Origin of the sequence: Pedobacter sp. ISL-64 (assembly GCF_018613605.1) — a bacterium.
Lineage (GTDB): Bacteria > Bacteroidota > Bacteroidia > Sphingobacteriales > Sphingobacteriaceae > Pedobacter.
Genome location: NZ_JAGGPU010000004.1, coordinates 173015 through 230685, shown reverse-complemented (window position 1 = coordinate 230685; position 57671 = coordinate 173015). Strand labels below are relative to the sequence as shown.

General features: G+C 40.3%; 49 protein-coding genes, 1 tRNA gene and 1 pseudogene (1 of these 51 cut by a window edge). 19 read left to right on the top strand and 32 right to left on the bottom strand.

Annotated elements, in window-relative coordinates:
• From J7E57_RS05675 to J7E57_RS05635, 9 genes are all read right to left on the bottom strand, one after another.
• A protein-coding gene (locus J7E57_RS05675; protein WP_215125981.1) for an alpha-L-fucosidase crosses the window boundary here: on the bottom strand, positions 1 to 1007 show its 5' portion. 433 nt of this gene lie to the left of the window's left edge; only the first 1007 of its 1440 coding nucleotides appear in the window; it begins with the start codon at positions 1005 to 1007; its stop codon lies beyond the left edge, outside the window.
• A gap of 76 nt (positions 1008 to 1083) precedes the next feature.
• Positions 1084 to 2424: a polysaccharide lyase 6 family protein gene (locus J7E57_RS05670; RefSeq protein WP_215125980.1), complete on the bottom strand. Its 1341-nt coding sequence runs from the start codon at positions 2422 to 2424 to the stop codon at positions 1084 to 1086.
• A 41-nt stretch (positions 2425 to 2465) separates the two neighbouring features.
• A complete protein-coding gene (locus J7E57_RS05665) occupies positions 2466 to 3653 on the bottom strand; it encodes a glycoside hydrolase family 88 protein (RefSeq protein WP_215125979.1) in 1188 nt (395 codons plus the stop codon).
• Between the two features lie 46 nt (positions 3654 to 3699).
• Positions 3700 to 4866 carry an alginate lyase family protein gene (locus J7E57_RS05660; protein WP_215125978.1) on the bottom strand — a complete coding sequence of 389 codons (1167 nt, stop codon included), beginning with the start codon at positions 4864 to 4866 and terminating at the stop codon, positions 3700 to 3702.
• Between the two features lies 1 nt (position 4867).
• A complete protein-coding gene (locus J7E57_RS05655) occupies positions 4868 to 7018 on the bottom strand; it encodes a TIM-barrel domain-containing protein (protein ID WP_215125977.1) in 2151 nt (716 codons plus the stop codon).
• A 128-nt stretch (positions 7019 to 7146) separates the two neighbouring features.
• Positions 7147 to 7932, bottom strand: a complete 786-nt coding sequence (locus J7E57_RS05650) for a hypothetical protein (RefSeq protein WP_215125976.1) — start codon at positions 7930 to 7932, stop codon at positions 7147 to 7149.
• Positions 7933 to 7988: 56 nt separating this feature from the next.
• Entirely contained in the window at positions 7989 to 9548 is a 1560-nt protein-coding gene (locus tag J7E57_RS05645) for a RagB/SusD family nutrient uptake outer membrane protein (protein ID WP_215125975.1), read from the bottom strand.
• Positions 9549 to 9555: 7 nt separating this feature from the next.
• Positions 9556 to 12675 carry a SusC/RagA family TonB-linked outer membrane protein gene (locus tag J7E57_RS05640; protein ID WP_215125974.1) on the bottom strand — a complete coding sequence of 1040 codons (3120 nt, stop codon included), beginning with the start codon at positions 12673 to 12675 and terminating at the stop codon, positions 9556 to 9558.
• Positions 12676 to 13237: 562 nt separating this feature from the next.
• A complete protein-coding gene (locus tag J7E57_RS05635) occupies positions 13238 to 15814 on the bottom strand; it encodes a glycosyl hydrolase family 95 catalytic domain-containing protein (RefSeq protein WP_215125973.1) in 2577 nt (858 codons plus the stop codon).
• A gap of 488 nt (positions 15815 to 16302) precedes the next feature.
• Between J7E57_RS05635 and J7E57_RS05630 the strand changes: the two genes are divergently transcribed.
• Positions 16303 to 16494 (top strand): hypothetical protein, encoded by a 192-nt coding sequence (locus tag J7E57_RS05630; protein WP_215125972.1) that lies wholly within the window; start codon positions 16303 to 16305, stop codon positions 16492 to 16494.
• A gap of 172 nt (positions 16495 to 16666) precedes the next feature.
• Here J7E57_RS05630 and J7E57_RS05625 read toward each other — a convergent pair whose 3' ends face one another.
• Entirely contained in the window at positions 16667 to 17461 is a 795-nt protein-coding gene (locus tag J7E57_RS05625) for a heparin lyase I family protein (protein WP_215125971.1), read from the bottom strand.
• Positions 17462 to 17585: 124 nt separating this feature from the next.
• Between J7E57_RS05625 and J7E57_RS05620 the strand changes: the two genes are divergently transcribed.
• Positions 17586 to 17789: a hypothetical protein gene (locus J7E57_RS05620; protein ID WP_215125970.1), complete on the top strand. Its 204-nt coding sequence runs from the start codon at positions 17586 to 17588 to the stop codon at positions 17787 to 17789.
• A 225-nt stretch (positions 17790 to 18014) separates the two neighbouring features.
• On the opposite strand, the gene J7E57_RS05615 is transcribed toward J7E57_RS05620, so the two are convergent.
• The 6 genes from J7E57_RS05615 to J7E57_RS05590 form a co-directional block, all read right to left on the bottom strand.
• Entirely contained in the window at positions 18015 to 18458 is a 444-nt protein-coding gene (locus J7E57_RS05615) for a hypothetical protein (RefSeq protein ID WP_215125969.1), read from the bottom strand.
• A gap of 477 nt (positions 18459 to 18935) precedes the next feature.
• Entirely contained in the window at positions 18936 to 19283 is a 348-nt protein-coding gene (locus tag J7E57_RS05610) for a helix-turn-helix domain-containing protein (protein WP_215125968.1), read from the bottom strand.
• A 607-nt stretch (positions 19284 to 19890) separates the two neighbouring features.
• A complete protein-coding gene (locus J7E57_RS05605; protein ID WP_215125967.1) occupies positions 19891 to 21102 on the bottom strand; it encodes a DUF3570 domain-containing protein in 1212 nt (403 codons plus the stop codon).
• A gap of 16 nt (positions 21103 to 21118) precedes the next feature.
• Positions 21119 to 21349, bottom strand: coding sequence for a DUF4266 domain-containing protein (locus tag J7E57_RS05600; protein ID WP_215125966.1), 231 nt, complete (start codon positions 21347 to 21349; stop codon positions 21119 to 21121).
• Positions 21350 to 21351: 2 nt separating this feature from the next.
• Positions 21352 to 22284: an FAD:protein FMN transferase gene (locus J7E57_RS05595; RefSeq protein ID WP_215125965.1), complete on the bottom strand. Its 933-nt coding sequence runs from the start codon at positions 22282 to 22284 to the stop codon at positions 21352 to 21354.
• Positions 22285 to 22291: 7 nt separating this feature from the next.
• Complete coding sequence (locus tag J7E57_RS05590) at positions 22292 to 22720, bottom strand: thioredoxin family protein (RefSeq protein ID WP_215125964.1); 429 nt, start codon at positions 22718 to 22720, stop codon at positions 22292 to 22294.
• 428 nt (positions 22721 to 23148) lie between these two features.
• Here J7E57_RS05590 and J7E57_RS05585 point away from each other — a divergent pair, with 428 nt between their 5' ends.
• Complete coding sequence (locus J7E57_RS05585; RefSeq protein ID WP_215125963.1) at positions 23149 to 23601, top strand: pyridoxamine 5'-phosphate oxidase family protein; 453 nt, start codon at positions 23149 to 23151, stop codon at positions 23599 to 23601.
• 17 nt (positions 23602 to 23618) lie between these two features.
• On the opposite strand, the gene J7E57_RS05580 is transcribed toward J7E57_RS05585, so the two are convergent.
• The 5 genes from J7E57_RS05580 to J7E57_RS05560 form a co-directional block, all read right to left on the bottom strand.
• Positions 23619 to 24326, bottom strand: a complete 708-nt coding sequence (locus J7E57_RS05580) for a Crp/Fnr family transcriptional regulator (RefSeq protein WP_215125962.1) — start codon at positions 24324 to 24326, stop codon at positions 23619 to 23621.
• 167 nt (positions 24327 to 24493) lie between these two features.
• Positions 24494 to 25072, bottom strand: coding sequence for a methyltransferase domain-containing protein (locus tag J7E57_RS05575; protein WP_215125961.1), 579 nt, complete (start codon positions 25070 to 25072; stop codon positions 24494 to 24496).
• A 44-nt stretch (positions 25073 to 25116) separates the two neighbouring features.
• Positions 25117 to 25704, bottom strand: a complete 588-nt coding sequence (locus J7E57_RS05570) for a class I SAM-dependent methyltransferase (RefSeq protein WP_215125960.1) — start codon at positions 25702 to 25704, stop codon at positions 25117 to 25119.
• Between the two features lie 445 nt (positions 25705 to 26149).
• Positions 26150 to 26458, bottom strand: a complete 309-nt coding sequence (locus J7E57_RS05565) for a hypothetical protein (protein ID WP_215125959.1) — start codon at positions 26456 to 26458, stop codon at positions 26150 to 26152.
• 203 nt (positions 26459 to 26661) lie between these two features.
• Positions 26662 to 27414, bottom strand: a complete 753-nt coding sequence (locus J7E57_RS05560; protein WP_215125958.1) for a YoaK family protein — start codon at positions 27412 to 27414, stop codon at positions 26662 to 26664.
• A 589-nt stretch (positions 27415 to 28003) separates the two neighbouring features.
• Here J7E57_RS05560 and J7E57_RS05555 point away from each other — a divergent pair.
• The 3 genes from J7E57_RS05555 to J7E57_RS05545 are packed head-to-tail and all read left to right on the top strand — an operon-like array spanning position 28004 to position 30665.
• On the top strand, positions 28004 to 28981 hold the full coding sequence (locus J7E57_RS05555; protein WP_215125957.1) for an aldo/keto reductase: 978 nt from the start codon (positions 28004 to 28006) through the stop codon (positions 28979 to 28981).
• Between the two features lie 12 nt (positions 28982 to 28993).
• Positions 28994 to 29731: an SDR family oxidoreductase gene (locus J7E57_RS05550; RefSeq protein ID WP_215125956.1), complete on the top strand. Its 738-nt coding sequence runs from the start codon at positions 28994 to 28996 to the stop codon at positions 29729 to 29731.
• Between the two features lie 19 nt (positions 29732 to 29750).
• The gene (locus tag J7E57_RS05545) at positions 29751 to 30665 is read left to right on the top strand and encodes a helix-turn-helix domain-containing protein (protein ID WP_215125955.1); all 915 of its coding nucleotides are present in this window, start codon (positions 29751 to 29753) and stop codon (positions 30663 to 30665) included.
• 630 nt (positions 30666 to 31295) lie between these two features.
• Here the strand turns inward: J7E57_RS05545 and J7E57_RS05540 are convergent.
• Complete coding sequence (locus J7E57_RS05540; RefSeq protein WP_215125954.1) at positions 31296 to 34889, bottom strand: MBG domain-containing protein; 3594 nt, start codon at positions 34887 to 34889, stop codon at positions 31296 to 31298.
• Positions 34890 to 35058: 169 nt separating this feature from the next.
• Between J7E57_RS05540 and J7E57_RS27435 the strand changes: the two are divergent.
• Together J7E57_RS27435 and J7E57_RS05530 are read left to right on the top strand one after the other, a co-directional pair.
• A pseudogene (locus J7E57_RS27435) lies at positions 35059 to 35217 on the top strand (Y-family DNA polymerase); the annotation flags it as partial.
• 503 nt (positions 35218 to 35720) lie between these two features.
• A complete protein-coding gene (locus J7E57_RS05530; protein WP_215125953.1) occupies positions 35721 to 36344 on the top strand; it encodes a LytR/AlgR family response regulator transcription factor in 624 nt (207 codons plus the stop codon).
• 151 nt (positions 36345 to 36495) lie between these two features.
• Here J7E57_RS05530 and J7E57_RS05525 read toward each other — a convergent pair whose 3' ends face one another.
• From J7E57_RS05525 to J7E57_RS05515, 3 genes are read right to left on the bottom strand one after another with little or no spacing between them, the layout of a single operon-like run.
• The gene (locus tag J7E57_RS05525; protein WP_215125952.1) at positions 36496 to 37458 is read right to left on the bottom strand and encodes a hypothetical protein; all 963 of its coding nucleotides are present in this window, start codon (positions 37456 to 37458) and stop codon (positions 36496 to 36498) included.
• A complete protein-coding gene (locus J7E57_RS05520; RefSeq protein WP_215125951.1) occupies positions 37455 to 38654 on the bottom strand; it encodes a C1 family peptidase in 1200 nt (399 codons plus the stop codon). The genes J7E57_RS05525 and J7E57_RS05520 overlap by 4 nt, the downstream gene beginning before the upstream one ends.
• Positions 38651 to 39031: a protease inhibitor I42 family protein gene (locus J7E57_RS05515; RefSeq protein WP_215125950.1), complete on the bottom strand. Its 381-nt coding sequence runs from the start codon at positions 39029 to 39031 to the stop codon at positions 38651 to 38653. The genes J7E57_RS05520 and J7E57_RS05515 overlap by 4 nt, the downstream gene beginning before the upstream one ends.
• A 238-nt stretch (positions 39032 to 39269) precedes the next feature.
• Between J7E57_RS05515 and J7E57_RS05510 the strand changes: the two genes are divergently transcribed.
• A complete protein-coding gene (locus tag J7E57_RS05510; RefSeq protein ID WP_215125949.1) occupies positions 39270 to 39776 on the top strand; it encodes a hypothetical protein in 507 nt (168 codons plus the stop codon).
• A gap of 255 nt (positions 39777 to 40031) precedes the next feature.
• Here J7E57_RS05510 and J7E57_RS05505 read toward each other — a convergent pair whose 3' ends face one another.
• Complete coding sequence (locus J7E57_RS05505; RefSeq protein WP_215125948.1) at positions 40032 to 40250, bottom strand: hypothetical protein; 219 nt, start codon at positions 40248 to 40250, stop codon at positions 40032 to 40034.
• A 530-nt stretch (positions 40251 to 40780) separates the two neighbouring features.
• Between J7E57_RS05505 and J7E57_RS05500 the strand changes: the two genes are divergently transcribed.
• Complete coding sequence (locus tag J7E57_RS05500) at positions 40781 to 42736, top strand: sigma 54-interacting response regulator (RefSeq protein WP_215125947.1); 1956 nt, start codon at positions 40781 to 40783, stop codon at positions 42734 to 42736.
• 13 nt (positions 42737 to 42749) lie between these two features.
• Here J7E57_RS05500 and J7E57_RS05495 read toward each other — a convergent pair whose 3' ends face one another.
• The gene (locus tag J7E57_RS05495) at positions 42750 to 44114 is read right to left on the bottom strand and encodes an alginate export family protein (RefSeq protein ID WP_215125946.1); all 1365 of its coding nucleotides are present in this window, start codon (positions 44112 to 44114) and stop codon (positions 42750 to 42752) included.
• A 346-nt stretch (positions 44115 to 44460) separates the two neighbouring features.
• Between J7E57_RS05495 and J7E57_RS05490 the strand changes: the two genes are divergently transcribed.
• The 5 genes from J7E57_RS05490 to J7E57_RS05470 are packed head-to-tail and all read left to right on the top strand — an operon-like array spanning position 44461 to position 49560.
• Positions 44461 to 45261: an alpha/beta hydrolase gene (locus tag J7E57_RS05490; protein WP_215125945.1), complete on the top strand. Its 801-nt coding sequence runs from the start codon at positions 44461 to 44463 to the stop codon at positions 45259 to 45261.
• 10 nt (positions 45262 to 45271) lie between these two features.
• The gene (locus J7E57_RS05485; RefSeq protein ID WP_215125944.1) at positions 45272 to 47038 is read left to right on the top strand and encodes an amidohydrolase; all 1767 of its coding nucleotides are present in this window, start codon (positions 45272 to 45274) and stop codon (positions 47036 to 47038) included.
• Positions 47039 to 47048: 10 nt separating this feature from the next.
• Complete coding sequence (locus J7E57_RS05480; protein WP_215125943.1) at positions 47049 to 47555, top strand: VOC family protein; 507 nt, start codon at positions 47049 to 47051, stop codon at positions 47553 to 47555.
• 13 nt (positions 47556 to 47568) lie between these two features.
• Positions 47569 to 48579 (top strand): MBL fold metallo-hydrolase, encoded by a 1011-nt coding sequence (locus J7E57_RS05475; RefSeq protein WP_215125942.1) that lies wholly within the window; start codon positions 47569 to 47571, stop codon positions 48577 to 48579.
• A gap of 24 nt (positions 48580 to 48603) precedes the next feature.
• Positions 48604 to 49560, top strand: a complete 957-nt coding sequence (locus J7E57_RS05470; RefSeq protein WP_215125941.1) for an alpha/beta fold hydrolase — start codon at positions 48604 to 48606, stop codon at positions 49558 to 49560.
• 104 nt (positions 49561 to 49664) lie between these two features.
• On the opposite strand, the gene J7E57_RS05465 is transcribed toward J7E57_RS05470, so the two are convergent.
• Entirely contained in the window at positions 49665 to 51935 is a 2271-nt protein-coding gene (locus J7E57_RS05465; protein WP_215125940.1) for a histidine kinase dimerization/phosphoacceptor domain -containing protein, read from the bottom strand.
• 116 nt (positions 51936 to 52051) lie between these two features.
• Entirely contained in the window at positions 52052 to 52846 is a 795-nt protein-coding gene (locus J7E57_RS05460; RefSeq protein ID WP_215125939.1) for an SDR family NAD(P)-dependent oxidoreductase, read from the bottom strand.
• Positions 52847 to 53617: 771 nt separating this feature from the next.
• Here J7E57_RS05460 and J7E57_RS05455 point away from each other — a divergent pair.
• Genes J7E57_RS05455 through J7E57_RS27085 form a run of 3 tightly spaced genes read left to right on the top strand, consistent with a single transcriptional unit; the run spans position 53618 to position 54957 of the window.
• A complete protein-coding gene (locus J7E57_RS05455; protein WP_215125938.1) occupies positions 53618 to 53998 on the top strand; it encodes a transposase in 381 nt (126 codons plus the stop codon).
• Positions 53973 to 54527 carry a transposase gene (locus J7E57_RS27090; protein WP_251029811.1) on the top strand — a complete coding sequence of 185 codons (555 nt, stop codon included), beginning with the start codon at positions 53973 to 53975 and terminating at the stop codon, positions 54525 to 54527. The genes J7E57_RS05455 and J7E57_RS27090 overlap by 26 nt, the downstream gene beginning before the upstream one ends.
• Entirely contained in the window at positions 54511 to 54957 is a 447-nt protein-coding gene (locus J7E57_RS27085) for a transposase (RefSeq protein ID WP_317196519.1), read from the top strand. The genes J7E57_RS27090 and J7E57_RS27085 overlap by 17 nt, the downstream gene beginning before the upstream one ends.
• Before the next feature lie 304 nt (positions 54958 to 55261).
• On the opposite strand, the gene J7E57_RS05445 is transcribed toward J7E57_RS27085, so the two are convergent.
• Positions 55262 to 55338, bottom strand: a tRNA-His gene (locus J7E57_RS05445).
• A gap of 173 nt (positions 55339 to 55511) precedes the next feature.
• Between J7E57_RS05445 and rnhA the strand changes: the two genes are divergently transcribed.
• Positions 55512 to 55985, top strand: a complete 474-nt coding sequence (rnhA, locus tag J7E57_RS05440) for a ribonuclease HI (RefSeq protein WP_215125937.1) — start codon at positions 55512 to 55514, stop codon at positions 55983 to 55985.
• Here the strand turns inward: rnhA and fbp are convergent.
• Entirely contained in the window at positions 55982 to 57061 is a 1080-nt protein-coding gene (fbp, locus tag J7E57_RS05435; protein WP_215125936.1) for a class 1 fructose-bisphosphatase, read from the bottom strand. The genes rnhA and fbp overlap by 4 nt on opposite strands.
• A gap of 19 nt (positions 57062 to 57080) precedes the next feature.
• Positions 57081 to 57572 (bottom strand): metallophosphoesterase family protein, encoded by a 492-nt coding sequence (locus J7E57_RS05430; RefSeq protein ID WP_215125935.1) that lies wholly within the window; start codon positions 57570 to 57572, stop codon positions 57081 to 57083.
• Positions 57573 to 57671: the final 99 nt, after the last annotated feature.

Genomic DNA, 57671 nt, shown 5'->3' with positions numbered 1-57671 from the left:
ACGTTTAATAAATAATTACCACCTTTTGATGCAATATCAACCAAATTATGAATTAAAGTAGTTGACGATTTCCAGTTGGTATCGGAGTTTCTAAAGCCCCAGGTTCCGTTCATCGTCATACAGGTTTCCCAATCCTGCCCATCCAATTCGCTCAAATTAGGGATTTTTTGCTCTGGGGTTTTGGTATCACCAGGAAAATTAGGGCGTTTTAACCTATCGTTAGTAATAATATTGGGCTGTAATTTTAACTGCGTTTGTAATTTTAGGGCCGCATCGTCGGTCATGTTAGTGGGTGTATCCCACCATAATACTGCAACATCACCATAATTAGTCATCAGTTCTTTTACCTGTGGCACTGCAACCCGATCTATATATTGTGCAAAAGTTGAAGTTTCTTGTGCCGGGTCCCAATGTCCTTTATGGGCTAAAGTATAGTTGTTAATTTGTGTACTATCTGGATTTGCCCAACCTTCGGCCACTCCCCTTCTCGCAGCTGCACCGCCTGGGTTTCCCCAATCTTGTGCTTGCGAATAATAAAAACCCAATTTGATGCCATACTTTTTACAGGCCGCAGCCAATGGTTTTAATAAATCCTTTTTATAGGGCGTGGCATCCGCAATATCCCAATCGCTTGCTTTCGAATCAAATAAAGCAAAACCATCATGGTGTTTAGCTGTAATCACCAAATATTTCATTCCGGCATCTTTGGCCATCCTCACCCATTCATCAGCATTAAATTTTACAGGATTAAATTGTTCCGCTATTGCTTTGTATTCCGCAACTGGTATTTTCATCCTGTTCATAATCCATTCGGCACCACCACGGGTTTGCTGGTGTCCATTATATTCTCCTGCCAACTGGGCATATACCCCAAAATGGATGAACATTCCAAAACGGGCCTCCCGCCACCATTCCATTTTTTTATCTTTTGATAATGCCTGCTGAGATTTGGCAATAGGGGCAGAAAACGCAAATATCAAAAGCAAGAAGCTGATTTTCTTTATCATACTATTTTATTAAGAAATGAAATTATAAACCTTTGTTTTTAAAATACAGTAACCAAGCTATCGTTATTAATTTGGTTTATTTTACTACCATTGCTTGCACCGGTTTAAACCAGTTTGGGCCAATATTCTTTGTTTTTAGTATTGAAAGTTGATCGCTATTTAGATTGGCTCCGGTTTTCTGACCTTTTAAGCTCCAGATACCTTGCTGTTTTTCAAATTTCGCATCGATAAGACTAAAGCCTTTTCCAAGATCTTGTGGGGCTGACTTTGCATCCAGCATATTTCCACTAAAAGTTACATCAGCTGCTTTATCTGCCCAACTTACCGGGTTGGTATCTGCTTTTACCAGATTATCGGTAATGACTACTTTTTGTGGAGCTAATATTCGATCGGCATTTTTTCCAGCGCCTATTGAAAAAGCCTCTGTACAATCAACAATGGTATTGGCTGTAATCTCCGCATTTTTTACCTGCCAATGGCTTACCAAAATTGGATTAGGCAGCCCATCCATCACCGAAATGGCAGCTCTTAAACCTGTACCAGTTAATCCTTGCAAATAATTATGGTGTACTTTATGGTTTTCACCAATAACACGGATACCCCCAGTATTTGCAATTTTATTTCCGATAAAAATATTTCCAAATACTTCATTATTATTCCCATGACGCAAGGTTAACGTACCAACGCTTTCGAAAAATAAATTATTAGAGATGGTGTTTTTACAAGATTTTACAGACACAATCTCGGTTTCACCATCGCAATGGGCAAAAATATTGGCATCAACTTTTGTAAATGAATCATGAAACGACCAAGTGCTGGTACCAATTCGAATGGTTTCTCCACCATTTCCACCAATATCCGGCCGAGAGCCAAAATAATTATGGTCAATCTGGTGGTAATTTGGTTTATCGGATAGCCACACCACAAGAGTTGGACCCTGATTAGTTTTACCTTCAAAATAACAATGATCTACCCGGTTACGGTTACCATACAGGGAACCAAACGTATATTCTTTAGCCTTATCAGGTGGATTATAGCCTACAACTGAAGAATTTGTTAAACGGCAATTAGCAGATTCTTCTGAAAAAACAATCACATCTTCACCTTTTGTAAAACCATTTTTAAACGATATACCATCGGCGATTAGCCAGGTTCCATCAATTTTTAGTGATGATGCACCTGTAAAAAATACTTGACCACCCTGCTCTGCGATTAGCCTAATAGGATTTTGCTGTGTGCCATTACCTCTAAAAATCATTTGTTGATTTGTCCATTCCCCATTTTTAACGATTACCTTATCGCCTGGTAACAGTTTTAACGCAGCTAATTCAGCTGCCGTGCTTATTTTGTAATCTTTTGCAGATCCGTAGATCGAACATCCGATGAGGATAGCTGTTAGGCAAAAATTGAATTTCATATTGTAGGTTATTTGGTTATTTTAATCGGTAATTAGGCCTGCTATTTTTTATAGTTTTTATACCTTAGCAACGCTTCTAAATAATAATAATCTGCATAGCTCAGTGGTTCATCCACCTCGCTATTTGACGGTTTTGAGCCTGTGCTGTGCAATAAAATAAAGCCTTTGGCCGTACCAATCGGCGCAATGTAGTTTGTACTTAAACTTTTTAAAATCTGGTTTGCTTTTTTAAAATAATCACTTCCTTGGTTACTGTATCTGCTTAATTCATATAAGCCTGAAGCCATAACTGCAGCAGCTGATGCATCTCTTGGCTCGTTCGGGATTTGAGGTGCATTAAAATCCCAGTAGGGCACTAAATCTTTCGGCATATTGGGATGATCGAAAATAAATTTTGCTATATTTTCTGCCTGTTTTAAGTAAATTGGATTTTTAGTGTAACGATAGCACATGGTATACCCATATAAACCCCATGCTTGTCCGCGGGCCCAAGCAGATTCATGACTATAACCTTGATGGGTATTCTTTTTCAGCACAGCACCCGTATTCGGGTCATAATCGATTACATGATACGAGCTAAAATCGGGGCGGAAATGATTTTTCATGGTGGTATTGGCATGGCTTACTGCAATTTTATAGAAAGTTGAATCCCCGGTTAGGCTCGTCGCTTCAAATAACAATTCTAAATTCATCATGTTATCAATAATTACAGGGTTTACCCATTTATCCCTGCTATGGTCCCAGGATAATATCACGCTTGTTTTAGGGTTAAAGCGAGTTGACAAAGTTTTTGCCGCTTCAATAATTACCGCTTTATCATGGGCATTTCCAGTTAAGCGAAATGCATTACCTACGCTACTAAAAACTTTAAAACCCATATCATGCGTCGTGCCATTGGTTTTTTCTTTTTCTATAAAGGTGGTAAACTTTCTGGCCGCTGCTTTCCATTCATCGGTTTTATAATACTCGTCCAAATACCAAAGTACCCCCGGAAAAAATCCGCTTGTCCAATCTCTGCTCGCCACCAATTTTAGCTTTCCATTATCTAATGTTCTTGGCGAAATTAGTTCTGGTTTGGCAGGGTCGGCAGCTTTTTCTACTTCCTGCAACATTAATTTGGTTTGATCAGCTGCCTGTTGAAATGCTTTTTTAACATTTACTTTTTGTGCAAAAACACAGGTTTGAGTGGCTAATAAAATAATTGTGGCAATACTGTATTTAAGTTTCATCGTAATTAATTTATAGGAATTAACTGAACTTCTAAAAGTTTCTTCATTACATCCATATTAATGGGTTTCTAATGGGTAAGTTTCTAATTATCTCTTCATCTTTTGGTTGATGATCTAATTTTTTCCAGGTTTTAAACCAGATTTCATTTTGATAGGCATTTGCGCCAAATAGTAAGAAGGGTTGGGCAACCGGCCAGTTTTCCCAATGCATTACATCTTTTTGAAAAGGCCATAGCGATTTGTCGTTCACAAAAGGATAGAGATATTCAATTCCTTTTTTTATACTTCTCCCATCGGCCAGTTGAAAAGTCCATAAATTGGTTTCGTTATCGGATAAGATTTGACAAAGTGTAGCCATCGCATCTAAATTAAAGAGCGAATAGCCAAAAGGTTTGGTACGTTTAGTTTCTCTCGGGAAACTGCCATCTGCTACCATTTGGTTAGGTAAATGCACCGTTTGGTAGCGTTCTCTACAAAAATTAAGTAGCACTTTGTTTTCGGTAAGCCTGGCAAATGAAGCCACTTGCATGGTCCAGCAGGTTCCGTGATTGTTTTCGGCGTTCATTTCGTCTTTACCATATTGATGCGTAGTTAACCAGGTTAAATATTCAGCAAACCATTTTTTAATCGCTGCTAATGCTTTGCTATCTGCAGCTTTTGAATGTTGCATCACTAAAATGCCTTGCGCAACCTCCATCAATTGTATGGTGTCTATAATGCCAATTCCCCGCCCGGTAAATCTTCCTTGTATGGCTTGTGCAAACAACAGACTGGGGTTCATTAACGTTCCTGCGTTTACAAACCACGCTTTTAAATGTAGAAATGCATGTTTAACATACTTTTCCTCTCCCGTAATTTTATAAGCTGCTGCCAGGGCTCCAATAATTTTACTGAAACGGGTCATCGCATGGCGATGGGCAACAAAATTATCGGGATTGGTTAACCCATCTTTTTGAATATAAGGTGCTTTTGGGTTGTTTGGATCTGGCCACCAGTAATCGCCTTCCGAAAAGTAATCGTGTCTGCCACCTGCACTTCGTGGAGAACTTTGTGCAGTAACTGTTATTGGCACTTGCGTTAACGCCCATTTTGCTTCTTGTAAAATTTGTTTTTTCAGCACTTTAGCCGCATCAGCAGTATAGGCATCACCCGCTTTAGCCTGAAAAGCAAAAACAAAGCATAAAAACAGCGCATATTTAATTTTTAGCATCATGTTATTTAGTCATAAATGAGAAACTTACTTTACCAATGGTATTCGGTTTTCCTTTTTCCAGTTTAGAGATGCTTCCCTTTAACTGGCCGTTTTTCAGCCTTTCAACTTTAATTTTCCTCCAGGTAAACGCTCCTTTTTCGAATTCAAAAGTCTCTCCATCATCGTCATATAAATTATATTCACTGGCTTTTTCTCCATAGTGGCGGATTTCGAGATCTACTTTCGTACCTAATTTTGGTGCATGGAGTAAGGCTGGCATCAATGGGATTATACCGCCATCTTTAACGTAAACCGGAATCTTATTTAAGCCGGGGGTTACCGTGATAACCTGGCCATCGCCAACAAAAGCGCCCGTGTAAAAATCATACCACTTGCCCTTAGGCAAAATTACTTTGCGTTCGGTTTGCCCGGTAAACATTGGCGCAACAAGCAAGTATTCGCCCGCCATATACTGATCTTTAATTTCTTTCGAAACGGCTTCTGCGTAAGGATTTTCTTCAAGGTTAACATTTACCCGCTTCTCTGTTTTTACCCCCTGTGTAAATCCTTCCTCTAAATTCATTCCCCTAAATGGTGGTATACCTTCAAAATGGTATTTAGCAGATTCGCTATACCAATAAGGCATCATCCTCATCCTTAATAAAGCATATTCCTTCACCTGTTTTTCCACATCGGGATAAGTCCAGGGTTTGGTTCCGCTTGCCCAGGCATTGATCATGGCCATAGGCGAAAAAACATTGGACTGGAACCGTCGTAACCATTCTTCTCCGGTTTTGGAAGCCCTCACCTCGGGTGTCCACAATACTCCAGCGAAACCGCTGTTAATGAGTGCGGTAATAAAATCTTCGTGGTTATAATAATCGTTGTAGATTACGTAAGGAAATGAAGTACCTCCTCCGTTTGATGCCCTGACCAAACCAAAAGTACGTTTATTGCTATTTTTGAACAGTTCTGCCGAATAACGTTGCATTAATAGCCCGTAAGTTTGACGCATTTGTTCGGCGCTAATCCCTGATGGAAAAGTGGCCACATCTGGCCATAAATAATAATCATATCCGTCAACTTCATCAATTTTATATCCACTTATCCCAATCGCTACCTGGTCTTTTTGCAGTTGATCAAAAAAAAGCTGCTTTGCTTTTGATAAAGTAAAATCGGGTACTGCGCCTAACCATACGGTATGCGAAGCGGTTAGGGGCCTAATATCTTTATAAAATGGTGCATCCGGCGAAACGTAAGGGTTAATCCAAAGATTGAGCCTGATCCCTTTGGCCAACATGCTTTTTACAAAAGCAGCCGGTTCAGCAAATCTGTTGTTATCCCATGAAAACGTACCTGGGTAAGCTTTACTTTGCCAACCAGGCTCCAGGCCTACAAAATCTAAAGGATAGCCCTTTTCTTCAAAACTATTTACCTCTTTTTCTACATCGGCAGCAGTTGAACGGGTCATTACCCTTTGTGTAAAACCCAACCCCCAGCGCGGTGGTAGATATCCTCCACCATTAAATAAATTATACCTTTTAATTGCATCTAAAGGTTTAGGCCCAGCAAAAACGTAAATTTCTACACCAGCTGCCGGAACTAAAATTTCTACTTCGTCGCCATTGTTTCGGGATGACCAGCTTTTATCAGAATTTCTATCCTGTGGTATGGGAAAATTTTTACTGTCTTTCCTCATCGCAGTACCTGCCCATACTTTAAGGTATCGTGCCGAATTGACAAAGACGCCGTATCCGTTTGATGAAACATAAAAAGGTACCGGAGCATGCGTTCGGCCATTATCTTTTCCACCATAATGATCTACATGCAGTTCCAAGATCTTTCCCCGCTGGTGTATGGTTTGAAAATTCAGTCCGAAGCCATATAACTGCTCGGTTTTATCAAGTGGGATTCTTAAATACGTTTTGCCATCGTTAAGCTGCGCTGTTATGGGTTGATCAGAAAAAGGAAATATAGCCTCCCCTAATTTGCCTAAAGATTCTTGATTTGGTTTAGCACCCGAAGCTTTTAAAAGATCATAAGGTTCGGGAATACCAAATACACCTTTCCACACGCCGGGCGCTACTGGTGTCCAGGTAATGCCCTGAGCATTTAAAATAAAATGCAGGTTTAATAGCAATACGGTAAAAAGTAACAATCTGATCAATTTCATAACGATGTTGATGCTAAATACATGCAATCGGAACCTCTCCTGGGCATATTCTTTTTGCGATATAGGTTATAGTAGAAAATCCAATAAAAACCGGGCACACATTTTATGCCCGGTCGGTCTTCCACAGGTTACAATGAGGGTGCCATCGATGCCCCAAAAACGTGTACAATGCCATTGGTAGCCACATAACCAGCACTGCGGTCATTGGTTCTGTTGTTATGTACAATTGGTGCCTGATCGCTGTTATTCAATATTTTCAGATAAAAAATGCCATTTTCGTCAAAGCCCTTGCCATTGTTGGCATAACCCAACATTGATGATTTGGACAAAACCGCATTTGCGGGAAGAATTGATTTTACAGGGACATTATTGGCATTTAGATTATCAAAATTATACTTGCCCTGGCCAATCAGATATAAAAAATAATTCTTTACATCTTCTTTAGGGTAATCGCTCCATTTGGTTGCGGGCTTGGTTATGGGTAGGCCTGTGGTGGGATTGATACCAGTAACAATTGGATAATCGAACCACAAACCTGCTGTTGGTATGTTGCTGGTTGTTACCGTTACGCCATTGGTTACTTTTGTTGGTAGTACCCTAACCCCAAGGTTATGTAGAAAAAGAAAGGTACGGTCACTTTTTTCGTATTCTGCAAGGTCTATCCCCGCATACTCCAAGCCCAGTTTCATATACTTAAAAACGGTATCAGTCGGATCGTTTGCCATGCCCGTACCCGATGCCCTGTCTTCCAGAAACTTACGGGCCGATACACCAATATTGGGATCAAGCGTTTTCTTTACATAATCGTAATCTTTCTGGCGTTCTAAACCGAACATTTTTCCGCAGCCGCTTTGGCTAATCGCAATCAAAATCAATAAAATTGATGGCAATATTCTATTTTTAAAAACTTTCATTTCCATATCATTTACGGCCTGCTGTTATAGACAGGCCCACTGTTAAAAATTAACCATTACTCGCCATAACCAGGATTCTGTACCAATTTTTTATTGGAATTCATTACTGCCCTGCTCAATGGCCAATAAGAACGGCGCATATCCGTAAAACCTACAATATCAGTATTTCCATTTCTAAGCTGCCGGTCTTTTAACACGGGATCCATAATTTCTTTCACTTTGTTTGTTCTTACCAGGTCGAACCAGCGTTTACCTTCGCCGATGAGTTCATACTGGCGCTCTTCTAAAATTGCATTTTCCATTGCTGCTTTAGCACTTACCTTAACATCTGTGGCCAGATACTGATCTACATTGGCTCTTTTTCTCACAAAATTTAAATATTTAAGTGCGTTGGGCAAATCGTTGTTTCCGTTGAGCGCCTCGGCATAGAGCAGGTAAACATCAGATAACCTGTACATTGGCAAATAAACCGGAGTATTCTGATTGTAATACAGGTTTAATTCTGTAGACGGTATTGCCCCAACAGGGTTTGATGGGCTCGGATAAAATTTAAGGAAACGGTCACGGTTGTTGAGTGTGGGGTTGGCGACCGCATATACATCCAGTGTTTGTTTGGGCCTGATATCGTTGGTATGTACAGGTTGGGTCTGGGGCAGAAAGTAACTGGCATACAAAAGCGGATCGAGCTGCATCTGTCTGTTATTGGGCGAATAAGATATCTGCATGCAGGCGCAGCTATTTGTGGTAAAATCCCAGTGGATAGACCAGATGGTTTCTACGCTCGCAGCAGGGGCTGTAAATATACTTTTCCAACTGGCCGTTGGTTCCAGGTTGGCATCAGATGTACCTGTGTAAAGTGCGCCTTTTGGATTCCTCGCCTTAAACAGGTTATTAATCCAAAGGATGGCATTTGTATAGTCTTTTTTCCACATATAGGCATCTGCCAGGGCTGCACATATAGCACCTTCATTCATATAATATACCGATGCATTCTGATTTTTAACCGTTAGGTCATAAGCTGTTTTTAAATCCTTGATGATCACATCGTCGAGAATCTGCGATGCCTTGGTCCTTTCCCGCTCTGCGGCAACCTGGCTATCTTCGTAAGGTTCCAACCAAACAGGCGCGTCGCCCCAAACCCTCACCAGGTAAAAATAAGCTATGGCTCTTATGGCATACGACTGTGCAAGGTTTGCATTCACAATTGCCTGGGTAACATTATTATCTAAAGTGGGTACACCAGGGATGTATTTGATGTTACTGTTCGCGCGGGCAATCACAGTGTAAAGCCTTGACCAATCTGCATATGGATTATCTGTGGTCAGGGCGTTTAATGCGATCTCGGTGGTATAAGTATTGGTGTAAGAGAGAAAACGGTCGAAATTATCTGCCCTGAATTCGCCCCAATAATGGTAGCGGTCGTTAAACTGCGATTCGCCCACCATAGTGAGCTGAAAAGCAGAATACATCCCGGCCATAGCCGCATCAATATCATATTTAGATTTATAGAATTTATCGCTCGACACCTGCGAAACAGGCGCCTCTGTAAGATATTTTTTGCAACTGCCCATAGCGAGCAATAACATGAAAATACAGGTATATTTTATTGTTTTCATATCCTTATTATAAACTGATGTTTAAACCAAATCCAAGTTCTCTTCTTTTAGGGTACTTTCCTGTGTCATCACCAGGCGTTAAAGGGTTAGAACTGCTAAATTCAGGATCGTAGCCCTTGTAGTTTGTCCAGGTTAACAAATTTGTCCCATATATAAATGCAGTTATCCCTTTAAGGTAAACCCGTTTTGCAAGCGCAGGATCCATGCTATAGGCAAACCTCATACTCGCAAGCCTGATGAAAGAACGGCTTTCCAGATAGGCACTGTTACCGTTCGCCTTTAAATTCCCCCTGGAAGGCCTGTTTGGATAATATGGATATTTTGCAATATCGCCAGGTCTCTGCCACGAATTGTACAGCATGTCAGGATTACCAGGCCCCGTATTGGAAGGATTGTTTGCATTATACAACAGGGTATTGTAGATATCTCCACCTATAGATGCGTTAAACAGCACATTCAATGAAAATCTTTTATAGTTAAATGTATTACCAAAACCGATGTTAAACTTAGGCTGAGCATTGCCGATCACATGGCGGTCGCCGTCATCTATTAAACTGTCTCTTTTTATATTTGCCCATTCGGTATCTCCGCCAACAAGTTTACCTGAAGGATCGTATAGGTTATGAACCGTTCCACTGTACGGCTGGCCGTTGAAAGTGTACTGTGGTTTTCCGTTCACATACAAAGGTTTTTTATCTGCACCCAATACTACGGTCAATTTATCCCAGCTATCGTTATAGGCGTTAGATTCGTTCCATTGATAAACGCCCAGGTTTTTCCATCCATAAAAATCGCCGATCTTTCCACCTTCCTGAACATACCATTTATTACCTGCAATAAACGGAACACCGCCTGCCAGTTCTTTGATTGTGCCCCTTTCGAAATAAATATTAGCATCTATGTTCCATGAAAAATTCTTTTTGGAAATCGGTGTACCGGAAACGGTGAATTCTATCCCTTTATTAACAATAGAACCAAGGTTAACGATAACCGTTGAAAAGCCCGTTTCCTTAACCAACTGACGCTGATACAACAGGTCTTTCGATTCTTTCTCATAAAGTTCGCCGGTAAAGTTCAATCTGCCTTTCAGAAAAGTAAGATCCAGCCCCAGGTTTTTCTGAATCCCTGTTTCCCATTTGATCAGGCTGTTGCCTATCGAAGTATTATAGGCTGCTCCACCTATTCCATTATAATTCCCCTCAAACTGTACTTTTGTAATTGCACCATAATCCTCGATCTGATCGTTACCCACCCGGCCATAGCTTGCACGGATTTTGGCATCATCAAGAAATGATTTAGACCAGTCCATAAACTTTTCTGCTGAAAAGCGCCATGCCATCGATCCTGAATAAAAGGATCCGCGTTTGTTCTCCGGGCCAAAACGCGAAGAACCATCATTCCGGTACACCGCACTTGCATAATACCTGCTTTTATAATCGTAATTTACCCTGGCAAAAATAGCCTGGTTGGTATTGGCCGTGCCCGTAGTATAAGTTTTAGACCCTGTAAGATAAGCTGGTAGTGTAACGGTAATTTCTTCACTTGCTGCATTCAGGTACTCCAGATGAAATACACTTTGCGTTCTGCGGATGGCATTTGCACCCAATGTTGCACTTAAAGTATGGTCTTTAAACTTCTGGTTGTAGTTAAAATAGGTTTGTGCTTCATATCTGAAATTTTTGGTCAGTTCATTTATACCATTGTTTGTGTTCCGGTTCGGACTTACATAACGTGGCGCAAAAAAGGTATACTGAGGATTTTCGTAAGCCAGGTTAAATAGTGTGGTCCATTTAATATGCTTGGTAATATCAAAATCCAGTTGGTTGTTGATCTGTGCCGAATAGGTTTCGGTTTTATTGATCTCATACATCGCATTGGCCACAGGATTCCGCTTCGAGGCAATGTAACTTGTTAATGCGCCATCGGGATAATAGATCAGTGAGTTTGCAGGTCTGTCAAAAATAACATTTACCGTTCTTGCAATGGGTATTTCATTCTTCGTTTGATAATAGAGCGAAAAATTGGAGGTATACTTAAGTTTAGGCAGTGCCTGATAGGAGATATTTAACCTGGTTTGAAGTGATTTCGCAAAACTGTTGATCACAATTGATTGATCGTCGATATAATTAACACTTGAATAATAATTAAAGGTTTTAGAGGCTCCTGCCAAACTCGCATTTACCTGGTTGCGCTGGCCGGTATTACCCAACAACAGATCCTGAAGGTCATTATCTGAATTAAAAGAAACATTTAATGAATCTGTATTTGAACCAGCTGTGATCAATCCGCCATTTTGCAGCCTTCTAAAGGCCCTAACCTCTTCAGAGTTGCTCTGCGGGAGTTTATGTGCAAGCTTGCCAAACAAGTGTGTATACTGCACATCAACCCGGGGTTTACCTTCTACACCTTTTTTTGTGGTAATCAAAATTACCCCATTTGCGGCCTGTGCCCCATAAATAGAAGCAGAAGCTGCATCTTTGAGGATTTCGATGCCTGCAATATCCAATGGATTAATATTTCTGCCGTTGTCTGTAATTACACCATCAACCACGTAAAGGGGGCCAGCACCACCGTTTAAGGTAGTAACTCCTCTAATCTGAACCGTCCCTTCACCTCCAGGGCCACCATCAGTAGTTACAGTTACCCCTGATGCTTTTCCCTGCAAGGCGTTCAACAAGTCCACCGGTTGCCGCTCCTGGATATCTTTGGCCGAAACAGAAGAAACAGCAGAACTAAGGTCGCTTCTTTTAACTTTACCGCCAAAACCGATTACAACCACATCGTCTAACGCGCTTGATGCATCTTCCAGCACAATGTTCATTGCGCCATCAACAACCTTCCTTTCAATGGTTGTATAACCGATCATGTTAAACTGAAGAATAGCATTCGGGGCTACAGAAATGGTAAACTTCCCGTTATTATCAGTAGATACGCCACCGGTTTGATCTTTTACCCGAACCGTTACTCCTGGCAGGGCTGCCCCACTACGGTCTTTTACAGTTCCCGAAACCTTAGTTTGTCCCTGGGCAGAAAGATCAGTGTTGATTAAAGTTAACAAACACGCAAATACGGCTACTTTAAGCAGAATTAAATGCGCAGAGAAAAATCTTGTAAATTTTCTTTTCATACCGCTGAATTAAAAGTTATTGGAAAGTGGACTGAAGAGACAGGCCGAACGGCCCGATTGCTGACGTTTAACAAATGGCTTGTAAAAAAACGCCAATGGTTCTCAAAACCTGGGTAATTTCTGTTACTCATACGTTTTAGTTTTATATTTGGTTACTGCAATTAAAGGATAAAACAAGAAATAGTTGGTGCAAGAATTGGCGAATTAGTCAACTATTTTGGCAAATAACTTATTCAGGTTCAAAAATCCTTTCCTGATGAAAATGGCAATATTTATCCCTTCCAGGCATGCCTGGTGCTAAAGTTGAATGGTTAACCCAGCATACAACTTTTAAATTGCCTGTTATTGATGATGTCAAAATAGCTTTTAAACGGATCTGGTAGGGTTAGCAGATTAACAAAACAATTTAAAGGCCTGAAAAACAAATATTTACCACAGAACAATCTGACCAGAGAAAAATAAATGGGTATAACACTTACAAATGAAACCTAAATCTTCGCACAAAATCGGGTAACAAAAAATAAATTGCCCCCTTTTGGTGCTGTATGCAATGGCTGATTAATTAATCAGCAGAAGTGATCAAATAAGTCTCACCTTTTTTAACGTTGAGCTCATAAACATAACTTTGCTTTAAATTGAGCGGCCGCAGCGCTTTTTTGCTATGGTTAAGGTATTGTGTTTCCACAACGTTTTCAATACCATCTGTTCGCGGGTCTGCATTCGAATTATTAATCTTAATTTTCGTAAATGTCCTGATTTTACATTTTCCGGTTCTGTTTGCTTTAATGAATGCCCTTTTGAGCATCCCGTTTGCCCATTGTATTGCTACACTGTAATCTCCTCTTGCTTTGATCCCCTCTATTCTGCCCGATTGCCATGCATCAGGCAGTGCAGGGAGCAAAACCAGCTCACTATAATGGCTCTGCAGCAACATCTCTGTCATCCCGGCAGTTGCCCCAAAGTTACCATCAATCTGAAAGGGAGGATGTGCGTCAAAAAGATTTGGATATGCACCACCACCGCTCATCTGCCCTTTTGGCGAAAGTGGATCAATATAATTTAATGCCGATAGCAGCACCTGATAAGCATGATTACCATCCTGCAACCTGGCCCACCAGTTTGTTTTCCATGCCATAGACCAACCTGTGCTCACATCGCCACGATGCAATAAAGACTGTTTTGCTGCCGATGAAAGTGCCGGATTTTGATAAACATTGATCTGTCCGGCAGGATAAAGTCCGTAAAGCTGAGAAATGTGCCTGTGTTGATCTTTAGGATCATCCCAATCCTGAAACCATTCCTGTAGCTGTCCGTACTGCCCAATCTGATAAGGATATAACCTGGCTTTAGCCTGCTTAAGTTGTTCTGCAAAAGCAAAATCGTTTTTTAAAACCTGCGAGGCCTGTATGCACTGTTCAAAAAGTTCTCTGATAATCGACATATCCATTGTAGAGGCAATACTCAATTGATAGGCTTTGTCCTTTATTTTAACTACATTTTCGGGAGAAGTGGAAGGATTGGTAACCAGATAGCCCGTTTTAGGATCTTCTATTAACCATTCCAACATAAATTCTGCTGCACCTTTCATTAAAGGATAACCCGTTTTTTCCAAAAAAAGGGTATCATTGGTGTATAAGTAATGCTCAAACAGATGGGTACATAGCCAGGCTCCAGCCATTGGCCAGCAGGTTTTTCTTGGCATCTCCCGCTCCTCTTTATCAAAGGCTCCAACTGTTGAGGTTTTGGCCCAGATATCCGAATTGTGATGCGCTACCCACCCTTTACCGATGTTATAATTCACCTTGGCTGTTGCTGCCCCATTAACCGAAAGGTTTTTGATGAAGTTAAATAAGGGCTCATTACACTCGGTAAGATTAGTATTTTCTGCCAGCCAATAATTCATCTGCGTATTTATATTGGTGGTATAGTTACTGCCCCAGGGTGGCTGCACCAGATCATTCCAGAGGCCTTGCAGGTTCGTAGCCTGGCCTCCTTTTCTTGAGCTTGAAATTAGCAGGTACCTTCCATACTGATAATAGAGTGCCAGCAGATTATGATCGGGAACCGTGCTGTTCTTAAAATGCAGCAACCGCTCATTTGTTGGCAACTGGTCCGATTTAGGATCTGGATCTCCCAGTTCAAATTTTACCCGGTTAAAAAGGTTTTGATAATCACTTACATGGTTAGTGTAAAGCTGCGAATTGCCTTTTTTAATGGCTTTGTTCATATTTGAGCGCGTTTGTACCGAAGGATCTTTACCCGCTAAACCTGCCGACTTATCAAAACCGTTAAAACTTGTTGCACCTGTTAGGTAGATCACCACTTCTGTTGCCTTGCTTACCGTTAAAGCTGAAGAGGTACTTTTCACGGTTCCACCAACATTTGTCACCTTCAGCCGGATCTGAAAATTCATTCCCTCTTTTTCATCGTACACCACCTGTTGCGGATCGTAATCTCTTGCAGCCACATATTTTGGCGCTTTACCGTTCAAAATCAACTGGTGTTGATCTGCGCTTGCAACAATATATTTCAGTTTGCTCGTTAAACCAGCACTGAAACTAATTGAATTTGCCTTATTTGCCGTTATTTTCATCACCAATACCTGATCGGGATAACTCATATAAGTCTGCCGGGTATAATTAATTCCATTTACGGTATATTTTACCATCGATACCGCCTTAGCTAGATTAAGTTCGCGGTAGTAATTTGTAAAAGCCGTATTTTTATGGTCAAAATCCAAAAACAAATCACCCATAGGGAGATATCTTGCCGAATATGGTCCCTGCATTTTGCTCCATAGCGACGTAGCTTTTAGATAATCACCTTCGAACATTGCTTTCCTTACCTGCGGTAGCAGACCTGGCCCATCAGCGTTATTTCCAGTGTCAGGATAGCCAGACCATAGGGTACTTTCATTTAGCTGTAACCGTTCCCGCTGTACGTTTCCGAATACCATGGCACCCATTTTTCCGTTGCCCAGAGGCAGTGCCTCTTCCCAAACCCTGGCTGGCTGATTGTACCAAAGCTTTAAAGGTCTGGAAACAGTTTTTTGAGCATTAACGCTTGTAATGCCAAGGCATATAAAGCATACAACTAGCTTAAAAATCAAAACAATTCTTTTCTGAATAACGGTCTTCATGTGGGATATCATAAATATTTGGTTAGCGTCGGTTTATTGAGCTGATGCAAAAAATGAAAGTTTAATGCACCTGGTAAAATCATGGATTTAAACAAAATACCCTACCTGCCAATAAGCCGCTTTATATTTAATCTGCAACTAAGTGATAATTTATTGGGCTTTACTCTTCTAAATTATCCATTTAATCAACAAAATTGACATCAACTGGCTAGCTTACTTAAAAACCAAGCCAATTATGTTGAATCCTGCAGATATGATTGGCTAATGAACATCGATTTAATATTAATCTGTATCAACCGTTTATAAACCGATTGCTTTTTTAAACCTTCTGCCTATAAGGCTGCCGAAACCAAACCACTATTTATTAATAGATAAACCCATTTTTTCAACAATGGATAAAATGCTGAACTTAATCCAGATTACCATTTTACCACAATGCCCAATAGCCGAAAGCTCCAGGTTTGATCCGAATCGAAAATATTAATGATTTGATCATTAGTAACATCTGTATCAACAATGAAGGTGAAGCGTCACAAACAGAAGGAATATCCATCAGTCCAGGACTTTGTCAAACCATAAGTAAAATTTATTCCTTAACCAAAGAGGACGAACAGACGGGCATTATCCGGAATATTTCCATCTTATCTGGCCAGATACCTACAAGTGAAATCATTACCTAAACACTGAAGGGATTGAATGCCATAAATCAATGAGACATTTAAAGAAAGAGAAAAGGGAGGAAATTTCACCAGGGTGCTCAATGGTTCAAGCAATACTTGGCATAGCTGGTAAAACTGATCAGCGGGAATCAGAAAAGACAAACTGAACAGTTTGTCTTTTCTGATATTAATGTTATTGCGCTACATCCGCGTAAGATGTACCGATTCTTATTTTTTTAACAAAATGTGTTACCTGTGAAGAATCACCTCCGTAAACTCCCCACTTCGGATCACAGTAATCGACATCTAAAGTTCTGCAATATAACCGCTGACTACCGTTTGCAAGGGTTTGTTTAACGCCATTGTACCAGAATTCAATATAGCCCACAGCGGGATCTCTCGATACTTTCATCCGGATAACGAATTTAAGCCAGGTGTTTACGGCCAATGCGGTAGACCAAGGAACTGTGGCCACATGGTTATCGTCGAAATGTTGTAATTCAAGGTTTCCTGATTTGGTTCTGAGCATCAAAGGATGATTTTGCAGTGATCCGTCAGTTGGATAAGATTTCCATTGAAATATAGCCTCTGTCTTTAATGTTGTTGGCATATAGATTTTACTGGTCCAACCGATGTATATTTCATCTCCATCCTGTGCCTCGTAGTTTTTGGCGCCATGCCCTTCTGTCCTGTGGCTGTTTGCAGGTTTAAGAAATTTCCAGGTTAGGGTACCCGTTTCATCATTTACAGTGGTTACCGTTCCTGTACCTTCAATGTTAATGTCTTTCCATACATTGGCTGATCCGTTGGAGGCATCACCATTAAAGAGCACAGACATGATTTGCACCCCTCCTGATGTAGTGTTTTGCTGCTGTACAGATTTGTCAATTTTTTCTACGGGCGTTTCTACCGTTGATTGTTTCTTGCAGCTATACTGCATCACAGTGGCACAGGCAAGCGCCAGAATTACTGGTTTAAATGTTCTCATAAGGTTATTATTTTGGTTAGTAATACCTAAATTTAGTGCCTTATTTCAGGTCATTATTCTGCACTATAGGCTAATTACTCAGCAGGATTAGCATATAAGAGAATCACGACTAGAAAATCAAAACATGAAAAAGTCTATCACTATCAAAAAATTCATTGCATCTCTTGAAAAACATGGAACTATTATTCCTTTTGACAAAGCTGAAGCCGTATTAGAACTTGTTTATGAATTAAGTGAGCTTGTAGTTAAAAAAGGTCGGAATGATATTCTTCTTAAAGTCGTTTACGTGGAAATGCCTTTACTATTAAATTTCTGTTTTCATTGCTAAAATGTTCATAACCTTCTCCCATAACATCTAAACCAACTCCAGAATACATCAATGCGACTTCGTTTTCTCTGTGCACTGCAATTCCTATTGTAGTGTGTAAGGCAATTGTGAATTGTTGTTCGCAATCACAAACAAAGGACGATAGTGAACAAATAAACTAAAATACCCCCTTCCCAACAAGGTTGATCATTGCCGGTATTGATAAGGAAACGGCAGAAAAAAGCCTTACTGTTCGTTCATGAAAACTGGCCTGCTACAGTTCTCAAGTGCCCAGTCCATCCAGAACTTAAGCCACCTCAACCGCTCAAAATAAAAATCCTCCGCGCTAAAAGAAGCTTCGTCCTTTACCGAAAATACCGTTGGATATTTTTGGGCGTAATCGGCGCACGCCTGATCGATAGTGGTTTTGTGCACTATAGACAATACAGTCACCCCATCCAGAGCGTTCAATAGCCCATAACCCGGATCAAAGAAAAAATCGTAAAGCCCGGACGCAGTCGCAAGATCCTCCCAGGCCGAATAGGAAGGCTTCCTTACATTGGTGTGATCGGTCACCTCACCAAACGCCGGTGCATCCTCAATAAAAACCTTTTCGCAGTCGATACGTTCAATACCAGTTTCTGGATCTGTGCAGGTAATGGCCTGGCCGATCTTTAATGTATAGCCCATATCCAAATTTAAAAATTGATACCCATATCACCCAGAATAAAAATCGGCATTTTTTCCACAGCGCACGGCTACAAAAATCTGGTAATCGAGTAAGAAGGGTGGGATTATTTCCCTAACCTATCCTCTCACATCACCGCACCTAACGTTCGGCATATGGCAATTCCTCCAGTTTAGTCTCATGCATCAGAGTAACTCTTTGCCAATGAAGGATATCTGCAAGCTCCAGTCGTTTGCTGGTACTGAACTGTTAAACCTCAGCTTGAGTTTGGTACCGATATTTACACAGTATCAAAACCGCTCGGTCACCGCTCCTTAAAAAATACTGAAATCTATGCCAAAATAGTGGATAAGAACAAACGCCAGGCAGCAGCCAGGATAATGCTTAAAGATGTTGAAGATGAAAGTAACACCGATGATCAAGAGAAAAGGCTGAGTATTCTTATCCTGCACATAAAAGAGAAAAAAAAATGGCACAAGCTAAAAGAGTATATCCTTTTTATCCAAATGATTAGTTCTACCCTGTGATTCTTGAATGATTTCAGATGCGGTTTTGCGTCTGGAAGCTACGACCCATTTTTTGAGTTCCGACTGGCTAAAGTACAACCGCCTGCCCGGCTTGCTTACCGGGATTTCCATTCTACTGACTTTAGAGTATAAGGATTGCACAGAAACCTTCAGGTAATCAGCAGCTTCTTTTATAGTTAAAAGGTCATGAGATCCGTCATCAACCGGATTAAGATCTGATACCATATCCTCGATCCGTTCTACCTTTTGAAATAACTGACGGATGATTTCAGGAAGTTTTTCAAAACCAAATGGTTCCATAACATAGCGTAATAACCGTAATTTTAGGGGTTATTTTGCTTACGTTATCCAATATTGGAGAGATTGGACTATCGGTATATTACTAGCAAAGTTTGCACCGACCGTCCTATGGTTTCCTCTGATCCCACTGTGTTATTTTTGAATCACCATCATGACAGCCTATGTTTAGAGGTCGGTTATGGGTTGTTATTTTTAACCCTGCCGAAATTAAGGTTCAGTGCTGACAGGCCAGGGAATTTTTGAAAAATACAACTCTGATCTTTGCCCGATGATCCATGTATCCCGTCATTCCCTTTACCTTGAGCAGAAGCTGATTCTTGCTAAGCGCCATAATTAAAAAGCAAGGGGTTACCGATCAACTGTTTACTTTCAATATCTAAAAACCTTTCATTGCTTGTTGAGCCAATATCGGATTATTAAAAGTGGAGGGAGTTATAAAATAAGGTGAATCCGTTTAAGGCTTTCGGGTCAGAAATACCTTAAACGGGAAACTTTGAACGAAAACTTGATCCTTTCTATCAAAAGTATTAGGATCCTTCTAGTCTAAATCTAACATCATTAGGAAAAACCAACAAACTATTTACTATAAACTACCTGCTATTGAGCACTATTTAAATTTTAGATTCAGACTAACAATATTGGAAACCAGGCTTGTTGACCGTGAGTAATGACCATATCGCAGCTCAAGCATATTCAATCTCTGCCAACCGAAAACGCCTTTAGGTGGAGCAAACCTGATACCTGCACCATAAAAATCACTGCTCAGCGTGGATAGGTCATAATCACTGGTAAAGTATTGATCCGATGGCGAATGCTGGCCATAAGGTGCAAAGTATTTGGTTCCCACCTGGTTATTATAACGATAAAATGGGCTTATAGAAAAGAACGAATTGATCTTAACAGGAATTTCAAGTTCTGCCGTGTGTGCCCTTATGCCCCAATTATCCATATAATATCGGTAAAATGTGCGGATCACAAAACGGTCATTCAAAAAGTAGTTCATCCGCAATCCTATTGGTAACTTATAACGCTTATCGGGCAGGGTTTCAGCACGCATTGAGCCATCTGTAAAATAGTCCCGTTGATACTTGGTAGCCAGCAATCCTTTTTGATAAGATGGTTCCAAAATCAGGGAAGCCTGAAATTTTTGATTGATGACCTGCGAGAGGGAGAAGGATGCACTAAAGGAATTCCTTGGTGCAGTATCATATTGCTCATCGCCTCTTCCGGTATTTCCCGTTCGCAACTCTATCGGTAAGATTACCGTCCATTGATCTAGAAAGGCCTGAAGTTTAAAATCAAACTGGGTATTTTTGTCTTTTGATAAACGGGTTAAATTGAAAGCAGCCCCCATCGACTGGTAATCGAACTCTGTTGAATAAGATCCTGTAAAACCGAATGAATTCCCGGTTTCTTCATTAGATTGGGTCCAGTTTAACGAAGGATAAATACGGGTATCAGCAGATGAAGCTGAAGAAATGGTACTGGGATCGATCTTATCAGAAGAAGCCGAAGTATAATGATCTACACCGAGTTCGAAAAGAAAGGTATTTTTTTTACCTCTTTTATTAAACTTGGACATTTGAAGATCGATGGTGTTGGCAAAATCGCTCAGTTTCTCAGTTCCGATACCACCTGTAACGGCAGAATTATTGCCATTCTGGTGGTAATAGGCCGAAACCAGGTTGATCTCATCAACTTTTAACTTCCGTGACTGATATTTACTGCTATCTGCTTTTGCAGGCTCGGGCCTGGTTTGTGCATAAGTGCTCAAGATACCGAAGTACATGAAAAGCACATGAAGATATATTTTTCTCATTTTCTAATTCGCCACATTAATTACAGCCACAGCCACCACCGCTTTTGCCTCCGTTGGCACCCGAGGCACCCTCGCGGTAAAGCTGAAAACTTTGTTCAAATTTTTGGGCTTTGCGGGCCGAAAGAATCATGTCGGCATCGTTAAGTTTACTTTTTTGATAAGGCTTTACGCTGCTACAGGCGCTAAGCAGACTGCCCAGCGAAACTGCGGTAACCATTAAAAGGAAAAATGTTCTGGAATTTTTCATATTTATATCACATTAATATTGTTTGAGGTATATACCCGATCATGATCATCGATTACGATACAGGCCACGTGTTTAATCTGGTTAATCAGCTCGAGCCCTACTTTTACACCCATTACCACAACTGGCGTGGCCAGGGCATCTGCCAGCTCAGCACTGGGACAGATTATACTCACGCTCTTCACACCGCTTACCGGGAGCCCGGTCTTGGGGTCGATCGTATGCGAGTAGCGCTTCCCACCGATTGTAACATATTTTTCGTAACTGCCAGAAGTGGCAATTGCCATATTACTGATCTTAAGCGAAGAAAATGGCCTATCGGTCTGTTCCGGATCGGCGATACCTACTGTCCACGAATGGCCATTAAGCTGTGTACCCCAGGTAACCAGATCGCCTGCAGCATTGACAATTCCACTGTTTATCCCCATTTGCTGTAGGATGAGTTTAGCTTTATCGGCTGCATAGCCTTTGCCAATTCCGCCGAAACCGATACGCATCCCCACATTTTTCAAAAACACGGTCGATTTTTCCCTATTCAGGATCACATTTCTGTAATTGATGAGACCAACAGATGCCAATGCGGTTGCTTCATCAGGCAAACTGGTCATGTTTTGATCGAAATTCCAAAGCCGCTTATCTATCGATCCATAGGTAATATCAAAAGCACCATCGGTAATTTCTGATATCCTGATCGACCTTTCAATAAGCCCCATAACTTCGTTATCTACCTTTACAGGCTTTAACCCTGCGTTTTCATTGATCAGACTGGTCTGACTAAGATCGCTGAAAGTGGTTAGCAGATGTTCTATTCGCCTCACCTCTGCTATCGCCGCATCTATCGCCCCATTACCTGCCTGCCCGTTTTCAGCAATGACAGTAAACTCGAAGCGGTTTCCCATGAGCTTGAGTATCCGGTTTACAGAAACAGCTTTAGCCATCTTGAGATTATTTTTTTAGTTTATCAATTTCAGAAATGAAAGCTTGCGCGCGCTCCTCAGGGAAGCCATCCCAGCTTTTGAGTACTTTTCCATTCTCATCTACCAAAACCGTGTATGGAAACTTGCCATCCCTGTTATATACATCCGCTAATGATTCGTTGAGTTTGACCTGTTCTTTTGAAAGCTGATTTTTCTTCTGCCTTGGAAAATCGGCCCTAACCAATAAAAGATTCGCAGAGGCATATTGTTCAAAGCTTTCGGATTCTAAAATCTCTTTGCGTAGGCGGATACATGGACCGCACCAATCGGAGCCTGAAAAATTGATCAGAATCCGCTTGTGTGTAATTTTTGCTTCTTTTTGTGCTTCAGAAAAATTCCCCATCCACAATATTGGGACAGCGAACAACCCAAAAAGGGAAACCAAAAGTAATTTCATAACTAAGAATAAATATTTAAAATAGTTTCTGTTAGCTGGTTAGGACAAAGACTTAATGAGCACAAAGCTGACTTATCCCGTAATCTTACATTTTCAGAGAAAGGCATTCCATGCCTAAGGCAGTTAATCAGCGTATAGGGTGTAGCGCTGGTCCCAAAACTTTTCAATTTCTTTTTGCTATTCATGGCCTTTTTATAGTGAATATGAGCAATACATTAAAATACTTAACCAATGTCGCGGCGGATAACCGTTTGATAACGACGAGCAGTGGCAGAAAAATATTTGTAAAATTCTATTCTATAAAAAGTGCTTAGCTAATCCTTAAATTTTAACTCAACCAGGGCACATAGTGAAGCCCTTATCCATTAGCACGAAACTACTTACGAAATCTGAAGACATTCTGAAGTTTTGTATTATAATCTGTTACGATGTTAGGAGAACTAAACGATCAACAGATCGAAAACCTTTTGAACACTCAGATTACAGGCAGAATTGCATGCAGTAATGACGGCGTTCCGTATATTGTTCCGATAAACTATTATTACGATGGAGAGAAAATTATTGCACATAGTGTAGCGGGGAAAAAGATTTCCATCATGCGCAAAAACCCTGTGGTATGCTTTCAGGTTGACGAGATCAAAAGCATTTTTAATTGGCAGAGCGTGATTGCATGGGGACGTTTTGAGGAGATTTCAGACATGGAGGAAAAGGGTAATTGCATGGAAGCATTGAAAACGCGTATTCAGCCCTTTTCAGAACCCCGTCCGGACCACACTTCGCATGGGCTCGCCACAAGAGCTGAAGATCTGGGTTTGCTTCTGCAGCTCATTTTCTATAAAATTATTCTTGTCATGAAAAGCGGCCGCTTCGAGAATAGCTGATTGAACGATAAACAATACTAACGGTAGTTGGATCGAGCAATCAGTTTTTCAATATTCTTAATCCAGATTTTTCTACCTTCTGTATAAAGGATATCCTCCGACTTTAACTCTTTGAGGAGCCGGATCACATTCTCCTTCGCCAGTCCGGCAAGGTTAGCCAGGTCATTTCTTGAGATATTGATCAGAATCTCTCCATCGGTGTTAAGATCCTGTTTATACTTTTCTCTGAGAAAAATGAGCGCTATTGCAAGCCGTTCTATAGCCGAGCGCTGCGAAAAAACAGAAATACTGTTCGCCAATACTGTATATTCATGGCTTAGTGCCTTTAACATACGTGAGGTGAGCAGGGGCGAATTGTTCAGTACCTGAAGAAAGTCTTCTTTAGGTATAAAGCTAAGAACGCTCTCCTCTATGGTAGCAGCCGAATCCGGATACCGTTCTTCGGAGAGCACGGCATGGTAACCGATGAATTCTCCCTGGTTAGCAACATATATGATCTGCTCTCTCCCACTATGATCCACTTTATATTTTTTCACCTTCCCCCTATGGATAAAGTAAATCCCTGAAGGCACAGCTCCTTCCCTGAAAACTACCTCTCCTTTTCCATATTTTTGTTCAGCCTGTGCTGAAATCAGGAACCGATACTCCTCTTCGGTCAGTACATTTAATATCGAGTGCGTACTGAAGTTCCATTTATCAATGGGAAAAATTCCTGATAAGCTCATATATAAAGGTACGACTTATATTATTCATTAAATGGCGTTTCCCTACCAGGGACTATCTCTGGGCACAATCCCAGATCAACTTTTATTTTAAGAATTTCCTTTTTTAACCAGGCCACCGTAATGTTTTTCAGACATATCTCCGCAAAGTGAGCGCATTAAAGTCAAAATTATCCTTTGATATACATTTTGAGCTCAGGATGATAGCACTGGGCAATGGCCTTATACGTAGGGGGGATTTGCCTTGTTACAGTATAATAAGTAACCAATCTGCAGCCTTTTGGCTGTAACTCGAGTTTCTTATAAAGCAGCTGGGTATAAAAACGGTAAAGATCATGATTCTTGTTGACGGTAGAATCAATTCCACCTTCGGTATTGAGGTTCTCATGAAAGGAATTAAAAAAGTAAAGACTTTTATATTCCTTAAGGTCTACATCAGTTATGTTACCATGAATGAAATCAACGTTAGAAAGATTAAGATTTTCCTTCGTATCATTTGCATATCTGATAAGTTCCCTTCTCTGGTCTATACCATAAAAAAATGTCCCAGGATTAAAAAACGCTGCAGTCAGACAGAATTTACCAACACCGCAGCCGATGTCCATCACCTTATGGGCAGGATAAGAAAGAAATTCAGATGCTTTTCTTGCAATGTCAAGCGGTGTCCAGTGGACCTTAGAAAGTTGTTGGATATGATCGGGATATAGATAATCAAAATGAATATCATGATCAAAGTAGGTATTTATCATTTGTTTATGGATTCGATAATAAAAAGCACAATCAGGATGATCAATCAGTTGCTTTTGACATACATATTTAAAAGACCGTTAAAAGTACTCTTGACCAAAGTGAAATTTTCAGGTACTTCCTTGCCAGACCCCTGATAGTTAACCAACCGGGTCCCTTGCGGCATCCTATCTAGATTTGCGCTTAGGTACCGTGTATAATACTTATATAAAGCCAGCGAGGTTTCTACAGAATCATCGATCCTGCCCATAAAATCCACATTTTCGAAAAAAGAATTATAAAAATAAAAATGGTCGAAAGCCTTAAAGTTTATCTGGGTCATGTTTGCATGAACAAATTCCAGATTATCGAGTTTGAGAAATTCCATTGCACCATTTGCATAATGCACCAGTTCCTGCCGCTGTTCTACTCCGAAAAACATGGTTGCAGGGTGCTGCTTTGCCGCTATAAGGCAGAATTTTCCAATACCACTACCGATATCGAGCACTTTTGAACCGGGAAGGGCAAGAAATTCAGCAGACTGCTGCGCTATGCCTATCGGGGTCCATTGTTTTTTGGATATCAGTTGAAAATGCTCCGGATAGAGCCAATCGAATGTTTGATCGTTCTCGAAAATTTTATTTATCATGTTCATGCCTTGATCTTAATTGGTTCCGGCAGATAGCGATATAAGGCTATTATCAAATCTGCATTTCAGGCCCCTGGTTTATGTATAAGCTAAAAAGCCCTTACCATCTATTGATTATTTTAATTTTCCGAGCCATCGGGATTCTATGATCTGCGTTAGCCTGCCTAACAGGCCAGGTTCAATCTGTATACTTCCCTCAACAACCTTCTGCCTCCATACACGCCCCTGGTTAAGGATCAGTCTGTGGTTCTTACCTTCAAGAAGTATATCCACCGAAATCTCATTTTCCAGTAACAACGAAGTCACGTATGAAATAACATATAATGTATACACTTTGTGGCCATACGATACCGGTAATGGAATTCCAATCATTTGCTTAATTCTTTTTTATCGGCCAGCCCACCACATATCCTAATACGATAAACGGTCCATACATCTGCGCAGGATTTCCTTAGGTATTTCTTCCAAATAGCTGTTTAAAAACAGTACTCCCTCTATTGATGTTCTCCTCCTTTAAAATACCCTGTTGACTGACCGATAAGACAACAATGGGAAGAAGGTTGTTTATCGAAGACGCAAAGAGCACCAATCGGTCCTTTAGTTCTTCCTCATCAAGTCTTGCCCCGACCTTGGACACTTTTACAAAATCCCCGGCGATTCCGTGTAAGAGCCTTACATTTTCCTCATTCTTCTCTGGACTCAAAGGGAAATTGTAACCTGCTTTTTCCAGGTCATATCCTAAATAAAAAATTTCGTTCATATGTTTTATGTGTTGAAAAGCTCCAGAGATATCCCCACTCATGGCAATACAGGCTCTTTAACAAAACCTAAAGCAAAATTATAGGCTAATGAGCTGTTTTTTCCAACAAAATATCATGGAGAAAAATGATAATTATCAGCTTGGCTGCTCAAGATAAATTAAATACATTTTGCCCAGTCGCCTCCATAGGTGTTGGCTGTAAACTAGAGATGCAGTCCGATCCTCCTTTTCACCGCGCCTGCGGTCCTGTTATAATACCTTTTGGCCCTGATCCTGAATACATCGTAAAGCAATACGAAAACAAGAATCGCAACCGGGGCAAAAAAAGAAGGGAATCCAAAATGTTTGAAAAGATAAGCTCCTGCAATTGCCCCTGCCATGAAGAAGAAAATAATAGCAAGTCGGAGCCTGATCTTCGATTTTACAGTTTTACGCTCCTGGCCTTCATTACGCAGAACCTGTGCCAGTTCTATCCCCAGATCTGTAAAAGTACCTGTAAGATGGGTAGTTCTTACGACAGAGCCGGACACCATAGACACCAGTGAATTCTGCATCCCCATGGCAAAAAGAAGACTTCCAGCAAATAACTCCTTTGAGAGAAGTGTTTCACTGTATCTTCCCCCGTAAAATGCTGAAAACAGCAGTACACCGATCTCGATGAGAATGGGAATTGAATAAGAGTAACGTTGGTTATGACCTGTAAAGGACAAGATCAGACCTGAAATAAATGCACCACCAAGAAAAAGCATCATCCATAGCGCGATAACCTGCACTGTGCCCCAATCCTGAAAGGCTATTCTTTCAGCAAAAAATGCAGCATGCCCTGTTACGTTTGTAGTAAGAATGCTAAATCCAAGATAGCCTTCAGCATTGACAAAACCAGCAGTCATGCCTAACAGGCTTGCCAATCTGAGATTATGCCCATATGTCCTTTTTGCTCCTAAGTGTCTAAGCATTATAATGAGATTTGATCGCGCCCAAATAAATTACTTCCAATAATCCGGTCCTAAAGAGAAGTGATATGGTCGGTTTAAAATCATAAATAGCAAAACCTAATAGAACTGGAAAGCGATTTAAAGTAAGACCATAAAACTTTCCCTCAAAGTTCCAAATAAATCCGCCCCAATGAAACTGATAAATATCAGTATTCAAGATGATTTCTTACCATAAAGGGGAGCATGCATTGCCGATAGCTTTGCAAAGACTGAAAACCGTCTGCCAGTGATCAAATTTTCTGAACAGCAACTAATCCCTGGAAAATCTAATGCCATAAGCATCAAAAAATATATCAATCCCAATATACAATTTGCCCTTTCACCCTGTGAAAGGGCAAACGAAAATTTCAATGTATCTGACTTTGAGTTATCCGCTGATGGTCTGACAGCCATCAAATCTCTAGATTAAGGTATAGGACTTATTGCAGCATTTAAAAACGATTGACAATCTGACTACAACAATTACCAATTGGGCTACTTTTTACAGAACGACAATCAGGAGTTTTGTACTTGAGATTTATTCAATGTTAGAAACAATCAAAAAAGAATTATGCAAAAGAGAAAATTAGGAAATAGCGGATTGGAAGTTTCCGCATTGGGCTTTGGCTGTATGGGTTTAAATTTCCTGGATGGCAAAGGTCTTGATAAAAAAGATGCCATAACGCTACTGCACAACGCAGTTGAAAGCGGGATTACATTTTTTGACACTGCAGAAGCCTACGGACCTTACACCAATGAAGAAATTGTTGGTGAGGCATTACAACCCTATAGAAAAGACGTAGTAATCGCCACAAAATTCGGTTGCAAAGATGCCAGACCTGCAGTAGGATTAGACAGCAGACCCGAAACGATCAGAGCAGTTACCGAAGCATCTCTAAAAAGATTAAAGACAGATTACATTGATCTGCTTTATCAGCACAGAGTTGACCCTGATGTCCCGATTGAAGATGTTGCAGGGACAGTAAAAGACCTGATACAAGAGGGCAAAGTGAAATATTTCGGTTTATCGGAAGCAAGTGCTAAAACGATCCGGAAAGCCCATTCAGTACAACCTGTATCAGCATTGCAAAGCGAATACTCTTTGTTTTGGCGCGAGCCTGAAGATGAAATCATACCAACATTGGAAGAATTAGGGATTGGTTTCGTTCCCTTCAGTCCTTTGGGCAAAGGCTTTCTCACGGGCATCATCAACAAAAAATTAGAGGCTATCGACCGCAGAAATATTATTCCCCGTTTCAACGAAGAAAATATAAAGGCCAATCTGGTTTTAGTGGAAGCACTTTCTGAAATTGCCAAACAAAAAAATGTTACGACAGGACAACTGGCATTGGCCTGGCTATTAGCGCAAAAGCCGTGGATCGCACCCATCCCCGGAACTACAAAATTGCATCGTTTAGAAGAAAACATCGGCAGCACAAATATTTTACTAACAGCCGATGAACTTGCAAAAATCGACTCAACAGTCAATGGAATTACACTTGTGGGCGACCGCTATCCTGAATTTTTAGAAAAACAAATAGACCGATAAGAACCAATAACAATGAAAAATATTAAAGGAAAAATAGTTGCCATTACAGGTGCAAGCAGCGGAATGGGTAAAACCATCGCCATGGAATTAGCTAAAAAAGGTGCAAAGGTTGTTCTGGGTGCAAGGCGAACAGCACAGTTGCAACAAATTGTTGAAGAAATTAATAGCGAAGGTGGTAAAGCCACATTTGCTCAAATTGATGTGAGGAATAAAGCAGATCTAATTAGATTGGTCAATACAGCAGTTGAGCAACACGGAAAATTGGATGTCATTGTAAACAACGCAGGTGTCAGTCAATTAAGCCGCCTTGACGAACTGGATATTGAAGGTTGGGAAGAAATGATCGACATTAATCTTAAAGGCGTTTTGTACGGGATGGCAGCTGCAATTCCCGTTTTTGAACAACAGCGATCGGGACATATCGTCAATATCATTTCAACTTCGGGAATAAAGATTGTGACAATGCAGGGCGTTTATGCAGGAACCAAAAATGCCATTCGCACGATTGCAGAAGCGTTTCGTCAGGAGTCAGACGGAAACATACGCATCACAGGCATTTCTCCCGGATTAGTGAAAACAGATTTTGCGGACAACATCAAAAACAAAGAAATGAAAACAGCTGTTCAAAAAGGAATGGAACAGATTGCCATCAACCCCATAGCCATTGCCAATGCTGTAATTTATGCGATAAGCCAACCTAACGATGTTGAAATCGGGGATATAGTTATCCGTCCGTCAAAACAAAATTAACTACATTCGTAAACGAGAAATGCAACAACAATCCAACATCAATCACCTAAAAAGTATATCGCAACTGGTGCGTATTTTGGGATTTCCTGCACCATTGCACCCCTTGATTGCATTGGTTGATTACAATAATGTTCCGATTGAGATGTTTCCAAAAGGGCAAAAAGTAAGTCTTGATTTTTACAAAATTTCCTTTAAGCCCACATTCACCGGACAAATAAAATACGGACAGGGCTATTACGATTTTGAAGAAGGCGGATTAGCATTTTTGAAGCCAAAACAAATCGTTTGTTCACCGGAAGACACAGAGAGCTATCAGGGTATTGCTTTGTATTTCCATCCGGACTTTATCCGAAATTATCCGTTGGGAAAAACAATAAATCACTATGGCTTTTTCTCATACGATGTTTCAGAAGCCTTGTTTCTGTCGGCAAAAGAAAAAGAAATCATAGCCAATTTATTTGCTACAATAGCCGATGAATTGGATAACAACATTGACCACTTCAGCCAGGATGTTCTGGTGTCACAGATAGAATTGTTATTGAATTACAGTAACCGTTTTTACAACAGGCAATTTATTACGAGAAAAGCAATCAATCACGATATCATAACTTCTTTGGACAAACTTTTAGACCACTATTTTGAAGAAGAAAACAGTCTGAAAAACGGCTTACCGTCCGTAAAATATATCAGTACAGAATTAAAGCTATCGCAGCGCTATCTGAGTGATATGTTGAGTTCATTGACAGGACTAAACACACAACAGTACATCCAGAACGCAATCATAGAAAAAGCTAAAGAAAAATTATCAAATACAAATCTTTCCGTTTCGGAAATTGCTTATGAATTGGGCTTTGAACATTCACAATCGTTCAGCAAGCTCTTCAAGACGAAGACAAACGTTTCACCTTTGGAGTTCAGACACTCCTTTAATTAACAACGACAATCAACAGACCAGTAAAAGCAAGTTTTGAGTAACCCGGATTTATATCAGGTGGCTTTTCATCCAGCATATTGAAGTTTAAAGCCGGGCCATTCAACGCTGTAGTTGCCGAGGTGGATCAAGCTAGAGTAAAAAACTCCGCCAAAGAAAAACTGACCATCATAATCCTCCCCTGTCAGGGACAGACGCGGCATCCTTCCAGAACAAAAGATACAGCAGATGGCCCGGCCTGCAGGGGGCAGCTAAAAAAAACCAAACCTCTTTCTAAATCACAACCAAAACAATGTCCATTTGTTGAAACAAACAAACTTCATGCCTGTTGAGCTCCTCCTATCCCTCCACCACCTAACCCGACCAAAACACCATCAGCCTCCCAACCTTCCCCTAACCATCCTCCTACAACCCTGTCAAAACACACCAGATTCCCCTGATCCGTCGGCCTGAGCAGGTGATATTTAAAAAAATTGATTAAATCACCTTTGATGTTTAAATTTGTTTAGTACCAGCCCATCCCCCCAGGATTCTTCATAAGAAGGATCATTAATATTGGACATTGTAACAATTGGATCTGTGGAATGTGGATCGGGATTGTAGGGTTGGCTAGTCCTTAAAATTGTCATATCACTACCTGATGATCACCACCCAGCCCGAAGCAACCTTTGTCCCATTGCCTGTAAGTATGGTATAGAAGTAGGTACCCACCGGCAGATCGCTCCCGTTATAAGTGCCGTCCCATGGTTTCTGATAGCCAACAGAGGAAAACACCTTGGTTCCGCCCCGGTTAAAAACCTCAACCCGGCAATTTGGATACAGGCCGATATTTTGGATATTCCACTGATCATTCACCCCATCCCCATTTGGAGAAAAGGCCGTTGGAGCCTCAACTGCTATACTTCCTGGAATCACCGTCAATATTCCCTGCACGTAATCAATCTGGTAATTAAGGGAAGCGGCCCCCGCAACCGAAATAACATAATAACCAGGTACAGAGGCCGGCCCCGCGTTAGTGCTTGCCACCGGCATTCCGATCAGATCCACCAATCCCTCCTGATTGACAAAGCCGCTGTATAGCAGGGTGAGTTCCGGATTGGCCTTCCCATATCTCCTCACCTTATCCTCGGCCCTTATCCTAAGCTTTGCCTTCTCAACATCAACATCTCCAGGAATAAAGTCCATAGAATAATTTCCGGCAACAAGGCTTCCCTGAACTGAAACGGGAACTGCTGCCTTGCTGTATTTGCCAACAGGATCTTTTGGGCGTATACCAGCAGTGATGTCCAGCTCAACGGTTTCGATACGGTCACCGTTTTTCAGCCCTGTGGCGATAAAATTTTTGGTGGATAAGGAATTAGGAAGAGATTTTCCATAAACTTTCTGTATTGCGGCCGGTGTTAGGGTAAGCGGGGCCGGCAGGACATGGCCAATAAGTCCGGCGAGAGATGCCGCACCGGCTTCCGGTGAAACACCACTGATCTGCCCCTGGTAGTCACCTACATCAGCGAAAGCCCCCAGACGTATATACAATACTCTTTTTCCCTCCTGCCCAACCGCAACATCCAGTTTCCTTGAAAAGGCTGTATTATCCTCGCTGATCTCATAACCTTCAGGTGCAACCAGGCGGACAGCTGATGAGAGTCTTTTTCCGGAAAGGCTGAATACCGCTGCAGCCGAGGGTGTGCCATAAACCGTACCCAGTACCGGAATATTCCCTTCAAGTGTTAGCGATGGTGCAGCGGGGCTTACATTAATTTTAAAAATGACTGCATCCCCTTCACATCCGTCTCCCGTAGCAGTTAAGGGAACAGCCCTCAGGGTTGCTGTTACCGGGAGCGGTCCACTGTTCAGCGGTAAAAAGGATGCAATATCGCCAGTGCCGCTGGCAGCCAACCCTATATCGGGTCTGTCATTTGTCCAGACAACACGGCCATAACTGCCGCTGAAGGCAATGACGCTGGTTGGCCTGTCCTCGACTACCTCTATATCCGCTATCCTATCCAATCGCGGCATTGCCATCACCGTTGCACTAACTGCTACCCTCTGGGTTTCAGCCCCGGCAGATTCTATCAGCACCTCACCGATGATTTCACCTTCTGAAGCATCGGCTGCCGACCTTACATAAACCTCCGCATCCCTGATCAGGCCATTCTGGTGGGCAAATAAAATGGTTTTCCCAAAACCAGAAAAAGGGTTCCCGGAAAGCTCAAAGCCGGGAGGTGCCTTTAACGAAAGTGGTGCAAAAAGATTTTCGCCACCGAGGGTAAAATGCAATAAATTGGGTGACAGTGATGCACTTCCCTGACAGGAAAGGACGCTACCGCTTACGGCCGAAACCGTAATTACCGGAAGCTCATCGACAGTTCCATCCGGGATGGAAAGTGATGAAGAAGCACCCCCATCGCTGACCGCACTGACCTCCCCTTTAAATGTTCCCGCGGTATTATCTGCCCTGAGCCTGATATAAATGGTAACCGGCACGGTTAAATCAGCGGCAGGCAGTGTAAGCTTGTCACTAAAATCAGTATTGTCCCTGCTAACTTCAAACCCTATCGGCGCGTAAACCGTTACATCGGTGCTAATGCCACTCGCCAAAACACTCACCGTAGTTGCTTCCGAAGGAGTTCCCCTTTGCGTATGCAGTGCGATCGGGTTCCCGCTGATAACCAGGCTTCCAGCACCCAATGGATTGACCGTAATCTTAAAATTTACAATACCGGTATTGCAGGTGAGCCCGCCCAAAATAAAATTTCCGTGGGCACTGGACCAAACACCTGCACCCGCACTCGACACCAGTTCATTGGTAATGGTATTGATTACGGAAACGCCTCCGCTGGAGGTGTTGACCACATATAGCCAGTTACCATCGGCGCTTACGCGGGAGCCATTCGGATAGCTTCCCACCTGCAGGCGCTTGATTAGTGAATAATCGTTAGTATCATATATTTCCACACGGTCCAGCGCAGAAATCGATGCATAGATACGGCTGCCGTCCGGACTGATAGAAAGACCGGAAACTGTTGCTGTGAGTATGGAACTGATTACCGTACCCGTTGCGATATCGACAACGTTGATTCCTCTTGAAAAACCGACATAAAGCCTTTTTCCGTCAGGGCTGCAGACCAGATGATTGGGTTTCCTACCGCCCCCGTCTGTAAAAGTCCGGTAAACAACGTTATCCGCTGTATTGATAAGGGAAACGGAATTGCCATCTTCATTGGAAACGAAGAGCGTAGCACCATCGGTACTGAGTGCCATATACTCCGGCCCTGCCCCCACCTGTATGGTAGCAGTAAGTGTCCGGGTTAAGGTATTGACCACATAAACCGCGTTGGAGTTATTGCTCACCAGGTAGACCCGGCTCCCGTCCGCATTTGAAATCATCCTCGTGGGCTGTCCCGGAAGGGGTATTCTAGTTTCCCTTGCAAAACTTGCAGCCACCTTGAAGCTGAGTACAGGGGACTTCGAGTTGAGGTAATAAAGGATTTCCCCATCCGGGCTGAACAGTACATCCATAGGCTCATTTCCCAGTCCGACAAGAACTGTAGTTTTATTGGTTGCCAGGTTAATAAGTGCGAAATTATTACTGACCGCTCCGGTGACAAAGGCCTGACCAGATGAAAAGGGTATGGCTTTTATCGAGGCAGTTACCGGGCTGCTACCATTATTGACCGCCGCAAAGGAAGGTATCGGGCCAAACCCACTTGCCGGAAGTCCCACACCGGGGTTATCGTTCACCCAGTAATAGTTATTCCCGGCAAGATCGACCGCCTTTGTAGGAGCGCCGTTGGCAACAATCTGATCGGGAATAGACGGGATAGTTCCCCTGATCGCCGCGGTAAGTTTCACTGTCTTTGTCTGTGCCCTGGCTGAAGATGCAGTGACCGTTCCCTCGATCATCCCTGCAGGGGCATCGGCAGATGAGCGGACGTACAATATGATTTCATTTACCGTTCCTCCCATAGCCTCAACGGTTAGACTGCCTGAATAAGCTGTTTTAAGATTTCTTGAAATCTCAAAGCCTGGAGATACCGAGAGCATGATTCCTGAACGGAGATTATTCCCGGAAAGATTTAGCCTGAGAACAGCGGGTGACTGTGAAACACTTCCCTGACAGGCAAAAATATCATGATAGGAAGTGTACAGTTCAATAGTCTGCCCAAAGGCACCTGTAGTGAGAAAAACGGTCAGTAGAAATAGAAAGAATGCCTTTAAAGGTTTCATAACAGATGAGAGCTGAAAATTCACTGCAAAGATAAACTAATTTATCAAAGGCTACCCCAAACTTAGGTATGAAGAGATTTACCGGCTAGTTTCTAAAAAGGCAGACGGGGTTAAGTACAGCAGGATTCGGTGGAATTGAATTGAAATTTAAAGCAACAACGATGGCTGTGTTATCGCTCGTAGCAACGAAGCAAAAGCTTGCGGCATTGCCATGGGTGCACCATTCTTTAAGATCAGAGAAGAAATTAAAAAACATAACATCGTTGTATTTAGTAGCCACTATACCCTATATGGCGATATCAGCGCAAGAGTAATGACCAACCTTTAAAGCCCTAAACACAAGCTGAAACAACTGCTGGAAATTTAGCTCAATAAGATGATTTTAAAAAACAAAAAGGTCATGTAATGCGAAAACACCAACTTCAAGCGCGCATTCATTGCTCACATTTCAAAGAAGGAGGTTCTTATCCCCTTCTTTTCATGCCATGGGCTTCCGACAGCTTGGTAAAAACTAAAAAGTTGAAATGACGAGTTAATAAATGAACCATTATTTCGCTGATAAAATCCTAAATAATGGAGATTCATCCAAGATTTTTATGCGACCGACCGCTTTTTTATGCGAACAACCTGTACCGCTATGTGAAAGACTTCCAAAACAGCTAGACATTGCTAATTAAAAATATAATTATTATTTTAGCGATATACTTTGCCGAGGCTATTTTATTATGGAACTAAAATGTATAACTATTGATGATGAAGACCACTCCCTGACCCAGCTCGAGGAACTCATATTGATGAGACCCGGAGTAGCCCACTTAAAAAGTTTCAATAATGCTTCACGCATTAACATATTTACATGATCAAAAACATGTTGACGTAGTCTTTTTAGATATTGAAATGCCACAGATCAATGGCATCGAGGCCGCAAAATTGCTTAGGCCATACTGCGATTTCTTGATATTCGTTACAGGCCATGCGGAATACGAAGCGCAAAGTTTTGAGATCGGCGTAGATGGCTATTTACTTAAACCAGTAAGCGAAGTTAAATTTATTCAGCAGGTTCAGCGCCTATTGGAAACAAAGTCAAATGAATCGTTCATTAAAAATCCCGACGGCTTTCTACTGGTAAAGGGAGGCTCAAAGCATAAATACATTAGCATACAGCTTGAAAAGATTTTATACATCAAATCGATGTTAAATTATGTACGGATTTTTTTAACTGATGGGGAACACATAACCTATCATACGATGAAGCATATAGAAGAGGCTATTCAAGAGCGGACTGAATTTTTAAGAATCAACAGGTCTGAAATAATATCCTTTAATCACGTCAAGCAGGTTGATGGATACCAAATCCTGCTCAATAACGGAAATAAATTTACGGTGAGCAGAAGTTATAAGAATAAATTTGATGAATTTTTGCGCAACCGGTTACCGGGTCCGGGGATCAGATAAACTGCAAGTATTTTTTGAAAACACCTCGCATTGAGATTAATTTAGACTGTTCATTTCTCAATTTTGTTTGTGACATTACGGTATCATAGTGTTTTTATCAGGCTAGTTTAATATATATCGCCATTTTTTTATAAAAACCCTTAGATCTTATTTACCTGAGCCAGACATCCACCTGCCCGATACTATTAGTGACTACAATCCGATTATTAGAAACCACCAAAAATTCCTGTATAATTCCTGGCGTGTAAGGATTATTGGATGGCCATATAATCCGGTACTGATTAAGGCTGATTTGTGAAGCAAAAGTTGGATATGCAAGGGGCTGATTATTATAGGGATTAAATGGTTGAAAAACTAGATTGCCTTGCTGACTAGAAATAAAAAATTTTGCCGCAAATCCTTGGGTATTATTAAGATTCGAGCTCCATGCTCCCATGATATTAAAAACTCCGACATTACCCGCCAGTAAGTTTAATCCATAATTGGCCGCATCTGCTAGCTCAAGCATATTCAATGATGCTCCGACCAACATATATCTTACCCTAGCTTCAGGAGTGCCATGATGCTGGTTGTCGTTAAATCTAAAATCACCCCTCTTAAAAAGCTCAGCAGAAAATTCCCGAAGGTCGGTAAGCTGTATTTTCATTTTTCTGCCCAGGAAATATCCAGCTAAAAAATCCGCATGTAGTTCAATCTGCACGCCAGATATTTTTTTTGTAACCCCTAATCTACACTGTGTAACGTGGGCAACCTCATGCGCAATAAGTCCGTAGAGACCGTCTTTAGTTGAAAAGCCGTTTTTATAAGCGGCAAGTAACTTACTACCAATGAATATGGTTGCACCACAGTTCGTGTCTTCACATTCGCAATAGGTTTTCGCATTCGACGCAGTTTCACTCGTGGTCACCCTGAATTTGGGACTAACTAGGAAAAATTGCCCAATATAATTTGCGTTTTTGAGCAATTCAGCGGGTAATTCATCTTCATTAATTTGATCTGCCGGTTGTGAAGCATTTTCTTCTTGAAGATACTCTGAACCTAATACTTTACATTGAGCCCAAAGCGTATGGTTGTTTAAGAGTAATAAAAGAATGAAAATTATTAGCTTTTTCATTGATGTAAGATTATTTCATATTTACTTCTATCCGCAGATAAGAATTTACTGATCATCACTCTGTACTTTGAATTCCCAGAGCCTAAAAGCGTTCCAGACCCTTCCCCTAAACCGATTCGAGTTTGGCCGTAAGCGTCTTTAAAAGTCGTTTTGGAGCGAATGGTGTAATTGCTAGTCTGTCCGCCTGGGATTTGGATGATTTTACTAGTTGTGGTGCTATTGCCAGTTCCAATGCTAAATACTTCTGTTTGGCCATTAATGGTCACATATACCTCCTCATAGACCTGGTCTGCAGATAGATTATCAGTAATGGAGATTTGAAAATCTCCGGAGATTGTTTCTGGTTGTAAATTGTTATTGATTTCAGCGTCGATCCACAAAGAACATACTCCAATATTATTACTATTGTAGCCAATCCAAGCATATCCACTATTACCCCATTGTGTACCCCATGAATTTTTGACTAGCCAGGCAGCCTTCAAATCACTCCAACCTACGATAGTCACCACATGGTTAACATCATTTGGGGTGGTTTGGTTAAATACCTCATTTCCGATAAAACTCTGGAATTGCAGGGTAGAATACATTGCCGTGAGAATGGCACCATGCCTAGCAATAGCTTCCTTGATCTCTGAAACAGGTGGTCTTTTATCCCATCTACGCTGCTTATCCACATAGTCCCAAGCAACCGCCTTAAATCCTCCTGAACCAGTAGAACAGTAAACCTGTACGCCCGTGTACGGAATCTGAGAGGTGCTTTTTACCGTGTTTCTATCCTCAACCCACCACTTCATTAACAAAGCTGGGAAACCACCCTGACAACTTCCACCATTGGAACAGTTTAATGCATTTTGCTCAGAAAGACTAACCATTTTTCCATGGTTGCGCATTGCGTATGAGCTTTCATACGAAGCTACTGAGGCGAATACCCAACAGCTCCCACAGTTTCCTTGATCTTTTACAGGTGTAATTAAATTATGCTTCCTTAGGTCCATTTCTGACAGATTTGGATCCACTATGTTAAAATGAGGAACTTTATCCTCATCAAAATTCAGGTATTCACTACCAAAAAGCTTACCATGAGAGCTCAAGATCATATCTTCTTGAGATTTCGTTGGCGGGACAAATCCATAGCTTTGAGCGAGGCACAATTGGCCCTGTACAATAAACAAGATTAAAGTAAATATTCTTCTCATTTCTTTACAAAAATTATTTTCACAAATTTTTCGGCATTTGCCGTGTCAATATTCTTTTCAAAAGGTCTCAAATAATAGAATACGATTTGATGACTTCCTTTTTTTTTGCTGGTAGTTATCTCAAAGAGTTCTATATCTGTTGCTTGTGATTTATCTATATTTGGTTTTGAATCATGTGATAAAACTTTATAATTTACCGTATCTGCTAGCTTCCACTGGTAACCGCGTCCAAGATTGGAAGGTATTTCTACGTGGAAGGGCTTGTCTCGATCAACCACGAATGCTCCTTTGGGGATTAATTGACTGGCACAGGAGACTATTATAAAGCTCGCTAGGAATATAAAAGTATACGACAACCTTGATTTTGATTTATACATATATAACTTCAATAAATTATTAACCTAAAGGATACGGTGTAGGACTGGCATTAACTAACTCACTAGATAAATTGTACAGATTTATCTTATTTCACAGTAAAATAAAAGTATCAAGAGCTAAATTTGTAAATCCGCTTAGGGGATGTTACTGGTTTGGTTAAGTTAAATATAGGGAGATAGGTATGAAATCTAAATACTTAAAAATAAGTAATTTACTCGTTATAGGGAAGTAAAAAAGTTGGCTAAACAGCTTACCGAGAACAATAATAAACTTGCACGGGCAAGAGAACTGCTATTGTTGGGGGATATTGATGGAAATGATTATAAAACCTTAAAACTGGAGTGCGAAGAAAATATCACAAAAACCGAAGCAAAATTAGAAGAAATCACGAAAAAGAAATATACAATAGCACAGCTAGAGCCCATCCTGAATGATGCGATGTTTACGCTCACTCAATTATTCCCAATTTTCACCAAATCTACGATTAACGATAAAAGAAGGCTGATTGGTTCGATGCTCCCCGAAAAATTTGATTTTGAAAGCCTGCAACATCGAACCGCTTTACTGAGCGAAACGTTTAAGCGTATCCTCCTGACAAACAATAAATTAGAGAGAAAAAAAAAGAGCAAAAGACTATTAAAAATCTCTTGCCCAGTTACGGGGTCAGTGGCGGCGCGAAATTCGAACCATTTTATGGACGAATTGATTGAAATAGGTGGTTTTTCGAAAATTTTGGAGGAATAACATCCATCTATCACGTCCTCATATTTCTTAATAATGTTGTAATGGCAGGTAATTAGTAATTTAAATAACTTGTATGAACTGATTATAAACGAAATTAAACCCAATCCTCCTTTATTAGTCCAATACTTTTACTAATATCACGAACGAATTTTGACAGCGGACGTTTATGTATATCTTCTTCCAAAGTATAATTCCCTGTTATTAGCCTGTCGATATTTTCAGGTTTGATAAAATCAGAAAAACTATTTATGAGGACTAATTTATAGGCTGGGTGTAGATCTCTGCCTTTAGTATTAACTCCTCCGCTACATCTTTGTATTGCTCATAAATACCTTCGATCTCGAATAATTTGGCAAAATCAGAAAAACCAGGTGGTAGCGTTTTTTGTAAAGATTTCAAGCCAATAATGATATCATTTGGGTCACGGCTAATTAGAAATCTACCATGGCTTTCCTTAGCAAGATAGAACTGCAATGAAGATGTATTAGACTTACTTGTATAGAGAAGGAAATCTATTTTATTCGTCCCTTTAACGTTATTACAGCTTCCACATACGGGATAGAGATTGAAAAGTGAAATACTAAAGCAGGGATAACTATTTTTAGAAATGTAGTGGTCAACTTGAAACTTACCCTGAGATGGCCACGATGGATGAAAACCAGTGGCCACTTTTAGCGAAACGCCCAATTTTACATCAGAATAAAAAATGAAGATACATTATAACAATAAATTAGATTACTATTTGAAAATGTGATTTAAAGCTAATGAGCACAATTGATAAGAAGCAACGATATAACGTTGCGTGCAGAATGAAAACAACGAGATACCGTAGAAATAAAAAGGTTCAAGGCCAATTTCTTCGGAACATTAAATTAAATAGGTATTTTTAAGCATTAAAGCTAAATGCGGTAATGTTTGGCTTTCTGTTTGAATATACAGTCTATGGATAGTTAATCCTCTATCTATAGGCTGTTCACCCAACTATAATCATTAAACCCTAATTAATGCCTAAAGAAATCCTTATTGTAGAAGATGAGTTCATCATTGCAGATACCCTAAGTCGAATTATAAAAAAGGCAGGCTATGGATTATCCGGTATTGCAAACACGGTAGCAGAGGCTTTAGAAATTATCCATCGCAAACAACCTGATTTTGTGTTGATTGATATTCAACTAATAGGTGAATTATCGGGTATAGATTTAGCAAATAGCCTTACAGAACTCAATCTCCCATTCATTTTCATTTCTGCAAATTCCAATCAAAAGATACTCGAAGCAGCAAAAAAAACTAAACCTTATGGTTTTGTAATCAAGCCATTTCGTGATAAAGATGTAATTGTTGCTTTAGAAATTGCCCTGTACCGCTATGAGAATAACAAGGAAATAGGTTTTAGACAAGACACGGCACTTCAAAGAAAGGCCGCACAGATTATAAACTCAGATGCAGATTGGAAGCAAAAGTTATTGGGCATTAGTAAGGCGCTACAGCCCTATGTTCCGTTTGAATACGTTACAGTAGGTTTCAAATCTGAAAGAGAACAACCCTTTAATGAGTATGGTTTCTTAAGGATTGGTTACGATGAATATCAAAATATCGGACCAGCAGAACTTGCCACCATTACCGGCATCAGTCTTAAGGATTTATCTACCTTAAGCAATGAAGACCCATTGGATAGTTTTGCTAACTACTACGACCAGGAAGACCTTATTGGATTGCTTTATAAACAAAGTATTAAAAAGCTAATCACAAAAAACTTTAAGATGAATTCCCATTTTGTTCTTCCACTACAAATAAATGGAAAGGGAATATTTTTCATTAACTTCTACTCCAGGCTTACAAATGCATACGGCGAAGACCATTTGCTATTTGGGAATCGCTACGAAAAATTTCTTACAGGATTTATTGACACATTACTTTCTGACCCACAGCAAACCTTAATCTCTACTGGAAAAGTTGAATATAGGCCAGCCAACAGAGAACAGAAAATTGAAAAAAGCAATTTGTTTGAAGGCATTATCGGAAATTCCCATTTGCTATTAAAAGTTTTTGATAATATCATCCAGGTTGCCCCGGCAAATTCATCTGTCTTAATTCTCGGTGAAAGTGGTACAGGAAAGGAGAAAATAGCACATCGAATTCATGCACTTTCACCCCGAAATAATAAGCCCTACATAAAGGTAAATTGTGCTGCTTTACCTATAACCTTAATTGAATCTGAATTATTCGGTCATGAAAAGGGCTCCTTTACTGGCGCTTACGACAAGAAGATAGGAAAATTTGAACAGGCGCATACCGGTACTATATTTTTGGATGAAATTGGAGAAATCCCATTGGAAATTCAGGTAAAATTATTGCGTGTATTGCAAGAAAAAGAAATTGAACGGGTTGGTGGACGGGAAACCATTAAAACTGATGTACGCATAGTAGCTGCAACCAATCGCAACCTCGAACAGGAAGTTGCAGAAGGCAGATTTAGGCTTGACTTGTATTACAGGTTAAATGTAATCCCGATTGTGATGCCGGCTTTGAGAGACCGCATAGACGATATACCTGTTTTGGCTAAGCATTTTCTTACCTATTACAACCGGAAAACCGGGAAAAATGTTCGTGAACTTTCAAATGAAGTAGTTGACCAGCTGAAAACCTATCATTGGCCGGGTAATATCCGCGAACTGGAAAATTTAATTGAACGAAATATTCTACTTAGTAAAAATGACCAAATAGACCATATCGATTTACCAAGACAACTTCTAAACCCGGCCTCAACGGGTTTCAGCGAGCCAATTGTTAGCTCTATGAGCGAAAGCGAAAAAACACATATCCTGGCTGCACTTAAGAAGTGTAACGGTAAAATATGGGGAACGGGTGGTGCTGCTGAACTCTTAAAGCTGCCACCGACAACGCTCAATTCAAAAATGAAAAGACTTGGGATTAAGAAAGACTTTAACAACTATCACTAACCATCAGCGCTCACTAAAACTTTAAGGTAAACGTAATTCCCGACATTAAAATATCTTTTCCGTTGCCAGCTTGTTTAAGGTATGCTCCGGCGCTAAACCAGTTTACCTCTGCCCTCACATATAAAAATGGCATAGGCGTATATTCTAATGAAGTGCCCAGTTGTCCACCTATATGAACAGCATTGGTACCCTTACCCGAATAAAGTAAGCGACCATTGACTGCATAAATTCCGTCATTTTTACTCAACCTGTAAAATACATCATAATCAGTTGTCCAAACCAGGTTTCTAGCTGCTGAAAATTCTACCGAAGGATGTACATCAAACAAATTTGATGGGCCAATTAATGCCGCTAATCCAAAATAGCCTCCTCTTGGAAATAGTGGATTAAAGGTATTCAGCTTTCCATCTGCATAGTCCAGGTCTCCGCTAATCAACTCCGTTTTTAGTCCAAGTTTAGGATGCAGGTTAACATCAAAAGCATGAGATACATTTGCAGAGATGGTCCATGCCGAAATTTTACTGTTGCTAAATGTACCGAACTGATATAGTCCCTCAATATCATATTGCCAATTACTCCCTGCCTTATAACTGCGCAAACCGATAGAATGCCTTAGCTCCTCGCCTTTCCCATCATCAAATACTGCACTTCTCTTTTTGATGCCTAGATAATAAACATCTAAAGCATTAATGACTGGCGCTTGGTTAAGGGTAGCATAAGTACCCCATAAAGCAATGTTTGAAGTGGGAACATCATCAAAAATTCCGTTTTTTGCCTGTACATAGTGAGAGAAAAAAGCATCTGCTTTAAACCGTTTAGCACCGAATAAAATTTTAGCCCCATCAAAAGATTGACGGTTATTTGGTGCATCTCTTACAGAAACCAATCGCTGTGAACCGTAAAGCAATTCCTGTCTGCCAATCCTAAATATTAGGCTATGGTTTTTTCCTGAAAGAAAGTTAAAGTCTAGGAAAGCCTGATGGAGGTCGAGTGGGTTCTCATTTACTGCGCTAGGCGCTTCAGCTTCACCATTGCTTAAACTACTTTGAAGCTGCACAAAAGCACGCAAACTTTTCCCCAAATGTAAATCGCTATGCAATAGATAACGGGAAAGTACAAAGCCATCTGCATCTTTTGGTTCATCGCCCCACAAAGGATTGACATAGTTGAAATACTGACTGCGGAATTCGCCACCAAAACTTAAATAGGAGCTTTTTTTAGTATTCAGCGGTATAAACTTGAACCGCTGGTACCAGGTTGCTGTAGAATCCTGAGCAAAATGGGCGTTATCCTCATCGTAGCGCAAGGATTTAAAATTTGGCTTTTGTCCGTAGCAAAAAAACGGCAAGAACAAGAACAGATAGATTAACTTTTTCATTTGAGTTGATTTTGAATTGGCATTCCAACCCATGTGCCAAAGACCGAAACCGCCTTTAAACGCGCTCTACATCACTTATTTCTTTTAGAAAACTATGCTATCGAAAAACAACGAAAATACAGCGACATAGCGTTGATGCAGAGCCATTTGGCTTTTACGCTCCACTTAGAGTGATATCGCTCAGATTTCAAACAAAAATGATGAACAACCCTATTTCGTTGTTCTGAATTATCTGCCACGAAATAAAGTTAATCCAAAGGCCAAAAAAAAAACATAAACAACTATAAATCAGACATATAAATAAACGGAATACCATTTGAACAGGCATCGACAAAACAGCCATTAAATGAAAAAGAAAATCACCAAATCTGTATTATTCATCACAGGCGCTTTTGTAAGCAATAATTGTTGGGATGAATGGGTCGCCTATTTCAAGGAAAATGGTTATACGACCTATGCGCCGGCCTGGCCCTACAAAAATGAACCAGCTGATATCCTCAGGCAAAAACAACCTGATGCGGCAATTGCCTCCCAACGTTTGAACAACCTCACGGAACACTATGCAACAATTGCAGTAGCTATGGATGAAAAGCCAATATTAATTGGACATTCAATGGGTGGTCTGATTGTTCAGTTGCTACTTCAACGGACCTTAGGCTGTGCCGGAATAGCAATCCACTCCTTGCAGCCTAAAGGCATTTTCACATTCAAGTTCTCCTTTTATAAAGCAGGCTGGAATGCGCTGGGTTTTTTCACTGATGCCACTAAGAGCTACCTCATGTCCTTTCAGGAATGGCAATACGCATTTACCAATAACATGAGCTATGACAAACAAAAGGATGGCTATTATAAACTGTTGACACCAGAATCAAAATTAGTAATTAGAGATGCGACAACCAATGCTGCCGAAATCGATTTCGAAAAACCACACCCACCTTTATTATTCTTAGCTGGCACTGCTGATAACTTCATTCCCGCATCCTTAAATCACGCCAACTTCAAAAAATACAGCCACCCAGATTCTATTACAGAATACCAGTTACTCGAAGGCAGAAACCATTTCGTACTTGGACAACCTACCTGGCGGGAGGATGCAGCGAATGTACTCAACTGGCTTCAAAACATCGAAGCAATTATTCACAATTAAATATAAAATCATGTTCAAAATATATTTATCCACCCTCTTTTGTTTCTTCTCTTTCAGCCTGATGGCTCAGCGTGGTGCAGATATCATCATTATTAATGCAAAGATTGCAACAATGGTTAAAGCAAATGAGTTCCGGCAATCTGTAGCGATTAAAAGTGGAATAATTGAAGCAACTGGAACCAACAAGGAAATGCTTTCTGGTTTTAAAAATATCAATACAAAAGTTATTGATGCTAAAGGCCAGACAGTGGTTCCGGGCCTTAACGATAGCCACATGCATATTATTCGCGAAGGATTACACTTCAATAGCGAATTGAGATGGGATGGAGTAAAAACCTTGAAAAGAGCAATGGAGATGCTGAGCGAACAAGCAAAGCGAACACCTCCTGGCGTATGGATTAAGGTAATAGGTGGATGGAATGAATTTCAATTTGAAGAAAAGAGACAACCAACCATTGATGAAATTAATCAAGCTGTACCTGATAAACCTGCTTTAATTACTTATTTATATGGAAAAGCTTTTCTGAACAAGAAAGGAATCGAGGTACTGGGCTATAACAAAAATACCCATTACGAAGGCAGCTTACTGGAAACAGATAAAGCTGGCAACCTCACCGGATTAATGTTTGCAAAAGAAACACCAAAAGCAATTTATACTACGCTTGCTTTAACAACGGTACTAAACCACGAAGAAAGGTTAAACAGCACCCTCCAATTTTACAGGGAGCTGAATAGTTTCGGTTTAACAAGCGCTGTTGATGCAGCTGGTGGCGGACAAAATTATGATGCTGACTATAACATTGCGACTGAACTGGCCAAAGCAGGAAAACTAAATTTAAGAACATCGTACTACCTTTTCGCTCAGAAAAAGGGAACAGAACTGCAAGACTACGAAAAATGGGTAGCCGAGACCTATCCAAATAAAAACGATCACATGCTCATGGCTAATGGTTTTTCGATGGAAGGTGCTGGCGAAAATATTATCGCTTCAGCAGCAGATTTTGAAAATTTCCTAGAACCCAGAATCGTGCTCTCCGATAGTATGGAAATCGACTTAGAACCCATAATAAGACTATTGGTAAAAAACCGCTGGCCATTCAGGCTACACGCCACCTATGGAGAATCTATAGAAAGAATGTTATCCATATTCGAAAAAGTGGATAAAGAAATTCCATTTAATGGTTTAAAGTGGTTTTTTGATCATGCAGAAACCATTACAGAACCGCAGCTAATGCGGGTAAAAAAACTTGGTGGAGGTATCGCCGTACAATTTAGAATGTATTTCCAGGGGGAACTTTATACCAAGCTAAATGGAAAACCAAATAGACAACTTCCTCCAATTAAACAAATGCTTCAATCGGGAATTCCTGTTGGAATGGGAACAGATGCCCCAAGAATTTCAACCTATAATCCGTGGATGGCTATCCATTGGTTGCTTACCGGAAAAACTATAGGTGGAATGCAGTTTTGGCCTGAAGACCAAATATTGGATAAATACACCGCTCTAAAACTATATACCTCTGGGAGCGCATGGTTCTCTGGCGAAGAAAAACTAAAAGGAACAATTGCAAAGGGAATGTATGCCGATCTTGTTTTGCTATCCGATGATTATTTCAAACTCCAGCCAGATGAGGTAAGAAAAATCTCTGCCAAAATCACTATTGTGAATGGAAAAATAGTTTATGCAAAAGATGAGTATAAATCATTAGATCCTGGTATTGCTCCAGTAATTCCAGAATGGTCTCCGGTAAAATATTACGGAGGATATCAACACTAAATAATTGATTATGAAAACAAAAATCAAACTCCTATTTTTCTTTTTGGCCTACTTTTATTTTACTAATGAAGCAATTGGACAAGAGAAATACCGTCTTTTCGGAATGGCCATCAGTGTACAGAACCTCGAAGAATCTATTAAATGGTACCATGATGTACTCGGTTTTAAATTGGTAGAGCGATCAGAATATCCAATTATCCATGCCAAAACTGCTTTTGTAGAAGGTGCTGGAATTCGGTTGGAACTTTTGGAAGTGGAAGAATCTTTCCGTTTACCAGAATTATTTGCAGATCCTCCTAAACACATGCAGTTAATTGGAAATAAGGCCCTGATCCTATATGTCGACAATCTAACAGCCATTACTAAAGAGCTAGAGAAGAAAAAGGTAGCATTTGCATTTAAGGAAGCTCAACTTAATAATAAAGGCTTAAAAAGCACAATCATCCGAGATCCTGATGGCAACTTCATTAGCATATTCAGCAAGAAGGGAATGATAAAGATTAATCAAAGCAAATAATAAACACAAAATCATGAAAACAACTAAATTATTAGCGCTGTTCCTGCTGCTGCTACATTTCAGCACGACCAGCAATGTCAAAGCGCAAATGCCACTCCCACCAACCGTTCCTATTTGGGACGCAAACAAAGTTGAATTAAAGCTTCAAAAAATCACAGTAGATACTTATGCAATAATCCCCACCACTGCTGAAGCTGAAACCTCAAAAGGTATTCCACAGGCAACTACGGGAGGTTTTATAATTGGTGAAAAGGGAGTATTGCTCATTGAAGTAATGATGACCAAAAGACTTTATGATCAACAGATTAAACTAATTCGTTCGGTTACTGATAAGCCTATTCTCTTTGCGGTAAACACAAGTGATCATGGTGATCATTGTTTTAGCAATTATCTATTACCAGAGGGTACCTTAATTATTCAAAATGAGTTTGCTAAAGAAAATTTAGCAACTAACTACGAGGGCATTAAACAATTTATGGTGATGTTATTTGGAACAAATAGAGGAATTGAAAATACAGTCTATCGCCCTGCAGATATTGTAATTCCTAAAAACAGCAACCTTAAGCTCGATTTAGGAAAAGGCAAGATTATAGAATTTATGAATGTTGGCACAGCTCAATCTCCAGCAGATCTATTTGTTTGGATGCCATCAACGAAAGTTTTCTGGGCTGGTAATCCATTCATCGCCGAAAGCCCGGCCATACCATGGCTATTTGATGGTTTCTTTCTCGAACCAGTAGAGAATTTAAAAAAGGTCTATAATTTTCTTCCGACTGATGCAATCGTAATTCCTGGTCATGGCCGAATCACAAATAAGGCTGGGATTAAATATACCATCGACTATGTAGAAGCCTTAAAACTCAATATAGAAAAAGCAGTTGCTAATGGACTTACACTAGAGCAGGCCAAGGCTTCCATCAAGATGGATGAATTTAACAAAGGCTATACCCTATTCAACTGGCTTCATTTTAATTTTAACCTTCCAAACGCCTACAAAGACATTAGCAGTAATCCTAAAAAATAAATCATCAACTAAATCAAATAAATCATGAAAAAAACAGGAAAATTCTTATTCGTAATTGGAGCAATTTACTTCCTCTTAATTATGTTCACAACATCTGCAAACGCCAGATTTGCAAGCACAGCAGTAAAGGCGGCTAATCCTCCTGCTGGCTTTAAACATCAGTATGCCAATGTAAATGGCGTTAAAATTCATTATGTAATTGGTGGTAAAGGAGCGCCACTTCTATTGGTACATGGATTTGGTCAAAACTGGTTCATGTGGAACCGCTTACTACCAGAGCTTTCTAAACATTTTACCGTAATAGCACCAGATTTAAGAGGTGTTGGAGAGTCTGCTAAACCTGCAGGCGGTTATGATAAAAAAACCATGGCAAAAGATATGCATGAGCTGATGAAAAAACTAGGTTATAGCAATATTAACCTTGCCGGTCACGATATAGGATTAATGGTTGCCTATGCCTACGCTGCGCAATTCCCGGATGAAGTCAAAAAACTTGCTTTAATGGATGCCCTACTTCCGGGCGTAGAACCAGTTTGGAGTCAGGTTAAAGCAGGTGCCTGGTGGTTTGGATTTTTCGGAATGCCTAATTCCGGTGAAATTGTTTCGGGTAAGGTTGGTCTTTTTCTTACCAGCTTCTGGCCTTTGGTTGGCTATGTTAAGAATCCATTTTCAGTGGCAGAAAAGAATGAGTTCGTTAGAGCTTACAGCGTTCCGGGCGCAACAACAGGTGCATTCCATTGGTTTGGGGCATTTCCACAAGATGCGAAAGATAATGTTGAGTTGATGAAAACTAAATTAAAAATGCCGCTGCTTGCAATGGGTTCGCAACATTTCGCAGCCCCATTTCTTGCCGAACACTCAAAACTGGTTGCCATCAATGTTCAGGAATCCATCATCAAAGGTTCTGGGCACTGGGTGGTTCAGGAGAACACCCCTCAGGTTCAAAAAGATCTGTTAGACTTCTTTCTAGGGCATAAATAATACCCAATCACTCCATAAGCCAGGTTCCATATTATTAAAATAGAGGCCTGGCTTACATTTACATAAGCAAATACAAAATCAAAATTTCGTGCTGGATGACTTCATCAAATGGCAACGACATCAGCTACTATCTTGTCTGTTTCAAAATTTACTTCTATCGTAACTCCATTATGATTTTGAATTGCAAAAGTGCCTCTTAACTGTTTCGTTAAGCCACGCATTAAATTCATTCCCATAGAATCGGTTACATTTAAATCAAATCCCTCGGGCAAGCCAACACCATTATCTGTAATCGTCAATTTTATATGTGTTTTGTCTATTTGGTTGAGAAAAACCCCGATAGGATTATAAAGACCATCAGGGTAAGCATATTTAATCGAATTGGTAATCGCTTCATTCATAATTAAACTTAAAGGTATCGCCTGAGAAACGGACAGATAAACCTGGTCAAACTGCCTTTGGAACTGCAAGCGGTGTCCAACATCACAGCTATCTTTCAGGTAACTAATAAATTCATCAATATATTCAGCCATATTTATTAAGTCAAGCCCTTCCGACTGATATAATTTTTGATGGATTAAGGCAATGGAACGCATTCTGTTTTCACTATTCAAGATGGCCTCCTTTGCGTCTTTGTTATCTACATAATCAGACTGACGTTGCAACAGCCCAATAACAATCTGTAAATTATTCTTAACCCGGTGGTGAATTTCTTTTAATAACCATTGTTTTTCTTCGAGCAATTCATCTTTATCAGATAACAGCGAGTTCAGCTCATTATTTCTTTGTTGTATAATCTTATTGCTCTTTTGCTTTTCGCGAAAACTGTAGATTAATACCCCGAGTAGCAAAAGCAATAACACAGCAATCCCCACAATCAGATTTCTGATGTAGCCGGCTTGTAAAACCTTATCCATTAGTAAGGATCGGTCTTTTTTTAGAGATGTAATCGCGGCTTCTTTTTGCAGGGTTTTATACTGCACCTGTATTTCTGCAATCTGTTTGGCAGAGGCAATATTATAAGCAGAATCACTCTTTCGCTTAAACCTTCGGTAATGTTCCAGCGCAGACTCAAAATTATGATTTGCAGAATCAATTTTATAATAATACAGGGCATCTTCAGCACTGTTCAAAAATGACTGGCTATCTGAATGAATGTTCTTGAATTCCTTATTTAAGAACCTACGGGATAGCTCATATTTTCCCTGTGCCATATAAAAACCAGCCAGTACTTTGTTCCCCCAGGATTCATCTATTGTCCTGCAGTGATAATAAGCAGCCATTTTTAAATACCACTTTTCTGCCAGGCTAAATTGCTTAACAGCATTGTAGTAATTTCCATAGATTTCGGCCTGTCTACCAATTTGCAGGCTATCTACTGGCGGATATTTTTTGAATATCTTCAGTGCTTCTGCAATGGCAACTTTGGGCTTCTTTAAAATTACCCATTCCCTTACAGCCTCATTAAGATGGAGGTAAGTATATTCTGTAGTGCTATTTCCAATGTTGTTTCTGGTTCCGATACTAATTGCACGGCGAAAATTTTCGAGCGCATTTGCATGGTCTTTCATATCCGAATATACATAAGCTAACTGACCATAGCGCTGCGCCATATTCTGGTATTTTAAGGTATCGCCTCTTTGGTTGGCATTGTCGATTGTCAATAGTCCATAACGCAACGCTTTACTTAAATTGCCCTTATTTCTGTAGATTATTGAAAGATCGTAATAGGTAAAACCGAGGTCGTTCGAATGGGCAGTCTGGTATAACTTCAGGCCTTTCAAGGCATAAAATTCAGCACTATCTAATTGAACTCGGTCATAGTATTCACCACCTAAAGATGCACAGCATTCGGCTTGTTTGGCTATATCTCCAGTTTCGCGGTACAACTCAAGGGCTTTTTTCAAATTATAAATCACTTCCGGCCGGTGTTTATATGAGTTCTTCATCATATTGCCAAAACGTAACCAGGTGCGTGCCTCCCTCTTTTTATCCCCATCTTTTTGATAGGACTGGATAACACTCATGCAGTATTGTTTACCGGCAATAAGATTATTCAACTTGAAATAGGCTTCAGCTACCCGCAACATTCCCTCGTATTTGTTATTAACCCTGAGTTTTGCTGAATCGACAAACTTTATGGAGTATAAAAAATATTGTAGAGCACTATCCAGATTAACCCGCCTATTGCCAGGTTTTAACAACTGAATTTTCCCTAATTGTTGAATGAGGTCGCATTTAATGCTATCGTTCGTGGCAGTTTGAATCATGCGCTTTACACTAGCAGCATCTGCCTGGTCTCCCGGAAGTACCTGTGAGAAAGCGTGGAAATGCAATAAAATTAAAGCAACCAGAACGATGTAGGGGATTTTCATATAATTTATCGAACTAATTTACTCAAATTTAGGCACGAATCAATACTGCTGGATCAAAGGTTTACTCATAGGATTTGTTAATACCCCAAACCGTTTTTTAAATCTATAACAAGCAATTAGAGTATACCTTTCAATAAACCACCTTCAGCCCTAATTGCAGCACCATTAGTGGCTGATGCAAGGGGACTGGCCAGGTAAGTCACCATATTCGCCACTTCAGCAGTATCTAAGAAGCGCCTGATAATTGATGTTGGTCGAACAGTATTAAAAAAATCTGTTTCGATTTCAGCGGTGGTTTTGTTCTGATCAACAGCCAGTTTTTTAATAAACCCTTCAACGCCTTCTGATAATGTTGGTCCGGGTAATACTGCATTTACCGTAACAGCAGTTCCCTTGGTCAGTTCAGCTAATCCACGAGCCAGAGCCAATTGGGCCGTTTTGGATACGCCATAATGAATCATTTCTTCTGGGATCTGCACAGCCGATTCACTTGATATAAAGATAATCCGACCCCAGCCATTTTCCACCATCTTACCAAAGTATTCTCGTGATAAACGAATTCCACTCATTACATTAATTTCATAAAAGCGCAACCAATCTTCGTCAGTGATCTCTGCAAAAGCCTTGGGTTCAAATATGGCTACGCTATTTACCAGAATATCAACTTCTGGCAATTGTAAAACCATATTTTGAATAGATTCTGCAGAAGCAAAATCAGCAACGATGCCCGTCACCTTATCATTGCCACTTTCTGCTTTAATCTGCGATATAGCTGTTTCAACACGCGTGCTTGTACGCCCATTAACAATCACTTCTGCACCTTCTTTGGCGAGGCTGAGTGCAATTGCAAAGCCTATTCCGGCAGTCGAACCTGTGATAAGCGCTTTCTTGTTTCTTAATTGTAAGTCCATGCTTAGTTGTTTATATACAAATTGATTAGTTTAATCCAAACACATACCTAAAATATAAGCTTTTGATTTACAGCATTTTGCTACAAACCCACACCAATACAACAGCGTTATTTCGTTGTTTTTAAATTAAATCAACGATACTAAGAGGAATGTTCATCAGCCTTTTCATTTATGCGTTGTTTTATCTATTTCATACACAACTTTTCAGTTTTTGGTTAAAATCTTAATATGAAATCAATAGAATCCGACATGGTTTAATCAAATAAGTGTTTAAAAACTTCCCTGATTTATATTGAACCTCTCATTTCGTTATTAACCAGCTTGCCATTTGCATTCACAATCCCGTTCTTAACATGGATCAAGCGTAAATTTGGGAGCTAATATTAATTTGGAGCGCAATGGCTTGCTACGAACAATGGTTTCCCTACATACGCTCCAATCTCTTGGAAACTCGGTCTATACTGCTCATGAACCGCAAGCCAAAAGGATTTCGCTGCTGTAGGGGCTATTGATCTGGGCTTGTACAGAGAAGTCCGAAGGACCTAAAAGCCGGATTCTGGATGTTAAGAGGAAAATGAACTAAACCTTGAATCAATTTTCAGGCGGAAATCCCGCCAAAAACCACTGAATTGTTATTTAAATCTGATCGGATAGCTATCGGATGGAACGAACACGAAGCGAAGCGGAGTAAAGTGGAAGGCGGGACTACAGTAGCCAAGCACTACTAGGGATCAAGCAAAAAAGTTGGGGAGTTGAGAAGTTTATTTAATTTTGTACAACACTATTATTTTGGACACCTCAATACTATCTTTTATACTGTCTGAAGGCTTAACCGAATACTTTGAACTTGATAAGTTTGAACTTTCTGAAGGCTCTTATCATATTTATCTTTTAGAAAAAAACATTCACCCTGAGGAGCATTCAGGAGAGAAGCTAATTTCTAAGGGTTTTTTCGATGAAGTCACCGTTCGCGACTTTCCTTTACGTGGCAAGCCTTGTTTTTTGAAGGTTAAGCGCCGCAAGTGGCAAAACCTCAATACGAAAAAGATTGTTTTTAGGGATTGGAATCTGGTTGCCGATGGTACTAAGATGACTACTGAGTTCGCATTTTTTTTTGAAAAGCTATTTGGATTCAAGCCCAATAAGCTGTAAAACTCTGGGTCATTTCTTTGGAGTAGATGGTAAACGCCTTGAGGAACAATATGCTAGTCATCTGAGTGGATTTACAGATTGGGATCAGTTGGAACATGCGGAGAACTGGCTTGTTTTTCCGGAGAATCTGGGAGAATATCTTTCCATAGATGAAACCAGCCTCTCCCAGGGAGAGCTGTATACCGTTCTGACCAATAAGGCTGCAAAAGGCAAAAAAGGTGCTTTGGTTGCCATTATTAAGGGAACTGAAAGCGAATCGGTTATCAAAGTCCTTTCTCAGATCAAGGTAGGCTTGCGCAGAAAAGTGAAAGAAGTTACTCTTGATCTTGCTCCAACAATGTCCCGTATAGTTAAACGGTGCTTTCCTAATGCAGAACTGGTTTCCGATCGGTTCCACGTACAGCAACTGGCTACCGAAGGTGTCCAGGAAATAAGGATAAGATACAGATGGGGAGGCCATCGAACAGGAAAACAAGGAAATGGAGCTGGCCAAGACTGCAAAAAAACGCTGGGTGCCGGAATTGCTTGAAAATGGTGATACAGTAAAACAATTACTCGCAAGAAGTAGATACTTACTGTTCAAGAGAGAGGTTAACTGGACCCCTTCACAATCACACCGGGCAGAGTTATTATTTGGTTTGTATCCTGATCTTGAGCAGGCTTATAAATTAAGTCAGGGTTTGTCCATTATACTCAGTACCTCCAAGGACAGGATAGTTGCTTTTAAAAAGCTGGCCATTTGGTATAATCAAGTAGAAGCAGCGGGATTCAAATCGTTTAACACGATTTCAAGAACAATCCAGAACAACTATCAAACCATATTAAACTACTTTACAAATAGAAGCACCAATGCATCTGCTGAATCTTTCAACGCTAAAATAAAAGCATTCAGATCACAGTTTAGGGGAGTGAGAAATGTAAAATTCTTCTTGTTCAGATTAGCTAAAATTTATGCCTAGAATTAATCCCCAACTTTTTTGCTTGACCCACTACTAGCGCTGTTTTCCTATTCCCAATCCAAAAATACCTCCATCCCCCATTTTTTTTGCTTGATCCCCTTTCACTTGAAAAAATGGTATGCGATGGAGGCCGATATCGAACACTCTTAGTCAACGAAATTACTGAACATATCTTTTTTGCTTGACTCCCTAAAATATTGCTCCCCCAACTTTTACGCTTGATCCCATTTTAGTTTTGCAAAAATCTGACAAAAAGCTTATTACATAAAAAAAGCAGCTCTTTTCAGAACTGCTTTTAAAAACTTGGGGTGGCTGATGGGGCTCGAACCCACGACCCTCGGCACCACAAACCAATACTCTAACCAACTGAGCTACAACCACCGTTTTTAGTGTCACAAAAGTACGACTTTTAATATTTCTTACAAATATTTTTTTCAAAGTTTTTACAACTAATTTTTAATTCGTTAACATTCAATTATTTGAAATCAAAATATTTTTACATAAGCAGATAAAACAAGCTATTTTAAACCTAAAAACATAACTTTACAGCATTTATGATCGAAATTTATACAGACGGAGCAGCTAGTGGAAACCCAGGGCCAGGTGGTTGGGGTACAATTTTAAGGGCAGGGCAGCACTATAAGGAACTAAGTGGCGGTTTTAGAATGACCACCAATAACCGCATGGAACTATTGGCTGTAATAAAAGGATTAGAAGCGTTAAAAAGCCTAAATCAACAAGTAACCGTTTACTCCGATTCGAAATATGTAGTAGATGCCGTGGAGAAGAAATGGGTTTTCGGCTGGGTAACCAAAAATTTTAAGGATAAAAAAAACAAAGACCTGTGGTTGAGGTTCCTGGAACTATATAAACTTCACAAGGTGAAATTCATATGGATTAAAGGTCACAACGATCACCCGGAGAATGAGCGTTGCGACCGTTTAGCTGTTTTTGCTTCGCAAGACAAACAAAACCTGGCTATAGACAGTTTTTTTGAAGCAGAAAGAAATAAGGCAACTTTGCTCTAATCAATTCCACCAATTACATTTAAATCTTCCAGTTTAGCATCCACCTTGTTTTCGATAGAAATCGATTTTGCCGTATATAGCAACATCATTTCTTCGGCTTTTTCAACCATATTTTTTGATCCGATAAAAATCGGAACCCTTTGGTGCAATTCAGTTGGATTGATATCAAGTATGCGATCGAAGCCTGTACTCGCCTTACCCCCAGCCTGCTCAATAATAAAGGCCATTGGGTTACATTCGTATAACAACCTTAATTTTCCATTTGGCGAACGTGAGGTTGTGGGGTAAATATAAATTCCACCTTTAATTAAATTACGGTGAATATCGCCCACCATCGATCCGATGTAACGTGATGTATATGGCCGTTTGGTAGCCTCATCTTCTACCTGGCAATATTTAATATACTTTTTAACGCCATCAGGAAAGTGCACATAATTGCCTTCATTTACCGAATATAGATAACCCGTTTCCGGTATTTTCATTTGAGGGTGCGAAAGGCAAAATTCGCCGATTGATGGATCAAGCGTAAATCCGTTAACACCTTTTCCGGTTGTGTAAACCAGCATGGTAGATGAGCCATAAATAATATAGCCGGCAGCAACTTGCTGTGTGCCTTTTTGCAATACATCTTCTAAACTTGCCTTCCCCTCGACTGATTTCCTCCTATATATTGAAAAAATAGTACCAACCGCAACATTTACATCTGTGTTTGAAGAACCATCTAAAGGATCGATACATACAATATACTTTGCATTTTGCGAAACGGGAGATTCGATGTGGATAATTTCATCTTCTTCTTCAGTTGCTACAATACAGCATTCGCCACCACTGGTTAAAGCCGCAATAAACTGTTCATCAGCATAAACATCTAGCTTTTTTTGTTCCTCACCCTGAATATTGGTGGTTCCCATATCGCCTAAAATATCAACTAAACCAGCTTTATTAATTTCGCGGTTTACAATTTTTGCGGCAATAGCAATATCCCTAAGTAGCCTAGAAAGTTCTCCTTTAGCATATGGGAAATCTGCTTGTTTTTCTATAATAAATTGTCCTAGTGTTTTAACGCCACAAACCATACTTAGTGTAAATTTTACATTATCTACCCGATAACTCTATAACCTCTAAGGTATGAATATTTTCATCAGTTATGCAAAAACGGATGAGGGTTCTCACTTTGTGCCAACCGTGTTTTCCTGCCGCACCAGGGTTTATATGCAAACATTTTATTTTTTCATCGAACATTACTTTTAAAATATGTGAATGCCCTGTAATAAATAATTTCGGAGGGTTAGTGTATATTTCAGGCTTAACATAAGACGAGTATCTTCCTGGATATCCACCTATATGCGTCATCCAAACATCAACCCTTTCGCAGCTAAATCGATTTTGCTCTGGAAACTCCGCTCTAATCACACTATCATCTATATTTCCAAACACACCCCGCAAAGGTTTAAACGCTGCCAAAGGCTCGGCTACGTTAGCACCAAAATCTCCTGCATGCCAAATTTCATCTACACCATCGAAGTGTTTAAAAACCGCATCATCTAAAAAACCGTGTGTATCAGAAATTAAACCTATTTTTTTCATTATGTAAACTTAATTGTGCCCCGTAATTTACAGGACTGGCAAAATCTTTCGACCAATTTTTTGTTAAAACAAATCCTCCAACAGTTAACAAGTCTTTTA

Coding starts and splice junctions, on each gene's coding strand:
- J7E57_RS05610 (WP_215125968.1), bottom strand. CDS start 19,283: ATGGAACCATTTGGTTTTGAAAAACTTCCTGAAATCATCCGTCAGTTA.
- J7E57_RS05635 (WP_215125973.1), bottom strand. CDS start 15,814: ATGAAGACCGTTATTCAGAAAAGAATTGTTTTGATTTTTAAGCTAGTT.
- J7E57_RS05490 (WP_215125945.1), top strand. CDS start 44,461: ATGAAAAAGAAAATCACCAAATCTGTATTATTCATCACAGGCGCTTTT.
- J7E57_RS05500 (WP_215125947.1), top strand. CDS start 40,781: ATGCCTAAAGAAATCCTTATTGTAGAAGATGAGTTCATCATTGCAGAT.
- J7E57_RS05600 (WP_215125966.1), bottom strand. CDS start 21,349: ATGAAAAATTCCAGAACATTTTTCCTTTTAATGGTTACCGCAGTTTCG.
- J7E57_RS05645 (WP_215125975.1), bottom strand. CDS start 9,548: ATGAAAACAATAAAATATACCTGTATTTTCATGTTATTGCTCGCTATG.
- J7E57_RS05605 (WP_215125967.1), bottom strand. CDS start 21,102: ATGAGAAAAATATATCTTCATGTGCTTTTCATGTACTTCGGTATCTTG.
- J7E57_RS05530 (WP_215125953.1), top strand. CDS start 35,721: ATGCTTCACGCATTAACATATTTACATGATCAAAAACATGTTGACGTA.
- J7E57_RS05540 (WP_215125954.1), bottom strand. CDS start 34,889: ATGAAACCTTTAAAGGCATTCTTTCTATTTCTACTGACCGTTTTTCTC.
- J7E57_RS05480 (WP_215125943.1), top strand. CDS start 47,049: ATGAAAACAAAAATCAAACTCCTATTTTTCTTTTTGGCCTACTTTTAT.
- J7E57_RS05470 (WP_215125941.1), top strand. CDS start 48,604: ATGAAAAAAACAGGAAAATTCTTATTCGTAATTGGAGCAATTTACTTC.
- J7E57_RS05520 (WP_215125951.1), bottom strand. CDS start 38,654: ATGAGAAGAATATTTACTTTAATCTTGTTTATTGTACAGGGCCAATTG.
- J7E57_RS05430 (WP_215125935.1), bottom strand. CDS start 57,572: ATGAAAAAAATAGGTTTAATTTCTGATACACACGGTTTTTTAGATGAT.
- J7E57_RS05655 (WP_215125977.1), bottom strand. CDS start 7,018: ATGAAATTGATCAGATTGTTACTTTTTACCGTATTGCTATTAAACCTG.
- J7E57_RS05670 (WP_215125980.1), bottom strand. CDS start 2,424: ATGAAATTCAATTTTTGCCTAACAGCTATCCTCATCGGATGTTCGATC.
- J7E57_RS05475 (WP_215125942.1), top strand. CDS start 47,569: ATGAAAACAACTAAATTATTAGCGCTGTTCCTGCTGCTGCTACATTTC.
- J7E57_RS05595 (WP_215125965.1), bottom strand. CDS start 22,284: ATGGCTAAAGCTGTTTCTGTAAACCGGATACTCAAGCTCATGGGAAAC.
- J7E57_RS05565 (WP_215125959.1), bottom strand. CDS start 26,458: ATGAACGAAATTTTTTATTTAGGATATGACCTGGAAAAAGCAGGTTAC.
- J7E57_RS05590 (WP_215125964.1), bottom strand. CDS start 22,720: ATGAAATTACTTTTGGTTTCCCTTTTTGGGTTGTTCGCTGTCCCAATA.
- J7E57_RS05660 (WP_215125978.1), bottom strand. CDS start 4,866: ATGATGCTAAAAATTAAATATGCGCTGTTTTTATGCTTTGTTTTTGCT.
- J7E57_RS05650 (WP_215125976.1), bottom strand. CDS start 7,932: ATGAAAGTTTTTAAAAATAGAATATTGCCATCAATTTTATTGATTTTG.
- J7E57_RS05465 (WP_215125940.1), bottom strand. CDS start 51,935: ATGAAAATCCCCTACATCGTTCTGGTTGCTTTAATTTTATTGCATTTC.
- rnhA (WP_215125937.1), top strand. CDS start 55,512: ATGATCGAAATTTATACAGACGGAGCAGCTAGTGGAAACCCAGGGCCA.
- J7E57_RS05580 (WP_215125962.1), bottom strand. CDS start 24,326: ATGAGCTTATCAGGAATTTTTCCCATTGATAAATGGAACTTCAGTACG.
- J7E57_RS05640 (WP_215125974.1), bottom strand. CDS start 12,675: ATGAAAAGAAAATTTACAAGATTTTTCTCTGCGCATTTAATTCTGCTT.
- J7E57_RS05620 (WP_215125970.1), top strand. CDS start 17,586: ATGAAAAAGTCTATCACTATCAAAAAATTCATTGCATCTCTTGAAAAA.
- J7E57_RS05460 (WP_215125939.1), bottom strand. CDS start 52,846: ATGGACTTACAATTAAGAAACAAGAAAGCGCTTATCACAGGTTCGACT.
- J7E57_RS05570 (WP_215125960.1), bottom strand. CDS start 25,704: ATGAACATGATAAATAAAATTTTCGAGAACGATCAAACATTCGATTGG.
- J7E57_RS05625 (WP_215125971.1), bottom strand. CDS start 17,461: ATGAGAACATTTAAACCAGTAATTCTGGCGCTTGCCTGTGCCACTGTG.
- J7E57_RS05560 (WP_215125958.1), bottom strand. CDS start 27,414: ATGCTTAGACACTTAGGAGCAAAAAGGACATATGGGCATAATCTCAGA.
- J7E57_RS05615 (WP_215125969.1), bottom strand. CDS start 18,458: ATGGGCTATACATTAAAGATCGGCCAGGCCATTACCTGCACAGATCCA.
- J7E57_RS05525 (WP_215125952.1), bottom strand. CDS start 37,458: ATGAAAAAGCTAATAATTTTCATTCTTTTATTACTCTTAAACAACCAT.
- J7E57_RS05515 (WP_215125950.1), bottom strand. CDS start 39,031: ATGTATAAATCAAAATCAAGGTTGTCGTATACTTTTATATTCCTAGCG.
- J7E57_RS05545 (WP_215125955.1), top strand. CDS start 29,751: ATGCAACAACAATCCAACATCAATCACCTAAAAAGTATATCGCAACTG.
- J7E57_RS05555 (WP_215125957.1), top strand. CDS start 28,004: ATGCAAAAGAGAAAATTAGGAAATAGCGGATTGGAAGTTTCCGCATTG.
- fbp (WP_215125936.1), bottom strand. CDS start 57,061: ATGGTTTGTGGCGTTAAAACACTAGGACAATTTATTATAGAAAAACAA.
- J7E57_RS05585 (WP_215125963.1), top strand. CDS start 23,149: ATGTTAGGAGAACTAAACGATCAACAGATCGAAAACCTTTTGAACACT.
- J7E57_RS05575 (WP_215125961.1), bottom strand. CDS start 25,072: ATGATAAATACCTACTTTGATCATGATATTCATTTTGATTATCTATAT.
- J7E57_RS05550 (WP_215125956.1), top strand. CDS start 28,994: ATGAAAAATATTAAAGGAAAAATAGTTGCCATTACAGGTGCAAGCAGC.
- J7E57_RS05665 (WP_215125979.1), bottom strand. CDS start 3,653: ATGAAACTTAAATACAGTATTGCCACAATTATTTTATTAGCCACTCAA.
- J7E57_RS05495 (WP_215125946.1), bottom strand. CDS start 44,114: ATGAAAAAGTTAATCTATCTGTTCTTGTTCTTGCCGTTTTTTTGCTAC.
- J7E57_RS05485 (WP_215125944.1), top strand. CDS start 45,272: ATGTTCAAAATATATTTATCCACCCTCTTTTGTTTCTTCTCTTTCAGC.